Raw genomic sequence first — 57,671 nt, 5'->3', positions numbered from 1 at the left:
CGCTGCGGCCCAGGGCGCTCGCTTCCTGCTGGCGGCGCTGGGCGATGCGGCCGACCCGCTGCTGCAACCGCTGGCTCGCGCCCGCCAGCGCGTTGAGCACGAATTCTCGCCCGGCCGGAAACAGCACCATCCAGCTGATCAGGCAGGCCAGGACGAAATAGAGTGCGATGGCCAGTATCAGCACGACAGCATCTCTCCAGCAGAACGTTGCATCATTAGTATCCTTAAAGCATTGCTTTGAGTATATCTTACAGTTATGACAATCCAGCGCACGATTGAAATCTCCCTGTGAAACGACGTATTTTCGGGGCGCGCACGGTTGAGTTTGTAATATGCGTCGTGTTTTTCTTGAATCGCGTAAAGTAATGCGAAATTAACAAGGAGTACATTTTGCAACGTCAAGACGATCGCCCTTCGAAAGGGGGCAGGCCCAGTCTTCTTTCATCGGAACAGCAGGCGGAAGCCGAGCGCCAGCGCATATTGAGCACGCTCGACAGCAAGCCGACCGCGGCTGGGCCGGCCAAGGCCGCCGGCAAGCCTGCCGGTAAGCGCTCCGGCTTGCTGGTATGGGGCGCGGCGGGCGCCGGCGTGCTGGCCGTCGTCGGCGGCACGCTGGTCTGGATGAGTAATACGCCTGACGAGGACAGCTTGCCGCCGGCGGTGGCGGCTGCTCCGGCAGCCACTGCCGCGCCGGTGGCTGCTGCGCCGCCCGGCCCGGCCGAGTCCGACGTATCGACCGCCGCGATCCTGGAAGAAGCGGCCCCTTCCAGCCCGGCGGCGGAAGGCAAGCTGCCGTCGCTGAAGGAAATGCTGACCGCGCCGGCCAAGCCGGCATCCGGCCGCGACGAGCTCAAGCAAGCACTGGAGCGGCCGCAGGCGAAGCCGCAGCACATCGCCAAGGCGGAACACAAACCCGAGCGCAAGGCCGAGCACAAGCTTGAGCGCAAGCCGGACAATGCCAAGCTGGCGCAAAAGGCGCCGGCCAAGGAGAAGGAGAAGGGCAAGCAGGACAGCGACGTCACGCTGATCACCGCGTTGATGGCGCATCTGCAGACGCGTGGGCCGGTCAAGAAGACCAGCACGCCTGCCGACCAGCTCAAGACCTGCAAGCAGTACAACGCCGCCGGCGAAGAGCAGTGCCGGGCCCGCCTGTGCGCGGCCGATGCCAAGAAAGAGCCGGAATGTAAGGCCGCCCCGGCCGCCAAGACCGCGTCGAACTCATGAGTATCGCGTTGCTTGAGAAAATCACCGCCGCGCTGGCGCAGTTCTCCAGTGCGACGCGCCTGTACGCGCTGAAGCTGGGCGACGACGATGCGGACCTGGGTTCGGGCGGCCTGCTGGTGGAGGCGTTTTGCGCCGACGACATGGTGCAGGGTACGGGCGCGCGCGACATCATCGTGCTGTCGACCAACGCGCACGTCGAGCTGGCGCCGTTGCTGGGCAGGCCGGCCAGCCTGGAAGTGAGTCTGGCGGACGGCAGCCGCGCTACCTTCAGCGGCGACATCACGCAGGCGGCCATGCTGGGCAGCGAGGGCGGCCTGGCGCGCTTCCGCCTGCGGTTGACGCCGTGGTTGTGGCGCCTGAGCCAGGTGCGCAACAGCCGCGTTTGGCAGGACAAGACGGTGGTCGAGATCGTCGAATCGGTCTTCGAACATTATCAGCCGCTGGCGCAATGGCGCTGGAGCGAAGAGGTCGACAGCTTCCTGGCCGATGTGTCGGCGCGCAGCTATTGCTGCCAGTACCGCGAGTCGGACTACGACTTCGTGCTGCGCCTGCTGACCGAGGAAGGCCTGGCCTGGCGCTTCGAGGAAACCGACGACGGCCTGTGCATGGTGCTGTTCGCCGACAGCAGCCAGTTGGGCGCGGTGCCCGAGGATGCCAGCAGCGAGGCTGGCGGCGGCATCCGTTTCCACGGCGTGCGCGCCGGCGAGCAGCAGGACACCATCCAGGCATTGCAGGCGCGGCGGACCATCTCGGTCACGCTGACCACCTTGCTCAGCTACGATTACAAGGCCAAGAAAGCCGTCGGCGCCAGCGCGCCATCCAGGCAGCAGTACAAGAAACTGCCGCCGCTGGAAAGCTTCGACATGCCAGGCCAGTACGCCTACACCAGCAGCGGACAGGCCCAGCACTACGCCGAATTGCAGATGCAGGCGCGCGAAGCCCGCAGCCAGTTGTGGCGCGGCCGTTCGACGGTGCGTACGCTGGCGGCGGGCCGGCGCGTCAATGTCACGCAGGGGCCGCTGGCGTCCGCCGATGGGGATGCCGTGCCGGCGTACACGGTGCTGCGCGTGAGCAGCGTCGGCGTCAACAACCTGCCGTCGCCGGCGCAGCACGGCTTGGCCGAGCTGTTTGGTCCCATTCCCGAATTGCTGGAAGAGTTGGCGCCGCGGCGCGACGAGGAGTTCGCGCTGGTGATCGAACAGGCGCGCAAGACCGGCTACGCCAATAGCTTCGAAGCGGTGGCCTCGGACGTGATCTGGCGTCCGCAACTGCCGGACAGCGATGGCCGCAACCATCCAAGGCCGACTGCATCGGGCACGCAGAGCGCCATCGTCATCGGTGCGGATGGATCGGACCAGCCGGCCGGTGCCGACGAGCTGCATTGCGACGTGCTGGGCCGCGTACGCATCCGCTATCACTGGCAGGACAGCGGCGATGCAAGTTGCTGGGTGCGCGTCGCCCAGCGTTCGGCGGGCGGCGGCATGGGCAGCCAGTTCCTGCCGCGCGTGGGGCAGGAGGTGCTGGTGCAGTTCATCGAGAACGATATCGACCGGCCGGTCATCGTTGGCGCCTTGTACAACGGCCAGGGTGAAGGCGGCGTTGCGCCCACGCCGGCAGGACAGGCGGCTGGGGACAGCAAGGCTTCGGTGTTCAATCCGGCCGGCGATCATGCGCCGTCGGCGCAGGGCAATCTGGCGGCGGGCAATAGTCCCTTGTGGCACGGGGCTTCCGCCGATGCGGCCGGGCACGGCAACGCGGCGGCGCAGTGGGGGTTGCGCAGCAAGGAATTCGGTGCGACAGGCTACAACCAGCTGCTGTTCGACGATACCGATGCGCAGGGGCGAGTGCAATTGCGCTCGACGCATGCGGCCAGCGAGCTGACGTTGGGTCATCTGATCCATAGCGCGGACAACTATCGCGGCAGTTTGCGCGGTCAGGGCGCGGAGCTGCGCACCGATGCGTATGGCGCGGTGCGCGCGGCGGGCGGACTGCTGGTGTCGAGCTATGCGATCGGCCACAACGCCACCGAGCGCCAGCCGATGGGCGATAACACGGCTGGCATCGCGCTGCTGAAGCAGGCGGTGCAGCTGGGCCAGACGTTCAGCGATGCGGCCAAGACGCATGAGACGGTAACGCTGGCGTCGCACGTTGGCGCGGAGAAGGCCAACGCCAGCCTCCTTGATGACAAGGCACCGCCGCTGAAGGCGCTGCTGACCGCCGTGTCGGGCATGGTGGGCAACGCCAGCCTGGATGCAGCCCAGGCCGACGCAAGTAAGAAGAAAATGGCGTCTGGTAATGATCAGTTGCCGCATGCGAGCTCGCCGATCATCGCCGTCAGCGGCAAGGCTGGCCTGAGCGTGACCGCCGGCCAAGCCATGCAGTTGTCCAATGGCGAGACGATCTCCTTGATGAGCGGCGACGACATGCAGTTCGTCAGCGGCGGACAGCTGCGCGTACACAGCCAGCAGGCCATCGGCGTGTTGGGCGGCGCGGTCAAACCGGGCGACAACAACCTGGGCGTGCAGATGATCGCGGCCAAGGATGCGGTTGATATCCAGGCGCAAGCGGATGTGCTGAAGGTGCAGGCGCGCGACGAGGTCAACCTGGTCAGCGCCAATGCTTTCGTCGACTGGGCGGCGGCCAAGAGCATTACGCTGTCCACGGCGGGCGGGGCCAATATCACCATCGCGGGCGGCGATATCACCGTACAGTGCCCTGGCAAGATAACGGTCCATGCCGGCACGAAGAACTTTAGCGGGCCGGAGAAGCTCGATTACTCCCTGCCGGCGCTGCCGACCAGCGTGTGCAAGGCATGCTTGTTGGCGGCCTTGCGCGCCGGAAGTCCATTCATGGCCCCGAGCGCGGGCTGAGGAGGAATTATGTTTTTCGCTACTAATCCGCCCCTAGCCACTCTGTCTGTTCAGATCGCGAAGGAATTCCAGCAATTATGCGATGCGTCGCCGTCGGACGAATTGCGGCTGTTTGCGCTGGTCGATGGCGCTTTCGATGAAGAGTTTTTCCGGGTGCGTTCGCCGCGTTTATTTCCGCGGCAGTCCTTGTACGACGGCACCGCCTTGCAGGGACTGGGCACGGCGGTGCCGTATCTGCTAACCGCGCCCGAGGATGCGGAAGCGCGTCTGGCGTGGCTGAACAGGCTGTTTGCCGACTGCGGCGCCAAGCCGATGCTCAGCATCCTGGCCAGCGTGTTGGACACCGATGAGCTGGTGCGGCATATGCGTCCCTATCTGATCGCCATGACACCCGATACAGTTGAGTGGCCGGTGCGCTGGGGTGACACGCGCGTGTTGCCGGCGCTGCTAGAAACGCTGACCGAGCCGGAATGCGGTCAGTTGCTCGCGCCGATGGCGCGTTGGTGGTGGCCTGGTCGCGACGGAGCCTTGCTCAGCTGGCAGGGCGAGGCCACAGTGCCGGCGCCGGCGGCTTTCGACAAGATGCCGCTCAGCGACGAAGTCTTCGCGAGGTTGGTGGATAAGTCTGAGACCGACGGGGTGCTGGCGAATCTGTATGATAGCCAGCCGGATTTGTTCAGGATGGATAGTCCGGCTCAGTGCCATGCGCGTGTGGAGCGGCACCTGCAGGTGGCCAGTGCCAACGGGCTTCACACCGCTCCAGCGCGACAGCACTTCAGCGCGCTGGCCTTGATACTGTCCGACGATTTTACGCAGCACGCGGCCATGTCCGATCTGCTGAGGCGAGTCCGGCAGGGAGCGGATTACAAGGACGAAGTCTCCGCGCTGCCTGATGAATTCTGGCGAATGACGGAACGTTGAGGCTGGTGGGCTTTAAAAATGAAACGATTTATATACTTATTCGCCACTGTCTTAGCGCTAGCTGTCTCAGGATGCGCGCTGCGGCAATCGCAGGCGCGAGCAAGCGATAGCGCCAATGCTCAAGTCGGCATTGCTAACTACACTGGCAATTACATCTACTCTGCCTCTGTTGATGGCGCCGGCGGGGGCAATATGGAAAGTTGGGGGGGGCATCGCCAATATCTGCTGCACTTCAATCCCACGTGTGTGGCATCCGGGGATGAAGGTATTAGTACGTTGGGATATGCCAGTGGGACATCAGCATATCGTGAAGGAAAAAGTTGTAGAAGTCGAAAAATACGAAAGGCCGGGTGATATCTACTTGGTTTTTCTTCCGAATGACGAAGTGCATGTTGTCGTCAGCCGGGATGGGCCTGGCGCTTCTGATTTCCCAATTCAGCATGTTGGCCATCCTAGCGAACCTAACTGATACAACAACCAATTAAAGAAAGCAGCAAAAATGAAACGATTTACATATCTATTCGCTATTGCCATAACGGCGGCTATTTCCGGGTGCGCGCTGCGCCAGTCGCAGGCGCAATCGAGCGATAGGGCTACTGCTCAGGTCGGTATCGTTAACCACACTGGTAACTATATTTATTCGGCCTCGGTGGATGGAGCCGGCGGCGGGAATATGAATGGTTGGGGAGAAGGAATCGCCAATATCTGTTGCACCTCTATTCCCGGTGTTTGGTATCCCGGTATGAAGGTGACGGTTCGATGGGATATGCCTGATGGGCATAAACATATCGTGAAGGAGAAAGTGGTGGAAATCGAGAAATACGAGAGACTCGGTGACATCTATTTGGTATTTTTCCCGAATGACGAAGTGCGTGTTGTCATCAGCCGAAACGGCCCCCGCGCCCCTGACTTTCCAATTCCCCGTGTCGTTAAGCCTGTCGGCCCCTCTTCTAATTAAAAAAGCCATGATTGCAGCCACTCCCACAAAGGCGCCATATCCTGTGGACGCCTTTCTGAAGCCTTCATCTAAGGAACAGTCGACGATTGCCACGACATCTTGCTCTCCGGATACTAACGCGCCGTGCTGTATCCCAGTACGTGTCGGCATATTCTTTGACGGTACAAATAACAACTTGTATCGGGACAAAAATGGAACGCGCGTTGGGGTGATTGTCGATCCGAAAACGAAAAAACAGGCTCCAGTTTTAAGTAGACAGCTAGATGCTGTGGAATTTAGCCACAGCAACGTGGCAAGGCTATTTGAAGCATTTCCTAATGATATGGGCGAAAGTGGCTATTACCCATATTATATTGCCGGTGTGGGGACGCCCTTCCCGGATATTGGCGAGTTAACTGAAACTGATGATGGCAAAGCTTTTGCCAAAGGCGGGCAAGCGCGAATTATATGGGCTCTATTTCAAGTACTTAACTCGCTTTATCGAATAGCCTATGAGGATAGCGTTCTGTTTTCGTCAAAGGAAGCAGGGCGATTAGCCCAAGCCCATGAAAATGAAGTAGGTCGCACGGAGTGGGACACGGAGAACAAGCAGCACAATCGCAAAACGCACCGCGATTGGTTCGAACCTCATCTTCAAAATTTGAGTACAAAGCTGGCGAATAAACCTAAACCGATTATTCCCTCCCTCACGATATCGGTTTTCGGCTTCTCGCGCGGCGGGGCCGAGGCGACTGCTTTTTGTCACTATCTCTCGGAATTGCTGAGCGATGGCAAGCTGATCGGCATCCCCACAAGTATTGATTTTCTCGGCGTATTCGACGTCGTGGCCACAGTCGGTATGTCGGACTCTGCCGGACGTACGACGCCGATACCACGCGTCTTTTTCGATGGCCATTGGGCATGGGCAAAGAAGCTGCTCCTGCCCTTGCCCGATTGTGTGAAGGGCGGCAGGCACTATATCGCCGCGCACGAACAACGCATGAATTTTCCAGTCACACAACTACAGACCACAAGCAGCAAATTCACTGAGGTCTATTTCCCCGGTGTGCACTCCGATGTCGGTGGCGGCTACGCGCCCGGAGAGTATGGCAAAGGACGCGGCGCGCAATCGGCCATGTTGTCGCAGATTCCGTTGGCGTATATGTTCAAAGCCGCTCGTGAAGCTGGCGTGCCGCTGCTACCATTCAGCGAACTTAAACTGGCAGATCAAGACGATTTCCAGGTAAGTGCCGAACTCGCCTCCGCCTGGGACGCTTATACCGATGAGCTTGGAGACAACGGCCATCTCATCAAGGAACACATGAAGCTGTATTACCGTTGGCGCGCCGCTCGCTTGACCACGCTGGAAAGCACGGCCAGCTTTAAGGCCTCAAGTCCACAAGCGCAAGAAGACCTGCGAAGCAGTAACAGGATGCTCATCGGCGATCTGGAGGCCGTGCGGTGGCGGCTAGAGCACAAAAACACCGTAAGGACTGACGCTGATACACCGCCTTACACGCCCAGGGATTTGTCCCGGATAAACCAGTGGCACTACTACCGGGCTCTGCAATATACGCCGCTAGACTCATGGGAAGAGTGGGCCTTGGAGATTTTCAATAAACCTGAGCCGCTGCCGGCGGAGGTGATGCGTTTCTTCGACGATTACGTGCACGACTCGCTGGCGGGCTTCTATCTCGCCGGCGCGGTAACCGAGTTCGACAAACGCAAGCTAATGGCGGACGTCAAGAAAATGTGGTGGCGCAATAAATTCGAGGACAAAGTCTTCGCCCTTGGGCAGAAGATCGAGGCGGCGAAAGCCAAAGAGGAAAAGCACGAACCCTTGACCGATGAAGAGAAGGACCTGCTCGAGCAATCCAAGTACGACACGCCATTCCCCATCATGACGGACGCCGATGCCGCCGACATGCGCAGCCCCGTGATCACCACGCAGACCGCCACCCGGCGCGAAGGCGGCGGCTATCTCCTGCGGCGCAGCTATTATCCACTGGAAGGCTTCATCATGCGGAAGAGTATCCGCGAGAAGGACCTCGACACCGAGCCAACCAGCTCCACCAAACCGAAAAAGGTCGCCGAGCAGACCGCCGAGGTGGAATATGTCTGGGTCGAGAATCTGCCGCTCGCTCTTGCTATGGGGGATCAGTTGCTTCCCGAGTTTGTCGAGTCGGACAGAATGGTGGCGTGACGAAGCCGCTTGGCTTACGGCTTGTCAGCTGGACGGCACAATCGTTGGCGCGCCGATAGAGGAGCTGCATGCAGAACTTGGGTTCGGGCGGCCTGCTGGTGGAGGCCTTTTGCGCCGACGACATGGTGCAGGGTACGGGCGCGCGCGACATCATCGTGCTGTCGACCAACGCGCACGTTGAGCTGGCGCCGTTGCTGGGCAAGCCGGCCAGCCTGGAAGTGAGCCTGGCGGACGGCAGCCGCGCCACCTTCAGCGGCGACATCACGCAGGCGGCCATGTTGGGCAGCGAGGGCGGCCTGGCGCGCTTCCGCCTGCGGTTGACGCCGTGGCTGTGGCGCCTGAGCCAGGTGCGCAACAGCCGCGTTTGGCAGGACAAGACGGTGGTCGAGATCGTCGAATCGGTCTTCGAACACTATCAGCCGCTGGCGCAATGGCGCTGGAGCGAAGAGGTCGACAGCTTCCTGGCCGATGTGTCGGCGCGCAGCTATTGCTGCCAGTACCGCGAGTCGGACTACGACTTCGTGCTGCGCCTGCTGACCGAGGAAGGCCTGGCCTGGCGCTTCGAGGAAACCGATGACGGCCTGTGCATGGTGCTGTTCGCTGACAGCAGCCAGTTGGGCGCGGTGCCCGAGGATGCCAGCAGCGAGGCTGGCGGCGGCATCCGTTTCCACGGCGTGCGCGCCGGCGAGCAGCAGGACACCATCCAGGCATTGCAGGCGCGGCGGACCATCTCGGTCACGCTGACCACCTTGCTCAGCTACGATTACAAGGCCAAGAAAGCCGTCGGCGCCAGCGCGCCATCCAGGCAGCAGTACAAGAAACTGCCGCCGCTGGAAAGCTTCGACATGCCCGGCCAGTACGCCTACACCAGCGGCGGGCAGGCGCAGCACTACGCCGAATTGCAGATGCAGGCGGGCGAAGCCCGTAGCCAGTTGTGGCGCGGCCGTTCGACGGTGCGTACGCTGGCGGCGGGCCGGCGCGTCAATGTCACGCAGGGGCCGCTGGCGTTCGCCGACGGGGATGCCGTGCCGGCGTACACGGTGCTGCGCGTGAGCAGCGTCGGCGTCAACAACCTGCCGTCGCCGGCCCAGCACGGCTTGGCCGAGCTGTTTGGTCCCATTCCCGAATTGCTGGAAGAGCTGGCGCCGCAGCGCGACGAGGAGTTCGCGCTGGTGATCGAACAGGCGCGCAAGACCGGCTACGCCAATAGCTTCGAAGCGGTGGCCTCGGACGTGATCTGGCGTCCGCAACTGCCGGACAGCGATGGCCGCAACCATCCAAGGCCGACTGCATCGGGCACGCAGAGCGCCATTGTCATCGGTGCGGATGGATCGGACCAGCCGGCCGGTGCCGACGAGCTGCATTGCGACGTGCTGGGCCGCGTACGCATCCGCTATCACTGGCAGGATAGCGGCGATGCCAGCTGCTGGGTGCGCGTCGCCCAGCGTTCGGCAGGCGGCGGCATGGGCAGCCAGTTCCTGCCGCGCGTGGGGCAGGAGGTGCTGGTGCAGTTCATCGAGAACGATATCGACCGTCCTGTGATCGTTGGCGCTTTGTACAACGGCCAGGGCGAGGGCGGCGTGACGCCGACGCCGGCAGGACAGGCGGCTGGGGACAGCAATGCTTCGCTATTCAAGCCGGCCGGTGATCACGCGCCGTCGGCGCAAGGCAATCTGGCGGCGGGCAATAGTCCCTTGTGGCACGGGGCTTCCGCCGACACGGCCGGGCACGGCAACGCGGCGGCGCAGTGGGGTTTGCGCAGCAAGGAGTTCGGCGGGGCCGGTTACAACCAGTTGCTGTTCGACGATACTGATGCGCAGGGACGCGTCCAACTGCGCTCGACGCATGCGGCGAGCGAGCTGACGCTGGGGCATTTGATCCACAGCGCTGATAACTATCGCGGCAGTTTGCGCGGTCAGGGGGCGGAGCTGCGCACCGATGCGTATGGCGCGGTGCGCGCGGCGGGCGGACTGCTGGTGTCGAGCTATGCGATCGGCCACAACGCCAGCGAGCGCCAGCCGATGGGCGATAACACTGCCGGCATCGCGCTGCTGAAGCAGGCGGTGCAGTTGGGCCAGACGTTCAGCGACGCGGCCAAGACGCATGAGACGGTGACGCTGGCGTCGCACGTTGGCGCGGAGAAGCCCAACGCCAGCCTCCTTGATGACAAGGCGCCGCCGCTGAAGGCGCTGCTGACCGCGGTGTCGGGCATGGTAGGCAACGCCGGCTTGGACGCAGCTCAGGCAGATGCTGGTGAGAAGAAAACCGCGCCCGGTGATGATCAGTTGCCGCATGCCAGTTCGCCAATTATCGCCGTCAGCGGCAAGGCAGGCCTGAGCGTGACGGCGGGGCAGGCGATGCAGATGTCCAATGGCGAGACGATTGCTTTGATGAGCGGCGATGATACGCAGTTCGTCAGCGGCGGGCAGCTACGTGTGCAAAGCAAGCAGGCCATCGGCGTTCTGGGCGGCGCCGTCAAGGCGGGAGACAACAATATCGGTGTGCAGATGATCGCCGCCAAGGATGCGGTCGATATCCAGGCGCAAGCGGATGCTCTGAAGGTGCAGGCGCGGGACGAGGTCAACCTCGTCAGCGCCAATGCGTTTGTTGACTGGGCGGCTGCTAAGAGCGTTACGCTGTCTACGGCGGGCGGAGCCAATATCACCATCGATGGTGGGAATATTACAGTGCAGTGCCCAGGTAAGCTCACGGTTCACGCTGGAACGAAGAATTTTTCTGGGAGCACAAGTGTCGCATATGCACTACCACTAATGCCTCAGTCTATCTGTGTGGAGTGTTTGCTCAAAGCGCGCGCCTCTGGAGTTCCGTTTGTTGCGAGATAATATGAGCCTATATTTCAGTTTAGGGAAACTTGTCAACGATTCGTGCCTTGAATTCCAAAAGAACACATTCTACTGCCTTGTCGACCATGCGGGAATGCCTGGCCTAGCTAAGATGCTTGATCGCTCAAAGGTACCATATAGTAGTGTCTTCGATGATACGAAGGAAGAAAGTGCTTTGTCTGTCGCTCCAATTCTGTTTAAGTTATCGGATGTTGCATCAGAGAATCATGGCGGACTAAGACGTTGGATAGAAGAGCACGGGTCTTATACTTCATCAATGATATTATTTACTTCTTCTTTGTTGCGAGATGAGGTTGTAAGGCGATTAAGAATAAGGCTTAATGCCATCGTGTCGGAGAATATGGAGGTCTTATTGCGATATTATGATCCTCGTGTTCTTGAAGCGATGTTAAATGTTCTTTCAGATGTTCAGCTTCAAGATTTTCTATCCATTGCTGATTGCTGGTGGTATTTAAATCGGCAGGGAGCTCTGGTTAAAATAGCATCCGACTTCTCGCAAGATGACATGTTCACTTCACCGCTTCGCCTGACGGAGCAGCAGGAATTTTTAATGCTGGACGCTAGCGAGCCCGATCAAATCGCTGATCAGCTGCAAAAGATGATGCCGGACATTTTTCATAATTTATCAATTTCATTGCGTTATGATTTTATATGTCGGAATGCCTCTAGAGCAAGTGCAATTGGAATATCCGGTACTTATGAAGTGGCTTTATATTGCGGTGTCGCGCTCCTTCATGGGGAAGATTTTTCTTCATTACCTCAATGGGCAGAAGTCGTGGGCAAGGTGCAACACCGGGCTATTAAATTTTCTACTGCGCTCAGTGAAGAGTAATTGTGAAACTTTGAGAGAGTTTTAAAAAATGGATTTTTAGATAATGAAAAAGTTTTTTGTATTGATCTTTTATTTGACTGTTGCTGTTACGTGGTTGGGTGCCTGTGGGAATGGTGTGGCCTCGCCGGGCGGTGAGGTTCATAAACGAGATATGCCCAATGGTGCCCCTATTTCACTCTCGCTGTCTGGCTACAATTATACAAATCAATCCATAGATTCATTTAGTGTAAATGGCCAAGGCGGCGGAAATATATTTGTTAGTACACCGACTAGCGGCGGTGGGGGTACTGCGTGTTGTGTAACATATTTTCCGAATGGAGTCCTCAAAAAGGTGACGGTCCGTTGGCAATCTGGAGGATGCTATTTCCATAGATTTCTAACTAAGTCCAATGAGGTATTTGATACCTTCTATCCATATTATAAAGAAGCTGATGTTTCAATTTCTGAAGACGTTGCGAAGGATCCGAAGCGTATGGAAGTTCATTTTTATCCCGATGGCACGGTTCAGGTTCATATAACCGATGAAGCTTCGGAGCCGCGACTTTCACTTCCACCAAGTCGCGAAGACCTTAGAAAATTGCCAAGGTGTAGCCATGACAAAAAACCAGAATAAAGATTCGGTAGGTGACAGCAAGACCCCTCCCTTAAAGCCCGATGCAGCTTCGCTTAGACATGCTGTGGACCAGTCCGTGGCGTTGCCTGCGGAAGCAGCGCAGAAAGCGCGCGTGACATCCCCCGCAGCGAGCGCCGCGCTAGCAGCTCCTGCTGAAAGTAAAGGGAAATCGACAAATTGTCACCAGATTGTATCGATGAGTTTTTTCTTTGACGGTACCGGAAATAATATGGATGCAGATTCCGGGACACTTAAACACAGTAACGTTGCTAAACTCTACAACGTTCACCAACCCGATGACAAGACTCAAGGAATATATCGCATATATCTTCCTGGCGTAGGAACCTATTTCGCAGAGGTCGGCGACGATGGTGGCGGAAAACCTGGACTTGTTTCTGGTTATTTAGGTGATTCACGATTGGACTGGGCGTTGAAGCAATTTGACGAAAAGTTGAAACCACATGTTGCTCGCGCCACTTCGCCTTCTAACACTATAGAAGAGATTAACATCTTCCTATTCGGCTTTAGCCGAGGGGCAGCGTTGGCGCGTGCGTTCGCCAATAAGCTTCTTGAAGATCGTTGTGTATATGATACTGGCAAGAAGTGTCGTCTAAAGAAAGGAGGCTTTCCCTTCCGAATTAGGTTTATGGGTCTCTTTGATACAGTGGCATCCGTCGGTTTGCCGATGAGTTCAAATAATACCAGTATCACAGCTGCGGTAACCGGCACTGTACGGGATGTCCTCGATCGACGTTTGGAATCGTCCTCCTACAAGGATACCTTACCGCAGGCTTTGGCTTTCGCGGAACGTTCGGCACCCGGTGCAGATCCCGCACCAGGTACGTACGATGGACATAGCGATTGGGGGGGGAGCTTGGCTATTCCGGATTTGGTTGAAGAGGTGCGCCATTTCATTGCGGCTCATGAGATTCGTAACTCTTTCCCAGCAGATAGTTTATCTGTGTTGGCGGGGGGGCAGGTTGTGAAACCGGAGAGATTCCACGAATCAGTATATCCAGGAGTACACTCGGACGTGGGGGGAAGTTATAGGCCCGGTGAGGGAGCGCGGAGTTTTGATGCGGCGGAGAAGCTCGGATTGATTCCACTACATAGCATGTATAACTTTGCGATAGCCGCAAAGGTGCCGTTACTGCCAAAAACCGCATGGCGAAAGATGAATGAGTCCGATTTTGAAATTTCGGGGAAGTTAATTCAGCGATATAATTATTATCAGGCTAAGATCGGTCTAGCAACGAATTTAGGAACCTTAATGAATCGACATATGGCGCTATACTTCGCATGGCGGTTTCATGCTATTCACAAAAAACAGCAGGGGGATAAGACCGAGGCTGCGGAAATTGACAGAGTGAATAAGGAATTCGGTGTCGATAAAGTCAAGTTGGATCAGGAGATCAGTGTACTTGAAAATAAGAATAAGATTGCTCAACGGGCTGTTTATGAGGCTCAGAGGAATAAGGAGCGCTACATACAAAATAACTACGGAAATCCAAATATTGGCTCGTCAAAAAAATTCGACGATGATATCAATACCGCAACTGCGGAACATAAGGTGGCGTTGGACAATCTGCTCCGAGCGAAAGCAAAACTCGACGCGCTACCTAAGATGGGTAATTATGCAAACATGGTTGCAATGTACGACAATCAATTAATTCAAGATGTTAACGCCATCCGCCGCGCTTATAGCAAGGTTGAAACTCTCGCGAAGAATCCATCGGTCTTAAAGCGCGAAAATCTTCGGCCGCATTATAAGATATTAATTGAGGCATACGAAAATGAATATGTACATAACAAAGGGTTGAAAGACGAAGAAATTATTGCGTTTTTCGATCAATATGTGCATGACTCACTGAGCGGCTTCGCGACCGACGCAACGCTGCCATCTGACCCCCGAGTGATCTATTTAGGGGGCGACGAAAAATACCGATATGCAATCAATGAGCCCCAACAGCGGAGCGATGATCTGCAATATGCCTAGGTACGTGGTACTGGCGGCTAGGCGTCACTTGATGGAGCGTCTGGCCAGTTCGGTGGCTGCAACGAAGGCCCCATGCAAGGCGCAGGCCAGGCGGTTTCTGGTGTTGGACCGCATCAGCAGCACATGGCCGCGTTGTACTGTTGCGTTGCTGGACTGGTAGCTGTGGGCGGGGGTGCCGTAGCCAAGATCGATGCAGGTGAAACCACGGCTGCACAGGTCTTCGATGGCCATGTGCAGTATCGTCGTACCCACCGACAGATGGCCGAGCGCCTTGTCGTGGAAGATGTTGAACAGGTGCAGCGTATCGCTCGACCGCAAGCCAAGTATCAATGCGCAGGGTTGGTTGCCGCAATCGATCTGGTAGCACAGCAGCATGCCATGTAGCGCCAGTTCCCGCATTTCTTCATGGGTCCATAATTGCGCGCGATGTTCCGGCGTGGTGAGCCTGGACATGGTTTCCAGCATCGATGGCAATTGCTCTGGCTGTTCAATGCGATGCAAGTCCAACCGGCCAGCGCCGTGCTCGCGCAGTTGCCGCTGTTGGCGCTTGAGGTTGTACCGCCGCTTGGAGTTGAACTGCGCCATGAAGGTTTCAAAGCTGGAGGGCAGGGGGATTTGGTGGCAGGTCCGCCAGTTGTTCAACAAATGCGTGGTGTAGCCGCTGTTCTTGCTGATGTTGCGCCAGAGCTCGCTATCCGCCGGCAATGAGTTTAGCGAGATCGCCTGGCATAGCGGGAACTTCGCCAGCAGGAATTCAAACAGTAAATCCAGCAACTCGGCACGCGCAGGCATCAAGGGTGCGCTACCGAGCAAGCACACGCTGGGCACCGGTAACGAGCCGAGACGCAGGCGGCCGGCGACAAAATCAAAGCCATGCCGGCGCAACACCAGCGGCACGACGCCCACCACCGTCCCGCTTGCCCGCTCGGTCACCGTGAACAGCTGGGGGGGTGCGTGTTCGGTCGCCGTGCTGAGCAGGTAGTCGAAGAATTCGGGGCTTTGGTAGACGCGGCCGTGGCTGTCGCTTTCGGCCAGCAGTTCGCGCCAGCGCTGGAGCAGGGCGCTGTCGCCGATGCGGCCGTTGGCGTCTTCGATGAGGTAAATGGCGTTGGACATGGTCGCACGACGATCCCACATCCTGCGCCTGCCTTTCTTGATGCAGGTCGAAGCGGGGCGATCAACGGCGACGGCGCCACACGGAATCCATCAGGGGCTTGACGCTGAAGCCGTGTACAAGTATCGACAACATGACGACGAACAGCGCGATGCGCGTGAGCTGGGCGGCCACTTCCGGCGCCAAGCCGGCTTCGATGGCGAACATCAGGTAGTAGATCGAACCGATGCCGCGCACGCCGAACCAGCCCGTCATGGCGCGCATGCGCAGGCTGGTGTCGCTGCCGATCAGGCCGGCGAACACGCTCAGCGGACGGGCGACCACGAACAGGAACAAGGCCGTCCACAGGGCGTCCCACTGAATGCTTTTCAGCGAGATCATGCCGCCCAGCAGCAGCACCAGCGTCAGCTCGGACAGCCGCTCAAGGTGTTCCTTGAAGACCAGCGATTCGGTGCTGACGGTGAGCGGCGCTTCGTGCGTTTCGCTGGTCCTGGCCGATTCGGATTTTGCCGTGTCCGGTTCCATCAGACCGTGACGATCCTTGGGCGCGCCGGCTAGCACCAGTTCGGACTGCCGCAGCGCGACGGCGGCGAAGAATACCGCCAGGAAGCCCGACGCCTTGAACAGCGTCGCCAGCGCGTACACCACGGCGATCATGCCCAGTCCCACCAGGTCGTCCATGATTTCATGCTTGGGATCGCTGCCGCGCAGTCGCCAGCTCAACCGGGCCACCAGCGCACCGGCCGCCACGCCGACCAGCACCGCGCCGGCGGTGGCCCACAGCACGTCCACCAGCAGCCAGCGCACATGGTGCGCGCCCGTATCGACCACGCCCAGCATGCCGAGGCCGAGCATGACGAAGGGGAAGGCGCTGCCGTCGTTCATGCCGGCCAGGGTGAAGCGCAACTGGTCCTTGTCGCCCGCGTGGCGCACCTGGACGTCGGTCGCCAGCACCGGGTCGGTGGGCGCCAGGATGCCGCCGAGCAGGACCGCCGCGCCGGCCGGCAATTGCAGCACGTAGTAGCCGAACAGCGCCACCAGCCCCACCGTCAGCGACATCGACAGCCAGGCCAGCCGCAGCGGCGCGTCCCAGCGCTGGCGTTTGAACGGCACCGGCATCTTGATGCCTGCGGAGAACAGGGATATCAGCAGGGCAATCTGGGTCAGTACTTCCAGCAACGCGGATTGCAGCTTGGGATCGAAGCCGAAGATGTTGAGCAAGGTCGGCCCCATCAGGATGCCGGCGCCGAGGTAGACGATGGCCGAGGTGAAGGGCGACTTCGAGATCGTGGTGGCCGCCAGTCCGCGCGCCAGCATCAGGCAGCCGACGAGCAGGAACCATACAGTGGTGTTCACACGCTCTCCTTCGCAGTGACGAGTCAGATGCTAGGCGAGTTTGGGGTATCGGTCTGTGGGGTAGAGCACCCTGCGCGTTGCGGCAGGGCGGAGGGAGCGCCGGCGAGGCGCTTGGCCTCGCCGGGCAGACAGCGGATCAGTTCAGCAGCGAACGCGAACGGGCGTAGCCGAAGTAGATGGCCAGGCCGATCACCAGCCAGATCACGAAGGCGACCCAGGTGAACCAGCTCAAGTAGGTCATCAGCATGACGCAGAAGATCACGGCCAGCGCCGGAATCACCGGCACGCCCGGGCAGCGGAAGGCGCGCTTGAGGTCGGGACGCTTCTTGCGCATGATGATCACGGCGATCGACACCAGGCTGAAGGCGGCCAGCGTGCCGATGTTGATCAGCTCGGTCAGCACGTTCAGCGGCACCACGGCGGCGATCAGGCCGAACACGATGCCGACCAGCCAGGTGGCGAAGAACGGCGTGTGGAAGCGCGGATGCACGGTCGACAGGCGCTTCGGCAGCAGGCCGTCGCGCGACATGGCGAAGATGATGCGGGTCTGGCCGTAGGCCATCACCAGGATGACGGTGGTCATGCCCAGGATCGCGCCCAGGTCGACGAACCCGGCGAACCAGTTTTCACCGGCGTGCTTCAGCGCCAGCGACACCGGGTGGTCGATGCCCAGGTACTGCTGGTAAGGCACGATGCCGGTCATGATGGCCGAGACCACCACGTACAGCACGGTGCAGGCGGCCAGCGAGCCGATGATGCCGATCGGCAGGTCGCGCTCCGGGCGCTTGACTTCCTCGGCGGCCGAGGTCACCGCGTCGAAACCGATGAAGGCGAAGAACACCAGCGCTGCGGCGCTCAGCATGCCGTTGTAGCCAAACGGCATAAACGGTTTCCAGTTGGCGGGCTCGACGTGGCGCGCGCCGACGACGATGAACAGCAGCACCACGCCGACCTTGATAGCGACCATGATGTTGTTCAGGCGGGCCGATTCACGCACGCCCCAGCTCAGCATCGCCGTCAGCACCAGCATGATGCACAGTGCGGGCAGGTTGATCAGCGTATGCACGCCGGGAATCGCGCCGGGCGCGGCCGTGAGCGCGACCGGCAGGTGGATGCCGAAGCCGGAGATCAGCGACTGGAAGTAGCCGGACCAGCCGACCGACACGGCCGAGGTGGCCAGGCCGTATTCCAGCAGCAAGTCCCAGCCTATCATCCAGGCGGCCAGTTCGCCCAGCGTGGCGTAGGTGTAGGTGTAGATGGAGCCGGCCACGGGCACGGTGGAGGCGAATTCGGCGTAGCAAAGCGCGGCGAAGCCGCAGGCGATGGCGGCGACCACGAAGGACAGCGTCAGCGCCGGGCCGGCCGTCACGGCGCCGGTGCCCGTCAGTACGAAAATACCGGTGCCGACAATGGCGCCGATGCCCATGAGGATGAGGTCGAAGGGACCGAGTACTTTCGCCAGGCCGCCGGGTCTGCGGCTGTTGGCGATCATATCGTCCAGGTTCTTGGTGCGAAATAGGCTCAAAATGGCTCCAGTTTTATTGTGGTTATTTCCGTACCCGAGCCTGTGCCTTGTGGGCGCTCGGGCGACGGCAAATAATACAGTAACTTTCCGGCTCTGCCGAGAGAGTTAAGTGGTTAATAACGAAGAGATATACAGCAGCAGCCTATCCTCCAGCTTGCCCAGGTCCAGGCCGGTGATCTCGCCGATGCGGCGCAGCCGGTAATCCAGCGTGTTGCGGTGGATGTGCAGGGCCTCGGCGGTGGCCGCCGGATGACCGTCGTGTTCAAACCACACATCGAGCGTGCGCCGCAGCAGTTCCTTGTTTTTGTCCCGCGCCTTCAGCCGGGCGACGGGCTGGCGCAGCTGCTCCGCCTCCCAGCCCGATCCCAGGCCCGACAGCAGCACCGGCAGGGTTTGCTCGTAATAACTGAAGCGCGACCGGCGCGGATGGCGGGCGCGGCCGATGCGGGCCGCGGTCAACGCGCTTCGGTAGGAAACCGCCACGCCGGCCATGCCGGTCTGGGCGATACCCATCGTCAGCGTGTGCGGCTGCTGGCATTCCTCGCGCAGGATGGCGGCCAGGGCCTGCAACTGGCGCTGCGGCCAATGGGTATCGGACGCGGACGGGGCGTCGTGGAAATCGAGCAGCACCAGCTGATGGGCGCTGGCCGATGCGGTGAGCGCGGACGGCTGCCGGGCCAGCATGCGCAGTTGCAGGCGCTGCAGCTCGCCGAGGGCCTGGTCGGTGCCGGCCGTCTTGTCGTCCAGCTCCAGCAGGAACACCAGATGGCTGCGCTCGAAGTTGACGCCCAGCCGGCGCGCCCAGGCGGCCAGGTCGGCCTCCATGGCGGCTTCGTAGCGGATCAGGTTGAGCACGAAGGCTTCGCGGTAACGCGAGTCGCGCTGCAGCTCGCCGGCAAGGTGGGCTTGTTCGAGGATCATCTCGGCCGTCAAGCGCACCAGTTCGCCGAACTGGCGCACCTGGGCCGGCACGCCGCTCAGGCCCACGGCCCCGCAGACCTGGCCGTTGACCGTCAACGGCAGGTTGATGCCGGGCTGGGCGCCGTGCATATTGCGGGCGCTGGCACTGTCGATCTCCACCGTCAGCCGTTTGGCCAGGGCCAGCATGGCGCCGGCGTGCAGCTCGCCGATGCGCGCCGGATTGCCGCTGGCGAGGATGGTGCCGTTGGCATCCATCACGTTGACGTTGTACGGGATGATCTTCATCGTCCGGCCGACGATGTCCTGGGCCAGCTCGGTGCTCAGTATGTACATGGGCGTTTCTCCTTGCCATCATTGTGCCAAATAACAAGGAATCCGGGTAAATACCGGACTGGCAGGAGCATTTATTGTGCATATGCCCAATAAATAGCCGGGATCCGGCTGAATTATGGTGCGTTTGACCGATGTTTTTCCGGGATGGATTCCAGATAATCATCCGCACAGACCACCTATAAAAACCAAGGAGACCCACATGAACACCACGACCACCGCCACCCCGTGGCCGGCGGCGTCCGTCCTGGACGGCGCTTACAAGAAGGCCAGCTGGCACCTGATACCGTTCATCTTCATCTGCTACTTCTTCAACTACCTGGACCGCGTCAACGTCGGCTTCGCCAAGCTGGAGATGCTGGACGCCCTCCATTTGAGCAATACCGTTTACGGATTAGGCGCGGGCATCTTCTTCATCGGCTACGTGCTCAGCGGCGTTCCGAGCAACCTGATACTCCACAAGATCGGCGCCCGCCGCTGGATCGCGACCATGATGGTGGCATGGGGCGGCCTGTCGGCCTGCATGCTGTTCGTGCACGATCCGGCCTCGTTCTACGTGCTGCGCTTCTTCACCGGCGTGGCCGAGGCCGGCTTCTTCCCCGGCATGGTGCTGTACTTCACGCACTGGTTCCCGGCGCAGAAGCGCGGCCAGGTGATGGCCCTGTTCATGTCGGCGATCCCGATCTCCGGCCTGGTCGGCGGTCCGCTGTCGGGCTGGATGCTGCAGCATTTCTCGGCCGGGCAGGCCGGCATGGCGGGATGGCAGTGGCTGTTCCTGTTGCAGGGCCTGCCGACCGTGGTCCTGGGCGTGGCCGTGTACTTTTACCTCAACGACGGCATCGCCCAGGCCAAGTGGCTCAGCGCCGATGAAAAAGCCGCCATGCAGGCCGCGCTGGCGGGCGACGAACAACAGCGCCAGGCCAACAGCGACGCCGGCCAGACCTTCTCGTCCGTGGTTCGCAACGGCAATGTGTGGATGCTGGGCGTGATCTACTTCTGCATCCAGATGGGCGTGTATGCGATCAACTTTTGGCTGCCATCCATCATCAAGTCGCTGGGCTACCAGAGCGCGGTGACGGTCGGCTGGCTGAGCGCGATTCCCTACCTGTGCGCCGCCTTCTTCATGGTGTGGGCCGGCCGCTCGGCCGACCAGCGCCGCGAACGCCGCCTGCACGTGTCGCTGCCGATGCTGATGGGCCTGACCGGCCTGATGATGGCCGCCAACTTCTCCAGCAATCCTGTGATCGTGATAGCGGGTCTGAGCATGGCGACCATGGGTGCGCTGGCCGCGCTGGCGATGTTCTGGTCGCTGCCGGCCGCCTTCCTCGGCAGCGCGGCGGCGGCCGGCGGCCTGGCGCTGATCAACTCGCTGGGCCAGATCGCCGGCTTCGTCAGCCCCTTCCTGGTCGGCTGGATCAAGGACGCGACCCAGAGCACCGATACCGCGCTGTATATTTTGTCCAGCGTGCTGCTGCTTGGTGCGATACTGGTGCTGCGCGTCCCCGCCAAACTGGTCAACCGTTGATAGAGTACTCGATGAAAATAGTCATTGCGCCCGATTCGTTCAAGGAGAGCCTGACCGCGATGGCGGTCGCCAACGAGATCGAGGCCGGCTTCCGCGAGTTCTTTCCCGACGCGCAGTACGTCAAATTGCCGGTGGCCGACGGCGGCGAAGGCACGGTGCAGGCCATGATAGACGCCAGCGGCGGCCGCCGCGTGGCGTTGACGGTGTCCGGCCCCTTGGGCGAGCCGGTGGACGCGTTCTACGGCCTGATGGGCGACGGCGCCACGGCCGTGATTGAAATGGCCGCCGCCAGCGGCCTGGAACTGGTGCCGGCGGCGCGGCGCGATCCGCTGCGCACCAGCAGCTTCGGCACAGGCGAGCTGATCCGCGACGCGCTCGACGCCGGCGCGCGCCGCTTCGTGCTGGGTGTGGGCGGCAGCGCCACCAACGACGGCGGCGCCGGCATGGTGCAGGCGCTGGGCGGGCGCCTGCTGGACGAGGCCGGCAACGAGCTGCCGCCGGGCGGCGGCGCGCTGGACCGCCTGCGCCATATCGACCTGTCCGGGCTGGACGCGCGCATCAAGGACAGCGTGTTCGACATCGCCTGCGATGTCAGCAATCCGCTGGTGGGGCCGCAGGGCGCCTCGCACATCTTCGGCCCGCAGAAGGGCGCCACCCCGGCGATGGTCGAGCAACTGGACGCCAACCTGCGCCACTACGCCGATGTCATCGCCCGCGAACTGGGGCAACAGGTGGCGGATGTGCCGGGCGCCGGCGCGGGCGGCGGCATCGGCGCGGCGATGCTGGTGTTCCTGGGCGGGCGCCTGCGCCCCGGCAGCGAGATCGTGACGGCGGCGGTCGGCCTGGACGCGGCCGTGGCGGACGCCGACCTGGTCATCACCGGCGAAGGCCGCATCGACAGCCAGTCCATCCACGGCAAGACGCCGATCGGCGTGGCCCGCGTGGCCCAGCGCCACGGCAAGCCGGTGATCGCCATCGCCGGCAGCCTGGCGCCGGGGGCGGCCATCGTGCATCAGCACGGCATACAGGCCGTGTTCGGCGCGGTCAGCCGGCCCTGCACGGTCGAGCAGGCGCTGGCCGAGGCGGCGTGGAATGTGCGCAGCGCCGCCCGCAATATCGCGGCCGTCCTCAGCCTGGGCGCCCGCCTGTAGTTGCCTACGCTCATCTGTGCTAGAGTCATTCTCGTGTCAGTCACCGACGTCGAGAATGAAGCCAGCAGCCCACAGTCCCTTGCCATCGCTCCGCTCGCAAATCTACACGCTGGTCTGGGCGTGCGCTTTGCCGGCGGTGGTGGGCATCGGGCTGCTGGCCCAGCACTTCTACGAGCGCGAACGCACGCAGATCCAGCAGGAGTCGCTGATCACCGCGCGGGCGCTGATCCAGTCGGTCGACCGCGATCTCAACACCGGCATCACCATGGCGCTGGCGCTGGGCAATTCGCCCAGCCTCGACAACGGCGACCTGGCGGCCTTCCACGCGCAGGCCAGCAAGGCGCTGCGGCCCGAATTCCCCGGATTTAACTTCGTCCTGAGCGACCGCGACTCGGTGCAGCTGCTCAACACGGTGCGTCCGTACGGCCCGAGCATGCCGGACCCCGCCAGCCTGGAGCGCATCAGAAAGGTGTTCGATACCGGCCAGACCGTGATCTCCGACGTGTTCATCGGCGGTGCGCTCAAGCGGCCGCTGGTCGCGGTGCACGTGCCGGTGGTCAGGGGTGGCAAGGTGGTCTACTGCCTCTCGGTCGCCTTCGTGCCCGAGCGCCTGGGAATGATACTGAGGGAGCAGCGCCTGCCCGCAGGCCGCGTGGCCGGCATTTTCGATTCGCGCGGCGTGATCGTGGCGCGCACGCGCGACCCGGAGAAATTTGTCGGCCAGCCCGGTTCCCCCGCGCTTGTGGCCAGCATGGCCGGCGGCGGCGAAGCGGCCATCGAGTCGGTTACGTTGGACGGCACGCCGGTGTATTCGATGTACAGCCATTCCAAGCTGTCCGGCTGGGCGGTGTCGATCGGCGTGCCGCGCAGCGAAGTGCTGTCGGAGATGGTCGCGTCGATCCGCTGGATCGTGCTGTTCCTGGCCGCGCTGCTTGGATTGGGCGTGGCCGCCGCATGGTACCTGGCGCGCCGCATCGACGGCTCGGTGAGCGCGTTGGCATACGCGGCCAGTGCACTGGGCAAGAACGATGATATGCGACTGGACCAGGTGCGGCCCGCGTTCCGCGAAGCCGACGACGCCATCCGCACCTTGCAGTCGGTGGAGTCGGAACTCCAGCAGTACCGGCATCGGCTTGAAAGCGTGATCGAAGAGCGCACCTTGCAGCTGCAGTCGGCGCAGCGGGAGGCCATCGACAAGGAGCTGCGCACCCGCACCGTGATGGATAACGTCGGCGACGGCATCGTCACCATCAACAAGGATGGTGTCATCGAATCGTTCAATCGCGCGGCCTGCGGTATTTTTGGCTACACGCCGGAGGAGGCGATAGGCGCCAACATCACAAGCATGATGCCCGAGTCCATCCGCGGCGCACACCTGGCAGGCATGGCGCGCTATTTCGCCGGCGGCGCACCAACGGTGGTGGGCAAGAACAGCGTCGAGTTGCAGGGACTGCGCAAGGACGGCACCACGTTTGCGCTGGAGCTGTCGATACGGGCGTTGTTCGTGGAGGGCCATCATCTGTTTGTCGGCATCGTGCGCGACGTCACGGAGCGCAAGCGGGCGGAGAGGGAGCTGCGGGTGGCGATGGAACAGGTGCAGGTCGCCAGCGCGGCCAAGGATGTCTTTGTGGCGAACATGAGCCATGAACTGCGCACGCCGATGAATGCGGTGCTGGGCATGGCGCACCTGCTCAGCACCACCGGCTTGTCGCCGGAACAGGCCCGGTATCTGGAGATGATACGGGCATCGGGGCAGACGCTGCTCGGCATCCTGAACGACATCCTCGATTTCTCCAAGATCGGGGCGGGGAAGATCGAAGTGCATCCGGTGCGCTTCCTGCTGGACGAGGTGCTGCATTCGGTGGCCAGCATCATGAGCATTTCGGTCGGCGATCGCAACCTGGAGCTGTGCGTGGGCGTGGAGCCGGACGTGCCGCGCGCGCTGATCGGCGATGCGCTGCGGCTCCAGCAGATACTGGTGAACCTGACCGGCAACGCGATCAAGTTCACCGAACATGGCGAGGTGTCGCTGCTGGTGGAGCGTGGAGAGGACGAGGGCACGCTGCGCTTCACGGTGCGCGACACCGGCATCGGCATGAGCGGCGAGCAGCTGGGGCGTTTGTTCTCGCCGTTCACGCAGGCCGATTTGTCCACCACGCGCCGGTTCGGCGGCACCGGCCTGGGGCTGACCATTTCCAAGGACCTGATCGAGCTGCTGGGCGGCTCCATCGAGGTAAGCAGCACGACCGGAGAGGGCAGCGCCTTCTCCTTTACGCTGCCGTTGAAGCAGGCGGGCGACGCCCCGGCCGCGCAACCCGGCCAGCGCAGGCACCTGCTGGTGGTGGACGACAATCCGACCAGCCGCTCCTTCCTGTCCAAGGCGATCCAGGCCTGGGACTGGACTTGCGACGTCGCGGCCTCGGGGCCGGAGGCGCTGGCGTTGATACGCGCCGGTCACGCCTACGACGCGGCGTTGGTCGACTGGCAAATGCCGGGCATGGATGGCCCGGAAGTCATGCTTGCGGTGCGGGAGGAATCCGGCAAGCCGGTCATCTGCATGGTCAATGCCTACGGCCGCAGCAAGCTGGTTCAGGACATGGACGGCGTTGGCGCGCCGGTATTCCTCACCAAGCCGGTCACCTCGTCCAGCCTGCACGATGCGGTGCGGACCGCGCTGGCGCACAGCGACAGCGATGCCGCCGCCGGGCCGGTCGCCGACGATCAGCAGGCGCTGCGCGGTGCGCGCATACTGCTGGTGGAGGACAATCCGATCAACCAGCAAGTGGCGAAGGGCATACTGGAACATGTGGAGGCCGTGGTGACGGTGGCGGAGAACGGCGAGCAGTCGCTCGCGCTGCTGCGCGGCGGTCTGCAATGCGACCTGGTGCTGATGGACGTGCAGATGCCGGTCATGGACGGCTACACCGCAACCCGCGCGATACGCGACGAGCTGCGATTGACGATGCCGGTGATCGCGATGACGGCCGGTGTGATGGAGTCCGAGCGTGAGCAGTGCATCGCCGCCGGCATGGATGATTTCATCGGCAAGCCGGTGGACGTGGAGCAGATGTTCGCCATCATCGCGCAGCACCTGCGTCCCGCAGCGGCCTAGAAGAAGGTGTTGACGGCGCGCTGTACGCGGTAGTCGTCGTCCACCACCAGCATCAGCGGCCATTTGTCGAACGTGGTGCAGGGATGCGAGATGCCGCAGCCTATCAGGTCGCCCACCTCCAGCGCGTTGGCGTGGTCCGCCGGCAGCCGCAGGTACGCGTGCTGGTCGTTCATCTTCTCGATGCGGCATCCGTCGGGCAGCTCGGAGGGCGTGCCGGCGCCGGGACGGTGCGAGACCAGCGCGCGCGGAAGCTCCATGTCGTAGGAGGCGTCGCGCTTGCCCATGCCGAGTATCGCCAGCGTCGGCTCCGGGCGCGACAACACCATGCTCCACACTTCCAGAGCGGGCCGCAGGCCCTGGCCCGGCGCCAAGCCTTCGCGTGCGTTCAGCTGTTCGATCAGACCGTGGTAGAAACCATGGTCGTTGGTCAGGTAGCAGCCGCTGCGCAGCACCGGCAGCACGGGGCGCGACAGATCCTTCACCTGCGCGAAACCGCTGGCGACGAAGTCGAAGTACGCGGAACCGCCAGCCGACAGCAGGATTTCACCGCGCTTGAACAACTGCGCGGCGTCGGCCTGGCGTAGGAGATCGGAGAGTTGGGTGACGAACTGGCGGACATCTTCGTGATCCTTGTTTCGGTCCGGGCCGACCAGCAGGCCCTCGTAGCCCTCGATGCCGGCCAGCTCCAGCCCCGGCGCGGCAGCTATTTCGCGTGCCAGCGCAAGGGCGTCTTTCATGCTGCGGCAGCCGGCGCGCTTGCCTGCCAGGCCCAACTCCACCAGCAGCGGCAAGCTTCGCGTCATGCCCGCTTGCTGCGCCGCCTGCGACAGGCGCGCAACCCCTGCGCTGGAATCGACCAGGGCGAAGAATTCGAACGAAGGATCGTCGCGCATCAGCGTCAGCATGGCCCGGATGTCGGCCGGCGCCACCAACTGGTTCGCCAGCAGGACGCGGCGCACGCCGTAGCGGTAGGCGATCTGCGCCTGGGACGCCGTCGCCAGCGTCATGCCCCAGGCGCCGTTCGCCAACTGCGCGTCGAACAGCTGGGGGCTCATGGTGGTCTTGCCGTGCGGGGCCAGCTGCACGCCGTACTGGTCACAGAAGCCGCGCATCCAGCGCAGGTTGTGCTCCAGCGAGGAAGCCTTCAGCAGCGCGACGGGAAAGCTGGTGTCGGCATCCAGCACGTTCCACTGGCGGGCGCGGATGTCGCCCTGGCGCAGCGGCTCGGTGATCGGCAGACCCTTGACGCCGGGGTGCAGCAGTTGATTGTCCAGTTCCAGCATGGCGGCGGTGCGTGTCAAGTGTGGCTCCTTGGTTCGAAAGATCGGATGGCGGCGCCCAGCGCGCGCAGGCGGTCGCGGCGCAGCATGCCGTAGTTGTAGAAGCCGACGTGGCGTATGCCCATGTCCCGCAAGCCTTCCAGCGCCGCCGGCAGTTGCGCGCCGTCGGCCAGGTCCGGTGGCCCGGGGCGCAGGATGGCGCGTATGCGGTCCGGCGTGCCGATGCGGCGGATGCAATCCCAGGCGTCGCTGCGGACGGCGGCGGCATCGGCTTCGTAGAACGGAATCTCCAGCCAGTCGGCCACGCCGGCCAGCGCGCGCAGGTCGGTGCCTTCGAGCCAGCTTTGCGCGGTCGGCCGCTGCACGGTTGCCACCACGGCCAGCTGCACCTGCGCCGGCATGGCGGCGCGGATGGCGCCGACCAGCTGCGTCACGCGCCGCTGCCGCAGGCGGTTCAGCGCGGCCAGGTCCCCATCCTCCAGCAGATCGGCGGCCAGCCACGCGGCGGCCTGGCTGGGCGTGGCGTCGACGGGGGCGTCGAGATAGCTGTCGATGTTTTGGCGGATGCGGTCGCGCAGGCCGTCCATGTCGATGTCCGCCGCCTTGCCTGCGGCCATGCAGGCGTCGCAGAAGCACAGGCCAAGCATGGAATCGAGCCAGAGGTTGCCGCGCACCTGGGCGAATTCGTGGTGGTAGTCGTGGGCGTAGGGCAGCCAGCCAGGCGTTTCGATCACCACGCTGGCGACGCCGCGCGCGGCCACGTCGGCGCTCAGCGCGACGGCGTAGTCGAACACCGCTTGCCGCATCGGGCAAAGGCTGTACAGGTAGCCGTCGCCGTGGGCATTGCGGGCTGTGTATTCGGGGTGCGCCGCGCCGAGGTGGCTGTTGTGCAGCAGGACGGTCCAGGCGTGCACCGCGACGCCGCCGTTGGCGACCAGTTTGGACAACACCTCGCGCAGCGCCGGATCGGAATGGGCTTGCGGCTTGATCTCGCCGTAGCGCGCCAGATCGGGTTCGAAGTAGACCACGCCGTCCTCTGGGAAGACGACACGCGGGCCGCTGGCCGCGTGCGGCCGCAGGAATTTGCCGGCGTGGTAGCTCACGGCCAGCGTTGCGCCGTTCATGCCCAATGCGCGGGCCTGGTCCACAAAACGGTCCACGTCCGCGACATCCCACGGATAGCAATACAGCGAGGTGTTGTTGGGTGATTTCATGCGCGTCATTTTAGCGTAGGGCCGGTGATCGCGGCGCATCTTCAATCCTGCGTTGAAGGTCATTCAAGGTCCGGGCCAATTATCAGGCGCCTCCTTCAGCGGGAGAATGGAATGGTTCGCACATTCCTTGGGAGTCAAGCATGAAAGATCAGACAGTGGTTGTGGTAGGGGGCTTGTCCGGCATCGGGCTGGCGGTGGCGCGGCAGGCCGCTGCGGCCGGCGCGCGCGTGATCGCGGCGGGCCGTCGTGCCGTGGCGTCGGACTTGCCGTCCGGTGTCGAAGCGCGGCAGCTGGACGTGGAAGACGAGGTGGCGGTGCAGCGCTTCTTTGCCGATATCGGCGCTTTCGATCATCTGGTGTCGACGGTCGGTCCGGTGATCGCGTCCAGCCGCCTGTCGGACCTGAATGTGGAGGACGCGCAGGCGGCCTTCAACGTCAAGGTCTTTGGGCAGCTGCGGGTGGCGCGCCACGGTGTGCGCCTGATTCGTTCCGGCGGTTCCATCGTGCTGACTTCCGGCCTGCTGGCGCGCAAGGCGGTGCCGGGCGCCGTGGTCAAGGCGAGCATGAACGCCGCCGTCGAGTCCATCGGCAAGACGCTGGCGAAGGAGCTGGCGCCGGTGCGCGTCAATGTGGTTAGTCCGGGGATGGTGGAAACCGGCATGTGGGGGCCGATGTCCGAGGCCGAGCGCAAGGCGATGGCGGAACGCGCGGGCGCCGGCCTGCCGGTTGGGCGGGTTGGCCAAGCCGATGACTTGGCCCAGGCTTACATGATGCTGATGCAAAACGGTTTTATGACCGGAGCGGTCGTCGATGTCGACGGCGGCGGTTTGTTATAAGGAGATTCAAATTGAAGAAAACCCCGACTGCGGCGCCTCAACGCCGCCAATTCCTGACCCAGGCCGCCGGTGGCGCGGCCTTGCTGGCCGCCGGCATGACGCAGGCCGTCCAGGCGCAGAATCCGGCGTCGGCGACGGCCGCCGCTCCAGACTCCGCAGGCTTCTGGCCGAACGGTGCGCGGCTGGTGATCTCGATCTCCATGCAGTTCGAAGCGGGAGGCCAGCCGCCCAAGGGCGCCGATAGTCCCTTCCCCAAGGTCGACTTCCCGGCCAGCGTGCCGTCGGATGCGGCGGCCAACACCTGGTTCGCCTACGGCTATCGCGAAGGCGTGCCGCGCATGCTGGACCTGTGGGACAAGCATGGCGTCAAGGTCACGTCGCACATGATCGGCGAGGCGGTGCGCCACCATCCGGCGCTGGCGAAGGAGATCGTCAAGCGCGGGCATGAGGCGTCGGGCCACGGACCGCGTTGGAGCTCGCAGTACGCGATGAGCCGCAAGGACGAAAAGGCCTTCCTGGTCGCCGGCCGCGACATGGTGCGGCAGGAGACCGGCGAAACAACGGTCGGCTACAACTGCAACTGGCTGCGCCGGGGGCCGAACACCTTGTCGCTGCTGCAGGAGCTGGGCTTCATCTACCATATCGATGATGTCAGCCGCGACGAGCCATTTATCGAACAGGTGAACGGCAAGGATTTCGTCGTCGTGCCGTACACGCTGCGGAACAACGATATCCTGTTGATCGAAGGCCGCAACTATTCGCCGCAGGCCTTCCTGGCGCAGATCAAGGGCGAGTTCGACCAGCTCTACGAGGAAGCCGGAACGCGCCGCCGCATGATGTCGATCAGCGCGCACGACCGCATCAGCGGCACGCCGCAGATGGTGCGGATCTGGGACGAGTTCCTGACCTACGTGCGCAGCAAGCCAGGCGTGGCCTTCATGCGCAAGGACGATATCGCCCGCTTTGCGCTGGCCAGTCCGCTGACGGTGCGCGAGAGCGAAACCATCTGAAAACCGCTCCTGTCGGTGCTATATTGGACGCTTCCACAGGCCGACAGGAGTACGCATGCTCACACGCCGCAATTTCTTCCATGCAGCCGCCGGCGTTGCCGGCGGTTCGCTCATCTCGCAGCCGGCGCTGGCCGAGCTCCCGCCCAGCACCGAGGCCCAGCCCCGCAACGAAGCCTACTGGGCCAAGGTGGCCGCGCAATATGATCCGGCGCCGGATTTCATCAATCTGGAGCAGGGCTACTTCGGCATGATGGCGCGCCCGGTGGCCGAGGACTACAAGCGCAATATCGACTACCTGAACGCGAACACCTCGCGCTTCCTGCGCCAGCAGTTCGACGGCGCCGGCATGGATGCGATACGGGCGCGGATCGCGGCGGCGGTCGGCGCCGACGTGTCGGAGATCGCCATCACGCGCGGCGCCACCGAATCGCTGCAAAACCTGATCGTCAACTACAAGCACGTGAAGGCCGGCGACACGGTCATGTACGCCGACCTGGATTACGACGCCACCCAATATGCGATGAACGAGCTGGCGCTGCGGCGCGGCGCGCAGACCGCCGTGGTACGCATCCCCGAACCGCCCAGCCGCCAGGCCATCCTGGACGCCTACGCGGAGGCGATGCGGCGCCACCCGCGCACACGCCTGCTGCTGCTGACCCACATCAGCCACCGCACCGGGCTGGTGCTGCCGGTCGCCGAGTTGGTGGACATGGCGCGCCAGCGCGGCATCGACGTCATCGCCGACGCCGCGCAGTCGTGGGGTCAGACCGATTTCATGGTGGCGGACCTGAAGGCGGACTTCATCGGCTTCAATCTGCACAAGTGGCTGGGGGCGCCGCTGGGCGTGGGCTTCATGTACATCCGCAAGGCGCGGCTGCCGGACATCGCGGTGCACATGTCGGACCAGGACTATGCGGCCACCGACATCCGTTCCCGCGTCCATTCGGGCACGGTCAATTCCGCCAACACCATGACTGTGCCGGCGGCGTTCCGCTTCCACGAGCAGATCGGCGTGGCCAATAAATCGGCGCGGCTCAAATACCTGCGCAGCTACTGGGTGGAGCGTGTACGCGGCGTCAAGGGCCTGCAGATACTGACGCCGGACGATCCCGCCATGTACGGCGCCAGCACCTCATTCCGCTTCGACGGCAAGACCGGCAAGGAAGACAACCAGCGCCTGGCCAGGCGGCTGATGGACGAACACGGCATCTTCACCGTGTCCCGCAATGGACCCGTGGGCGGCAGCTGCGTGCGCGTGACGCCGGCGCTGTTCACCAGTCCAATTCAGCTGGACCGGCTGGTGCAGGCCATCGAAGCGCTCAGCCGGAGCTGAACCGGCGCAGCAACCCAGCGCCGTTGCTTAGGACTCGGCTTGACGGGGCGCGGCCACCGCGTTTTTCTGGCGTATCCAGTAACCCGCGCCCAGTACCGCCAGCCACACGGGGATCAGGTAGACCGACAACTGCAGGTCCGGCGTCAGGTACATCACCACCAGGATGCCGGCCAGGAAGGCCAGGCACAGGTAGTTGGTGAGCGGGTAGCCCAGGCTGCGGAAGGCGGTGGCCTGGCCGTCGGCCTTCTTCTGTGCGCGGAAGCGCAGGTGGATCCAGCTGATCATGCCCCAGTTGATGATCAGCGCCGACACCACGAGGCCCATCAGGAAGCCGAAGGCCTTGCCCGGCATGAAGTAGTTGACGACCACGCAGATGCCGGTCGCCAGCGCCGAAACGCCCAGCGCCGCCAGCGGCACGCCGCGCTGGTTCACCTTCAGCAGCAGGCGCGGCGCGTTGCCTTGCTTGGCCAGGCCGTACAGCATGCGGGTGTTGGAATACACGCCGCTGTTGTACACCGACAGCGCTGCCGTCAGCACCACGGCGTTCAACGCGTGGGCCACCAGGTTGCTGTTCAGCGCATGGAAGATCAGCACGAACGGGCTGCCGCCGGTGACGACCTTCTCCCACGGGTACAGCGACAGCAGGATGCCCAGCGCGCCGATGTAGAAAATCAGGATGCGGTAGATGGCCTGGTTGGTGGCCTTGGGGATGGTGCGCGACGGATCGTCCGCCTCGGCGGCGGTGATGCCGATCAGTTCCAGGCCGCCGAAGGAGAACATGATCACGGCCATCGCCATCACCAGTCCGCCGATCCCGTTCGGGAAGAAGCCGCCGTGCCGCCACAGGTTGGCCACGGTGGCCTGCGGGCCAGCGTCGCCGGAGATCAGCAGGTAGGCGCCGAACACGATCATGCCGACGATGGCCGCTACCTTGATGATGGCGAACCAGAACTCCATCTCGCCGAAAGCCTTGACGTTGGCCAGGCTGATGGCGTTGATGACGACGAAGAAGGCCAGCGCCGACATCCACGTCGGGATCGCGGGCCACCAGTATTGAACGTAGATGCCCACCGCCGACAGCTCGGCCATGCTGACCAGGACGTACAAGACCCAGTAATTCCAGCCCGACATGAAGCCGGCCAGGTGGCCGCAGTATTTGTCGGCGAAGTAGCTGAACGAGCCGGCGACCGGTTCGTCGACCACCATTTCGCCCAGCTGGCGCATGATGAAGAAGGCGATCAGGCCGGCCACGCCGTAGCCGAGCAGCACCGACGGCCCGGCCATCTGGATGGTCTGTGCGATACCCAGGAACAGGCCGGTGCCGATGGCGCCGCCCAGCGCGATCAGCTGGATATGCCGGCTCTTCAGGCCGCGTTTGAGTTCATTCTTCCCATCAGCCATCGAATCCCCTAGGGTGGTAAGCAAAGACGACGATTCTAATGCAAAAGCGTATCTGCGCTATATCAATTTCTGCTAGCGGCGTGGCGCGTAGGCCATGCATTCGACTTCGACCTCGCCACCCAGCGCCAGGCCGTTGGCGCCCAGCGCGCTGCGCGCCGGCAGGCGTGCGGGCTTGAAGTAGCTGGCGTAGACCTTGTTGAAGTCCTCCCACTTGGCCATGTCCGCGATCATGATGGTGCACTTGACCACGTCGTCCATGCCCAGGTTGAAGCCCTTGAGGATGACGGCGATGTTGTCCATCGCCTGCTTCGACTGGGCCTCGAAGCCCTTGACCAGCCCATTCGGCCCGGTGCCCAGCTGGCCGGACACGAACACATAGTCGCCCGCGCGCACCGCCAGCGAGAACGGGCGCCCCGGCTCGTTGCCCTTGTTGTAGAAGTCGATGCCCGAGGCGGCGCCGGAGGCGCACAAGGCCAGCATGCAGGCCAGCTTGGTCAGGTGTGTACGTGTCATGGCAATCTCCCTTATGGCCTGCATTGACGAACGGCCGGCGCTTGCTACAGAAACTTGGTCTTCTTCAGATATTTTTCCACATCCCGATAGCTGTCGTCGCTGCCGGAATAGCGCACCAGGTTGCGCGCGGTCTTGAGCCATTCCACGGTCGACGGCTGCATCAGGTCCAGCGCATACGCCATGTCCGCCGGCCCGATGGGGCGCTCCGGATTGCCGGCCAGGATGTCGTGCAGCGTGCTTTCCTTGGCCAGGTCGATCAGGCCATCGATATCGGCGCCCGAATAGTGCGGCGTGGCGGCCACCAGCGCCGGCACGTCGATGCCTTCGACCGGGATGTCGCGCAGCTTGATGTCGATGATGTGGCGGCGCGCTTCTTCGTCCGGCGGCGGGACGAACAGCTGCCGCGCGAAGCGGCCGGTGCGCTTCATCGCCTGGTCCACGTCCCACGGCATGTTGGTGGCGGCCAGGAACAGCACATCGCGGTTGTCCCGTTCGAAGCCGTCCAGCTGCGACAGGAACTCGTTGACGATGGTGCGGCTATGCTCACTCTGCGCCTTGGAGCGCGAGAACGCCAGCGCATCCAGCTCGTCGAAAAACAGCACGCATGGTTTCTGCGCGCGGGCCTTTTCGAACAGCTGCGCCAGATTGCGTTCGCTCTCGCCCATCCACATGTTGAGCACTTCGCTGATGCCGACCGAGACGAAGGAAGCGTTGCATTCGCTGGCGATGGCGCGCGCGATCATGGTCTTGCCGCAGCCGGGAGGCCCGTACAGCAGGATGCCGCCGCCACCGCTTTTCTTAAACTTGGCGAACAGGCCGGGGCGCAGGAACGGTTCGATGATGTGCAGGCGCAGCGTCTTTTTCAGCTCCTCCATGCCGCCGACGTCGGCGAAGCGGACCTGTTGCGGCGACTGGGGCCGCAGCGCGGCGACGTTTTGCGCCGGCCGCACCAGCGACAGCGCCGGCGCCGACGCCGGCTGCGCGCGCTGGGCCAGGTTCTCCAGCGCTTCGATCGGTTCGAAGCCGGTGTGCTGGCGCGCCGCCACGTAGGCCACCAGCGCCTCGCCTTCGCGCTTGAGCGCCAGCAGCGCCTGGGCCTTGCCGCTGAGGGTGTCGGCGTCGATGCGCTGGCGCTCGGCCAGCTCGAACTGGGTCAGCGCGGCCTGGGCGTCGCCGCCGTCGAGCAGCAGGTGCGCGTAGGCGAGGCGATGACCGAGGTTGAAGGGATCGGTGACGAGGGCGGATTCGAGTTCTTCGCGTTTCAGTGCCATGCTGTTTTAAAGTCCTGCGCGGCGTTTCAGCCAGCGCGTTAAGAGGGGAGGATAGAGCCAGGAATAGGCGCAGTATCCGAGGATGGTCCAGGTGGCGATGCCGGCGACGGTGGGCGCGTCCTTGCGGATCAGGTTCATCGCCAGCAGGGTGATGAAATAGAACGCGGCCGAGGCGCCCCAGCCCCAGCGATTCAGCGGCCATAAGGGCAGCATGCTCCAGTGGCTCAGCGCCTCCAGCTTGACCACCAGCTCCAGGATCTCGGTGGAGTGCGGGTAAAGGTGCAGCAGTTCGATCGCGATGCGCTTGGCGGCGCGATAGTGCCCGCGGCTCACCAGGTGGCTGACCAGCATGCGCGCCGTGGTCTGGCTGTCAGGATGGCCGCGCATCAGGTTCGCCAGGCTTGCGGCTTCGGCGCCGCGACGGCCGTCGATGATGTCGCCGATCAGGCAGGCGGTCAGCGCGAGTTCGTCCTCCGGGTCCAGCCGCAGCGCTTCGCGCGCCAGTTCCTTGGCCTTGTCGATATGGAGCGTGCGGTACATCAGCATCGCGTAGCGCGCGTACTGGAAGGCTTCTTCGGGATATTCCCGCAGCAGTTCGATGATGAGAAGCTCGGCCTGTTCCAGCTCCTCGCTGTCTTCGAACACGTTGATCAGCAGCGAGCGGGCGGCGTAGTGCAGCGGCTCCCGCGCAAGGATGGCGTGCAGCGTCTGGCGCGCCGCCTCCTTGTCGCCGGTCAGGTAGTCGATGTGGGCGGAAGCGAACAGCAGATGGCTGTCCTCGGGATACTGCTGCAGCGCTTCGGACAGCGTGGCGCGTGCCTGCGGGTAGCGCCGGCGCTCGATCAGGCCATTGAGCTGGATGGCGTAGTCGCGGGGCGAGAGTACGGTCGTATCGCTCATGCGGCACCCCGAAGCAGCAGGGCGGCCACGCCCACGGTGGCGGCGTAGCCGAGCACCGTGCTGGCGATGGCGGGTATCCAGGGCGAGGGCGCTTTGCTGCCGAACAGGGTCGCCGAGCGGTGCTGTTTTTTATGCAGCAGGTAGAACAGGCCGCACAGCGCCAGCGCGAGGCCGCGCGACAGGAAGCGGGTGGTGTCGCTGCCCAGTTGTTCCCGCAGCCACGCGAAGTAGGCCACATCGCCGCGCGTGCCGTAGACCAGCAATACGAACAGGATGATGGCGATGAGGTAGGCCGGGATGTCCAGCGCGCGGCGCAGCCGCCAAGAATTCAGCGTCGAATACAGGATGATGGCGGCCGGACCGCCGAGAAACGCAACGAAGAAGCTCGATCGGATCGAATACAGCGAGACCGGCGGCGCCGAAGCGGACAGCGAAGGAGTAAGCAGGTGTTCGCGCATAAAGGTGGTATAAAAAGCAATCACCTATGGTACCAAATTTCGCTGGGGTAGCCAGGGATTTGTGAGCTGCGGATTAGTTTTCCCCAGTCTTGCGGTGATGCGGGCTTGCCTGGTTTTCCACCGCCATTGCATGCTGCGCCTCTTCCCTTGCTTTGGCGCGGCGTCTTTCGGCTTCTTCGATCTGCATGATCTGCCGTTCCAGCAACTGGATGGTGCGTTCCACGTCGATGATTTCCTTGGATAGTTGCAGGCGAACGGCGGGGTCGGTCTCGTTTAACATCTGCTTCTGGAGTTGCTCCGCTCTTTTTCGCAGCGTCTTGATTTGCTTGAGAATCGCGTTGATGTGGTCATGCGCGCTGCCGCCCAGTTCCATTCTGCGCGCGCCGCCTGATGTGATGCTGGATACCATGAACATTCTCTCGGTTGGTTTTTTATCATGGTAGTCGATTTTGCATGTAACTTCCAGTCATCTGAAAATTGGTTACCATATGCGCCGCAAATATCAGTATGCTTACGGTCTTTCGGATGGAAACGGAAAAACAAAGAGGAAAAGTTGAATGAGGTGGTTTTGTATTTTGCTGTTGGCGGCCCTGGCCTGGTGCGCGCAGGCTGGCGCTGCGGACCTTGCTCCACAAGGCTCGCTGGTCATCGTCGGTGGAGCGCTGCGGTCGGATAACGCGGTGGTGTGGCAGCGTATTGTGCAACTGGCCGGCGGCGCCGGCGCGCGTATCGCGGTGCTGCCGTCGGCGGCGGCGAATCCTGAAGGTTCCGGCGCCCATCTGGCAGACTACCTGAATCATTATGGCGCGTCCGCCTTCGTGGTGCCGCTGGCCGTGCGGCTGCGTAATCGCGATTACCGCCGCGATGCCGAGGATGCGACGCTGGCGCGTTCGATCCGCGAAGCGGGCGGCGTCTATTTTTGCGGCGGCGACCAGGCGCTGATCACGCAGGCCCTGGTGCGCCCGGACGGCAGCCGCAGCGCGGTGCTGGAGGCGATATGGGATGTCTACCGGCGCGGCGGCGTCATCGCCGGCAGCAGCGCGGGCGCGGCGATCATGAGCAGCACCATGTTCGACAGCACCAGGTCCGTGTTCGGCACACTGGCTCAAGGCGTCAACGATGGGCGCGAGCTGGCGCCTGGCCTGGGCTTTATCGGCAAGGATATTTTCGTCGACCAGCACCTGCTGGCGCGCGGACGCTTCGCCCGCATGCTGCCGGCCATGCTGAAGAAGGGCTACAAGCTGGGACTGGGCATCGACGAAAACACGGCGATGGTGATCAACGCGGCGCGCGAGGTCGAGGTGCTCGGCTATCAGGGCGCGCTGCTGATGGATCTGTCGCAGGCGGCGGTCGACCCGGGGGCCAGGGACTTCAACATTTCGAATGTGCGCGTCAGCTACCTGGATCGCGGCGACCGCTATAACCTGACAAGCCGCCAGTTCACGCCATCGGCCGACAAGGTGGAGGGGGGCAAGCTCGATCCGCAAAAGCCCGCAACGAGGGCGCCGGTCTACACGTCCGACATCCTCGGCCACAACGCCGTGCTGGTGCTGATGGAAAAGCTGATCGACAATTCACAGACCGAGGCGACCGGCATCGCCACCGCCGGTCCGGGCGAGGCGCGGCAGGAGCTGGGGTTCGAGTTCCGCTTCAGCCGTCTTGCGGACAGCATCGGCTACGCATCCGCCACGACGGAGGGCTATTCGATACTCAACCTCCGGCTCGATGTGCGGCCGCTGCAAATTACGCGTCCGTGGTATAAATAGGCCGCTTGTTTAGCGGCGGCGCTAAACAAGTAGCTATCGACACGGCATCCTGTTGACCGGTGCGGCGGCCAGCGCTATAACGTTGGATCGACCTCACAACCGGAAGCCGTATGTTCGCGACTAAATTGTTAGCAGCCGGCGCGCTCGCGCTGGCATCGACTCTTCCCGCCACCGCTGCGGAGCCGTCTTCGCCCGCTGCTGCCGTCGATGTCTTCATCGGCACCGGCGGCGACGGCCATACATTCCCCGGCGCGGCGCGGCCGTTCGGCATGATCCAGCTGAGCCCCGACACGCAGGTGCGCCCGTTCCGTCAAAGCTACCCGTGGGCCGCCGGCTACCGCTACGAGGACGACAGCATACTGGGCTTCTCGCATACGCACTTTTCCGGCACCGGCCACTCGGATCTCGGCGACCTGCTGCTGATGCCCTACAGCGGCGAAACCAAGCTGGAACCGGGCTATCCGGAGCGCCCCTTCAGCGGCTACCGCTCGCGTTTCCGGCACCAGGACGAGCACGCGGAGCCGGGCTACTACGCCGTCAAGTTGATGGACAACGAGGTCGATGTCGAACTGACCGCCAGCGAGCGCGTGGGCCTGCACCGCTACCGCTACGCCAAGGGCGCTGCGGCCAAGGTGATCCTGGACCTGCGCAGCAGCATCTACGATTACAAGGCCAAGAACCTGTGGTCCCGCCTGCGGGTGCGCGACAACTCGCTCATCACCGGCATGCGCGAGACGCGCGGCTGGGCTGCGGGCCGGCAGTTGTACTTCGCGGTCGCGTTCTCGCATCCGCTGACGTCGCGCGCGCTGCGCAATATGGAGTCCGACGTCGAATACAAGGGCTTCGCCGGTCCGGGCAGCGGCCCTGGCGACAAGGCCATGGTCGAGGGCAAGGCGCTGGTCGGCGCGCTGGACTTCGGCGTGCCGGCCGACGGCCAGCTTGAGGTGAAGGTGGCGATATCCGCCGTCAGCGAGGAGGGCGCCATCGCCAACCTGGGCGAGATGCCCGGCTGGGACTTCGACGCCGAGCGCGCCAAGGCGTCGGCCGCGTGGGACGAGGCGCTGGGCGCGGTGGCGATCGAGGCGGCGCCCGACATGCGCAAGATGGTCTACACGGCGCTGTACCACAGCATGCTGGCTCCCAGCCTGTTCATGGACCGCGACGGCCGCTATCGCGGGCCGGACAACGAGGTGCACCAGGCGCAGGGCTTCCGCTTCCACTCGACCTTCTCGTTGTGGGACACCTACCGCGCGCTGCATCCCTTGCTGACGCTGATCCAGCCGGAGCAGCGCAATGTGGACTTCGTGCGGTCGCTGATTGAATCGCAGAAGGCCAGCCCATACGGCATCCTGCCGGTGTGGCAGTTCCACGGGTTGGAGACATGGTGCATGATCGGCTACCACGCGGTGCCGGTGATCGCGGACGCCTACATGAAAGGCCTGAAGGGCTTCGACGCCGACGAGGCCTTGAAGGCGATGACCAGCAGCGCGGAATATGGCCCGTACGGCGGGCTTCAGCACTACATGAAGCTGGGCTACGTGCCCATCGACCTGGAGCCGGAAGCGGCGTCGAAGACGGTGGAATACGCCTTCGACGACTGGACCATCGCCCGCATGGCGGAGAAGATGGGCCGCAAGGATATCGCCGCGCGCTACTACAAGCGGGCGCAGAACTACCGCAACTCGTTCGACACCAAGACCGGCTTCCTGCGCGCGAAGAAGTCGGACGGCACCTTCCGCGAGCCGTTCGATCCGGTGCTGTCCAACTTCGGCAGCGACTACACCGAAGGCAGCGCGTGGCAGTATTCCTGGTATATGCCGCACGATAACGCGGGCCTGATCAAGATGCTGGGCGGCGATGCGGCCTTGCAGAACAAGATAGACATGATGTTCGACGCCAAAGTCGATGAGAAGGTCTACGCGCACATGGAGGACATCTCCGGCCTGATCGGCCACTACGCGCATGGCAACGAGCCGTCGCATCACGTGGCCTACCTGTACAACTTTGCGGGCGCGCCGTGGAAGACGCAGCAGCGCCTGACGCAGGTGGTCGCGTCGCAGTACAACACCACGCCGGCCGGTCTTTCCGGCAATGACGACCTGGGACAGATGTCCGCGTGGCTGGCCTTTACGGCGCTGGGGTTTTATCCGGTCGCGCCGGGTAGCAACGAGTATGTGATCGGCCGCCCATTCATCGACAAGGCCGTGATGAATCTGCCGAACGGTAAGGTCTTCACCATCCGCAGCGTGGGCCTGAGCGCGGAGAACATCTACGTCTCCGGCGTTACCTTGAACGGCAAGCCGCTGGCGCAGACCTTCCTGCGCCACGAGCAGATCACCGCCGGCGGGGAGCTGGTTTTCACAATGTCCAGCAAGCCCGATACCGCATGGGGCAGGGGCGCCGCCGCCCGTCCCTACACGCAGACCGCCTACTGACCGGCGCCGCCCCTGCGGGCGGCTTACCGCCTGATAGCGCTATCATCGCCGTCCGGATTTTTCAAGCCCCAGATCCGGGGTTGTGCCGGATTTCGTCCCAACGTCCCCGTATAACCACGTTTGCTGCGCCGCACCACTGATTATTCTTTACAAAAACTGATGAGCCGCTACACTGCATCACATGTTAGCGCTAACAAATCAGGAGCAAGTGTGAACAATAAAGCAGTATATCGGTGGGTGGTCATGGGAGTCAGTGGCTGCGGGAAGAGCGAGATCGGCGCCCGGTTGGCCACCGCGCTCGGATACCCGTTCCTGGAGGGCGACAGCTTTCACCCGGCGGAAAACGTCGCCAAGATGTCGGCCGGAATTCCACTCAATGACGACGACCGCGCCGGCTGGCTGCTGACGCTGCAGGGCAAGATCCGCGAAGCAGCGCAGCGGGGCGAGGGGCTGGTGCTGTCCTGTTCGTCCCTCAAGCGCCGCTATCGCGACCTGCTGCGCCAGGGCGACCCGGACTTGCGCTTTGCCCACCTGAGCGGTGAGCGCGCAGTGATCGAAAGCCGCATGCAATCCCGCCCCGGCCATTACATGCCGACCAGCCTGCTCGACAGCCAGTTGCGCGACCTTGAACCTTTGCAGGCCGACGAAGCCGGCCTGCGCCTGGACCTGACCTTGCCGCCACAGCAGCTGGTCAGCCTTATTTTGCAACACCCTTAGCCGCAGCAATAGCGGGCATTCCATAATCGAACTGGAGATAAAAATGAAAACAGTCACTACAACAAAAATCCCGAAACGGCGCTGGGGCATAGGCGCCTTGCTGGGCGTCGGCGTGCTGATCAACTACATCGACCGTATCGGCCTGTCCGTGGCCGCGCCGCAGATCAAGGAGTTGTTCGACCTGACACCGGTCGAACTGGGCCTGCTGTTCAGCGCCTTCGCCTGGTCCTACTCGCTGCTGCAGATCCCGGTCGGCATGGTGATGGACCGCTTCGGTCCCACCAGGGTTGGCCGCTGGGGCGCCTTCCTGTGGGGGCTGGCCGCGACCATCACCGCGTTCTCCAGCGGCTTCGCGGGCATCTTCGCGGCGCGCATCCTGCTGGGCATCGCCGAAGCGCCGGCCTTCCCGGTCAGCGCCAAGGCCACCGGCTACTGGTTCCCGCGCAATGAGCGCGGCATGGCCACCGCCATCTTCGACGCCGCCGCCAAGTTCTCCAACGTGATCGGCGTGCCTTTGCTGGCGCTGACCATCGTCACCTTCGGCTGGCGCTGGGGCTTCGGCTTGACCGCTGTGCTGAGCTTCAGCTACTTCATCGCGTTCTTTGTGCTGTACCGCGATCCGAGCGCCGATCCCAAGCTGAGCAAGCAGGAGCTGCGCTACATCCAGGAAGGCGGCGCAGCACCGGAAGGCCCGTCCGAAGCGGGCGCGCTGAACATGCTGGGCTACCTGCTGGGCAAATCCAAGATCTGGGGCCTGACCATCGGCTTCGCGGCCTACGGTTACTCGTTCTACCTGTTCCTGACCTGGCTGCCCGGCTACCTGGTGCAGACCATGCACATGAGCATACTGAAGTCGGCAGGCTTTGCAGCGATACCGTGGGCGGTGGCGACGGTGGCCGATCTGTTCGTCGGCGGCTGGCTGATCGATCACCTGATCTCGCGTGGCAAGAACGAATCGCTGGTGCGCAAGGGCGTGCTGGTGTGCGGCATGACGCTGGGCCTGGCGGTATTCGGCGCAACGCAGACCACCGATCCGGTCTGGGCCATCTTCTGGATCTCGATCGCGCTGGGCGGCCTGGCTTCGGCGGCGCCGGTGGGCTGGTCGTTGCCATCGCTGATCGCGCCGAAGGGCGGGGCCGGCACCATCGGCGGCATCATGAACTTCGCCAACAACCTGATGGGCGCGGCGGCTCCCATCGTCACCGGCATGATCGTCGGCGCCACCAACTCGTTCACCAACGCCTTCATGGTGGCCGGCGTGATCCTGTTGATTGGCATCGTCTCCTTCGTCTTCGTCCTCGGCAAGATCGAAGCGATTCCCGATCCCGAACCGCGCGGCCTCAAGCAGCCGGCGTGATACCTACATAATAATTCTGGAGACAACTAAAATGAAAAAAAGCATTTATGCGCTGGGTGCGCTCGTCCTTACCACTTGTTCCGGCGCTGTCCTGGCGCAGAGCAATGTGACTTTCTACGGCGTGATGGACATGGGTATTTCCCAGGACCGTGGCGGCATCGCCGGCACTTCCACCCGCGCCACCAGCGGCATGGCGACCCAGAGCCGCTGGGGTTTCCGCGGCAGCGAGGACCTGGGCGGCGGCATGAACGCCTTCTTCGTGATCGAGGGCGGCATCCATGCGGACACGGGCGGCTCGACGCAGAACAACACGCTGTTCGGCCGCACCAGCATCGTCGGCCTGGGCAGCAAGTATGGCGCGGTGTCGATCGGCTTGCAGGATACGCCGTTGTTCACGACGCTCAACACCATCGTCGACCCGCTGCGCAACGGCATTGCGCGTTCCAACAACCTGATGGCGGCGACCGGCTTCCGGGCCGGTAACTCGGTGCTGTACCGCACGGCGACCGTCAATGGCTTCAGCGCCGACGCCATGTATGTGGCGGGAGAGGTGGCCGGCGACCAGAAGGCCAGCCGGGCGTTGGGTGGCTCGTTCGGCTACAGCAATGGGCCGCTGAATGTGCGGCTGGCCTACCACAACAAGAACAACGATACGGCCACGCTCAAGAACACCGGCTCGGCGCGCAATACGCTGCTGGGCGCGAACTATGACTTCGGTCCGGCGAAGGCCTGGTTCGGCTATGGCGTCGACAAGGGCCTGAACAGCGCCACGCTCAATAGTTCTGTGGTCAACTTCGAAGGTCCGGCGCCGGTGGCGTCCACGGACAGCACCGATATGCTGCTTGGCGTATCGGCGCCGTTCGGCTTCAGCACCTTGGTGGCGACGTATATCCGCAAGAACGACCGGACGGCGCGCAACCAGGATGCGCAGCAGTACGCGCTGGCCTATATGTACGCGTTCTCGCGGCGCACCGACATCTACACCTCGTACGCGATGATCCGCAACCATAACGGCGGCGGCTACACGGAGGGCAACAGCGAGGAGCCGGGCATCGGCAATCGTCAGTTCACGGTGGGCTTGCGCCACCGCTTCTGATCACAGCAGGTCGATGCCGAATCGACGCACCAGCAGCGCGAACAGCCCGAAGCAGACTATCGTGATGACGACGCATGCCAGCAGGGTCGGCCAGAAACCGATCCGTGGCAGCAGCGCCGGAAAGGCCAGGAACATCGGCAGCGTGGGCACCACGTACCAGAAGGTGTACCACGCGTGATTGGCGATTTTTTGTTCGGGTTGTTTGTCGATGTACAGCCAGATCAGCGCAAGCAGCGTCACCAGCGGCAGCGCCGCGACCAGGCCGCCGATACGGTCGCTGCGTTTGGCGAATTCGGAGACCGCCACGACCACGGCTGAAGTCAGCAGGTATTTGATGATGAGCCAGGCCATGTGTCTTCCTTAATTGAGTCGTTAAAACCTGTAGCAGTGGGCCTGCTGGCTGTCGCTGCGCAATGACGGCATGATCAGCACGGCCGAGGTCTCCTTCTGGCATTCGATCAGTGCCCGTCTGGATTCCTCGATGCCGGCTTCGATGAAGTCCTTCTTGGCGGCGCCGGCAATCGCCTGGGCGAGACGCGTATCGCGGGCGCTGGCGCTGGCGCTGGCCGGCGCACGTATCGCTTCAAAGCCGAACTCCTTCAGTCCCTTGTCAAAGGTTCGCTGGACCAGCAGGCCGCCTTGCGAAGTCAGCGCATTGCCGTCCCGTGCTGGCGCTTGCATGTCCGCCGCATGGACGATGGCGCATGCCAGCAGCAGCGGAAGCGCGATTTTACGCGTCATCGTCCGTGCTGACAAATGTCAGCCGGTTGCCGGATGGGTCCTTGATCGACATTTCGCGGCTGCCCCAGGGCATGGCTTCGATGCCGGGGCGGGCGTGTTTGTACTGCTTGGCGATCAGCTGGGCGTGGTATTCATCCAGCCCAGTGGTGGCGATGCGGATGGCGGCGCCCGGGCTGCAATCACCGAAATGTTCGGTGAGGTGAAGGACGCAGCCGTCCCGCGACACTTGCAGGTACAGCGGCATGCCGGGTTCGAAGCGGTGCTCCCAGTCGACTTTGAAGCCGAGGAAGTCGACGTAGAATTCGCGCGTCTGCGCTTCGTTGAAGCTACGCAGGATGGGGGTGACGCTGCCAAGGTTCATGTCGATAACTCCTTGATGCCTTGTGGTGTGTTGATGTGGGCGACCAGTCGCGGCTTGTCGCCATGCTGGCATGCGACGGCGTCCTCCAATCCGATGGACGCCAGCAGCGCGGCGGCCCGCTGCGGATCGGGATGGAAGATCTCCAGCCTGGCCAGCGACAGGCCCTGGTCTGGCAGGCCCGCCGCTGGATGGGGATGGTCGTCCCATTCGATCAGCGCCGGGGCGACGCCATCCAGCGCGACCGAGCCATCGGCCGGTATCGTGATCAGCCAGTTGCGCTGGCCGCGTGACATGGGCTCCACCGGCCCCAGGTCTTCGCTGCCGACGGCGGCGGTCGCGCGTATGTCGTCGGTGCGCGCCACCCAGGTGCCGAGCGATGGCGGCGAATCCGGCGCAAGCCGGTCGAGCGCGAACCAGCGCGGCCGGCCTGGCGGGGGAGCATCGGGATTCGGGGCGATGATTTCCAGGAAAAGCGCGTCGCCCAGCCGCAGCAGCAGGTTGTGCGTTCCCATGCGGGGATGCTCGCCACCGGGCTGCGGCGTCGCGCCCAGTGCCTTGAGGACGAAGGCCGCGCCGGCTGCCAGCGTGGGCGCGGTGACCGTGATGTGATCGATGCGGCTCACGTCGACGCTGCCGCCGCCGGGCCGATGGATATTGCGCCGAGTTGCATGCCGATCTCCCAACATAGTGAATCGGCCGACTTTAGCACAGGTCAGTACACTTCCGGAACGATGATCTCGGCCGGCACCGGGCGGCGCACATAGTCGTCGTGGTACTCGCGTTCCGGCAGCTGGATCGCCGGATGCTCCACTTCCACGTACGGCATCTGCTCCAGCAGGTGATGGATGCAGTTCAGGCGCGCCTTCTTCTTGTCCACGCCTTGCACCACCCACCACGGCGCTTCCGGGATGTGGGTCCGCTCCAGCATGATCTCCTTGGCCTTGGTGTATTCCTCCCAGCGGCGGCGGGACTCCAGGTCCATCGGGCTCAGTTTCCACTGCTTGAGCGGATCGTGGATGCGGCCCAGGAAGCGCGCGTTCTGCTCCTCGTCCGAGATCGAGAACCAGTACTTGATCAGCTGGATGCCCGAGCGGGCCAGCATGCGCTCGAATTCCGGCACGGTCTGGAAGAATTCCTCGTACTGGTCGTCGGAGCAGAACCCCATCACGCGCTCGACGCCTGCGCGGTTGTACCAGCTGCGGTCGAACAGCACGATCTCGCCGGCGGCCGGCAGGTGCGACACGTAGCGCTGGAAGTACCACTGCGTGCGTTCGCGGTTGTTCGGCGCCGGCAGCGCGGCCACGCGGCACACGCGTGGATTGAGGCGCTGGACGATGCGCTTGATCACGCCGCCCTTGCCGGCGGCGTCGCGGCCTTCGAACAGGATCACCACCTTGTGGCCGGTGTGGACCACCCAGTCCTGCAACTTGACCAGCTCCGCCTGCAGGCGGAACAGCTCGCGGAAGTACTGGCGGCGGGCTTCCTTGGCCTCCTCGCTGCGCTCCGATACGCGCACTTCGCGCGTGACCGGATCGATCTCGCGGTCTTCCAGTTCCATCTCCAGCTCTTCGTCATAGCTGTCGGTCAGTTCGCGCTGTACGCGTTCCATCAAGTCGGTTTCATTCAGTCGCATAGTGCTTCCTTGTTTCAGAAAATGTGGTGGAACAGCCAGAACAGCGAACCCGATAACAGGATCGCGGCCGGCAGCGTCAGCACCCAGGCCATGGCCAGGTTGCGGACAGTGGACCATTGCAGGCCGGAGCGGTTGGCCGCCATGGTGCCGGCCACGCCGGACGACAGCACGTGCGTGGTCGATACCGGCATGCCGTACATGTCGGCCGCGCCGATGGTCAGCATCGCCACCAGCTCGGCGGAGGCGCCCTGCGCGTAGGTCAGGTGGGATTTGCCGATCTTCTCGCCGACGGTGACGACGATGCGCTTCCAGCCCACCATGGTGCCCAGGCCCAGCGCGATCGCCACCGCCACCTTGACCCACAGCGGAATGAACTTGGTGGCGTCGTCGAGCTGCTTCTTGAAGGCCTTCAGGTTGGCGGCGGTGTCGGGGTCGAAGGGCAGGGCCTTGGTCTTGTCCATCACGTGCATGGTTTCCGCCGCCAGGTACATATCGTTGCGGACGTTGCTCACGGTCTCCGCCGGCACCTTGGCCAGCGAGCCATGCTGCTTGACCGCCTGGCCGATGTCGCCGATCAGCACGGACAGCGCCGGCACCACCGCCGGCGTCAGCGTTTTGGTGCGGATGTAGGCCGACAGCTCGGGATGCGGATCGGCCATTGGCGCCACGCCGGGCGGCATGTACTTTTGCAGCGACTGCTGCGTGACCTGGGCCACGGCGACGAACTGCGTCACCTGGTCGGTGGGCAGCGCGCGGTTCAGCGCGTAGGCCATCGGCACGGTGCCGACCAGGATCAGCATGATCAGGCCCATGCCTTTCTGGCCGTCGTTGGAGCCGTGCGCGAAGGAGACGCCGGTGCAGGTGAGGATCAGCAGGCCGCGGATGTACCAGGGCGGCGGCGTGTTGCCGGCGGGAGCCTCGTACAATTCGCGGCGCTTGACGAGGGCGCGCAGCGCCAGCAGCAGCAAGGCGGCGCAGCCGAAACCGACCATCGGCGACAGCAGCAGCGAGTAGCCGACCTTGGCCGCCTGCGCCCAATCGACGCCGCTGGTGCCGTCGCGGCCATGCATCATCGCGTTGGCGATGCCGACGCCGAGGATGGAGCCGATCATGGTGTGCGAGGACGACGCCGGCAGGCCGAGCGCCCAGGTGCCCAGGTTCCAGACGATGGCGGCGATCAGCAGCGCGAACACCATGGCGAAGCCGGAGCTGGAGCCCACCTGCAGTATCAATTCGACCGGCAGCAGCGAGATGATGCCGAAGGCGACCGCGCCGCTGGAGGTCAGCACGCCGAGGAAGTTGAAGCAGCCGGACCACACGACGGCGGCGTTGGCCGGCATGGAGTTGGTGTAGATGACGGTGGCGACGGCGTTGGCGGTGTCATGGAAGCCGTTGACGAATTCGAAGGCGAGGGCGATCAGCAGCGCCACGCCGAGCAGCACATACGGCAGCCAGCTGGTGGCCACCGGGCCGGCCTCGGTGACGTCGGAGCGCAGGCTGTAGGCGCTGAACAGCAGGCCCGCCACCAGCAGCACGAAGAAGATGAGGGCGGTGATGGGGGTGTTCTTGGTGTCGGCGGGACTGATCCTCGCCGGTTGGACGACCGTATTCATGCCATTCAGCTCCAGTATAAAAGTGGTAACTGAATGTACTTGTCGAATATGACAGAGGTATGACGACAGCCAGGGGAGCAGCGTAGATAGTGGGACTGCTGGAAGCTTGTGCTATCCTGAGTGCGACGAAACTCAATACGGAGTACCTAATTTGAAAAACCATATTACGTTGGGCGGTGTTCTGTTTGCCACTTTCGTTTCGATTTTGTTCACCGGTCCAGCCCGTGCCGAATATGTCGTGCCCAACATCCAACATGCGCCGTATGGCGAGGTCAAGGTGGTCGTGCCAATTACCAGCGACGATCCGGCAGTTTGGCTATTCCGTTTGCGCAACGTCGGCAACGGGGTAACGGCCACCGCCGGATTGGGCGGCGGGATGAAGGCGAAGATTGTGTTGTACGGTGCGGGGGTTAAGTTGTTATCGCAACCGATGGATCCCAAGATCAAGGAAGCCATAGACGCCGCACGTGCCGCAGGCGCGCAATTTAACGTTTGCAACGTCACCCTCAAAGGCATGAAGCTGGACTGGCATGCACTTTACGGCCTTCAGGAAGTGGATATTGTTCCTTCCGGTTTTGCCGAAGTAGGTTGGCTCGCCAGTCACGGTTGGGCTGTTGATCCTGCCAATTGAGTTATTCCTCGTAACGAAAAAAACCTACCTTGCAATTTTTGTGCTTCCCAAACCGACATTGGAGCACGCCAAGATCAAAGATGTCATCAGTGATGCGTCGATCGGAGATTTTAAGCGGTTCTCAATTCCAGGTGGAATTGGCTATGCCAGTCGCCACCAGGTTGCAGCAACTGCGCGGCGTCGGCCCGATCATTGACACTGCGATAGTGGCCAATGTGGGCGACGCAAAACAGTTCGGCGGCGGCGGGCAGATGGCGGCATCACTGGGACTGACGCCACGGCAGAATAGTTCAAGCGGTAAGGAGCGACTGCCAGGTATTACGAAACGCGGCGACGCTGGCAGAACTCGACAACGTCTGTGGCCTTCGAGCCCGAAGTAGCGATAGGGAGCCGGCGTTCGAATAGCCCATTATGGTCCTTGCCCGACGACGGGCGAAGCAGTTAGAGACCGGATATATGTGGGCAGTCGTACCTAACAGCCAAAGACGGAATGTTTGTATCCATATACGGACCTAGGAAGGGGCCTTGACTCCAGTAAAAGTGCCAGACTATTTCGCCTGCTTTTCGCTCGCGGGCAGCGAAGGGGAATTGGTGCCAGGCACAACAATCTTTTGGACTAGCTCCGAAAGCTTGGTGTTGCCAATAATGGTGAGTAGCGCGTTTTCTGCCGAGCCCAAGGCCTTCTTTAAATATTCATTGACCACAGATTCAACGGGACATTGGGGGTTGTCTTCAGCCGGTCCCCAGGTGAATATCCCTTTGTAGGCAAGGGCAACATAAATGTCCTTCACTGTCACCTCAGACAAGTCACAAACAAGAGTCCAGCCTCCGCCTGGTCCCCTCCCAGATTCCACATATCTCGCCTCACGAAGAGACGCCATTGTCCTCCGGACCAAAGCGGGGTTGGTGTGGAGCATTTGCGCAATCGTTTCGGAAGTCGTTGAGCCGCCCCGCAAGTGCATGTGAATCAGTACATGGAGAAGCCTTGCCAGTCGTGTATCTAATTGCATATTGTGTGGGCTATTAATTCGTTACTCATAATGTTACGATATGTCATCGCATCGCGCAATCACTGGAGAAAATTATGACAGCATTCACTCAGTCGTTGGTTGAAACGAATGGCATTCGCTTGCAAGTCGCAGAACAAGGAAAAGGACCACTTGTCTTGCTGCTGCATGGTTTCCCTGAGACTTCCTACTCCTGGCGATACCAGCTAAAAGCGCTCTCGGCCGCTGGCTATCGTGCCCTGGCCCCAGACTTGCGAGGCTATGGGCGAAGCGAGTGCCCAAGCGATGCAAGCCTCTACACGACTTTGCATGTAGTCAGCGATTTAGTCGGGCTCTTGAATTCGATTGGGGAGAGGCAAGCTGTCGTTGTCGGCAACGACTGGGGGGCAAATATTGCGTGGCAGGCGGCCCAAGTTAGGCCGGACCGCTTCCGTGCTGTCGTTGCCCTTGGTGTGCCTCTGATGGGACGGGCACCAATGCTGCCGAGTCGCCTGTTCCCACAGAACGAGCAAGCGTGGTTCTACACACATTATTTTGCTCAGCCAAATTTAGCGAAAGCTGAGCTTGAGGAAGATATCGCGACGACCTTAAAAAAAATTTACTTTAGTGCTTCTGGGGATGTCGGCGAACGCAACGAGAATTCACCCAATCCGTTCGGGATGGTCTCTAAACAGCATGGCTATCTTGCTTCGTTACCTGAGCCTGATCAATTGCCAAATTGGCTTTCCACGAAAGACTTGGACGTGTTCGTACAAGCCTTCAAACAGTCGGGCTTTCAGGGCGGATTGAATTACTACCGCAATCTGGACACGAATTGGGACCTGCAAGGAGCTTTCGAAGGTATGCAGGTAAGTGTGCCAGCCCTCTACATGGTCGGAGGGCGCGACACAGGTTTGGCAATGCCGGGGATGAAGGAAATAATCGCAGGTATGTCGCAGCTCGCTTCAAACCTTCGCGGTTCTCATGTAATTCCGCACGCTGGGCATTGGTTACAACAGGAGGCCGCCGACCAAGTCAGCGCGAGGATGATTGAATTCCTCCGCACGCTGTAGATGCAACGTCGGGCATAGCTAGTACCTTCGTGAACATTGACGCGTGGCTCTCGCTATGCCTGCGTTGGGGTGTGGATTCAACCGGTCAATAGCCCTGCTGTTCGAGGCTATCAGTTCGAATTTGCAGGGCCCGATTGCCTCTTCAGTGTCACCCGGCTGGGGCCAACGGCGCCCCTGTCAGGCCGGCGTCGGCGGCTTCATCGGGAGTTTCGGACGGCGCGGCGCGGGTGGCCAGCTCCAGTTCCTCGAAGGCGTCGTAGGTCAGCGTCATCAGGCGCTCCGGGTCGGGCACGAGGTCGGTGTCGACGAACAGGGCCAGCTGGATCTGGCCCGCGTACGAGATGAACGCCAGCCCCACACCCAGTTTGCCCGCCTGCGGCACCCAGCAGATCAAGTCCGTCATGCGCGAGCCGGCCAGGTAGCGGCGGCTGCCGGGGCCTTCGATATTGGTCAGCACCACCGAACCCTTGGATGTGAACAGGTTCAGCGCGAAATGCTGCAATGCCGTCGGCAGGCAGCCGGCGATCGACAGGAAGGCCATCGTGGCGCGCGGCTGGTGCGAGCGTTTGATGGCGGTCATGCGCTCGCTGGACTGGCGCAGGCGCGCGCAGGGATCCTCCATATTGGTCGGCAGGTCCACCGCCACCAGTCCGAACTCGTTCCCGAGCTGGAAGGCGTTGGCCTTCTCGCGCAGGTTGAAGGTGACGGCGGCGCGCAGGGCCCGGCCGTCGGGGCGTTGTCCGCGTTCGCCCAGGTACTGGCGCAGCGCGCCGGAGACGGCCGCCACCCACACATCGTTCAAGGTCACGCCCATGCGCTTGGACATGGCGCGCACGCGGTCCATCTCCAGCGGCGGCAGCCACACCAGCTGTTTGGCGCCGGTCATCGGCGCCTTGAATTGGCTGGGCGCGTCGGGCCACAGCACCGACAGCCGCGCCACGTGGAAGGCGATCTTCAGCCACGACACGCCACGCGCCACCGCCGAGCACACGGCGTTGTGCGCCACCGTGGCGCGGTGCGGATGGCCGACCGGCGAGGGCGTGCGGCCATGTACGCCGTTGTCGTCGGTCAGGTGATTGAGCACGTGTACCAGCCCCAATCCGTCCGTGATGCAGTGGTGGACGCGGAACACGATGGCGTGCCCGCCGTTGACGCGGTCCAGCACCGTCATGTGCCACATCGGCCGGTCGCGCTCCAGCGGTAGGTGGGCGATGCGCGTCATGTGGGCTTGCAGCTCTTCGCGGCTGACGTCCTGCGACATCTGTTCCAGCTTGATGTGCTGGGCGATGTTGAACTGCTCGTCCTCCACCCAGTGCGGGCGTCCGCGCAGCTGCACCACTTTCTGCGTGAAGCGCGGGTAGTTGGGCAGGCGCAGGCCGATGGTCGATATCAGCCGCTCCATGTCGACCGCGCCCTCGAACAACAGGATGCTGTTGATGACCATCAGGTTCTTGTTTGTGTCCATGCGGTGCCACGCATAGTCGCGACGTGTCATTGCCGCCGGTGCTGCGGTTGGTTTGCTCATGTGATGCTGTCTCCTCATGCGGCGCCGGATCTTTGCCGGCGTCCGCTTATATTTTTACCGGTCTTGCTTCCGTCTCCGCCACGGGCGCCGCCGCCGCTGCCGCCGCTTCCAACGACTTGGGTGAGCGCGGCCGCAGCGCGTAACGGTTCAGGCCCGTCATGTGGATGCGGCACAGGTAGTCCGGCCAGTCGATGGCGGCCGGGTCGACCCCGTAGCGTGCGCGGTCTTCGCTGCCAAAGCGCTGCGCCAGCGCCATCAGCGATTTGTTGTGGAACACGTAGCGCGGCGCGGTGTAGAACGAGAACGTCAATGCCAGCAGCTGCGTGGTACGCAACGCTTCCAGCTTGGGCGAGTCGCCCGCGCCCAGCAGGCGGCGCACGCCGCTCCAGGCGGTTGCGCCGAGGCTCATGGCTCGCAGCATCAACAGGAATACCGGGCGGCTGACGACGCGGAAGCCATGTTTCGGTTCGTTGTAGAACAGCCGTTCGTAGTTGCGCCAGTTGCGCTGCGATTCGGTCTGGAACAGCTCAATCACGCGCCCGACCGAGATCGGATTGGCGGAGCCGGTGCAGGCCTGGTAGATGCGCGTGCTTCCGCGTTCGGTCAGCGCTTCGGCGGCGGCCAGCACGATGCTGTTGGCCACCAGGTCGGCCGGCACGATGTCGACGATTTCATCGGCCTTGGCCGGGAAGAAGCTGGTCTTGCCGCGCGCGTAGGCCAGGATGATGGCGTCGGCCACCTTGACGCCTTCGATCCATCCGGGCGCCGGCTCCTGCAAGGTGCTTTCGATGATGGACGGGCGCACGATGGTGAGTGTGCGGCCGCGCATGGCCTGCATCGCCAGCTGTTCGCCCATCCATTTGGTGAAGGTGTAGGTGTCGTTCCAGCCGTGGTAGTTGGCCTCGGCGATGCCCAGTTCCGTCAGGCGGCGCGTCTGTTGTTCGGGATCGCTGGTCTCGGCCTTGACGGCGGCCACGCGGTGCTGCAGGTGTTGGAGTAAACCGTATAAATCATAATGGCCGTCGCTGTGGCGCGGGATGGCGGCGCGGGCGGGGGTGACGTTCTGCTCCAGCATGTCGCCCCGGTTGTAGCCGTTGACGTAGCAGGTCGATACCTGCACCAGCGGCGCGTTGGCGGCGCGCGCCAGTTCGGCGACGTGCTGCACGCTGAGGGCGTTGATGGCCAGCGCCTCGTCCAGCGCCTCGCGGAAGTTGACGCTGGCGGCGGCGTTGATCACCAGGTCGACGCGGCGGGCCAGCGCGTTGAACTCGGTCAGTTTCAGGCCGAAGCAGGGCGCGGTCACTTCGCCGGTCACGCATTCGATGCGCTCGGCGAAGAATTCGGCCAGGAAGGCCGGGCGTTCGGCGCGCAGGCGGTCGAACACGGAGGAGGTGGCGATGTCGCGCTCGAAGCGGATGCGGGCGTCGCCGTTGGTCTTGCCTCGGCCGCCGCGTATCACCAGCACGATGCGGGCGATGTCGGGCACGCTGCGGATCAGTTTCTCCAGCACGACCTTGGCGAGGAAGCCGGTGCTGCCGGTGATCAGTACGCGCTTCCCCGACAGTGCTGCGTGGACGTTCAATGCTGGTGTCATAGCGGTTTCTCAGAAACGGTGTCATTACTGCAATGAGCCGATCTTAGAGCGAAACCGCAGAGTGACTGGCGACTTTGCAGTGGCTTTGGAAGCCAAACGCATGGCTGTGCGAGTCATGCGGAGTGAGCGCCGGGGAAACTGAAATGGCCGCGTTTGCAACATTGAGGCATTTGCGCAACGCCGTATGTTCTCCGGGAACTCAGCCTGGTCTTACATCGGCGTGGGCGGCGCGCCTATACCACGCTGTGGCTGACTGGAAGATGATGGGCTGCCGGCGATGCCGGCCTTCAATAACTTTGACAGGAGACGATCATGACCCAGCGCCAGAAGCCAGATGAGGCAAAGCAGTCGGGCACGCCAGGCTCGCAGCAGAGCGGTACGCGTGGCGGCAGCCAGCAGCAAAGCGTGGACACCAGCCGCGATACGAAGAACAAGGAAAACAGCGATCCGGCCCAGCGCCAGTCGGGCAGCCGTGATGAACGCGGCAACCGCGACGAGCGCTAGGCCGTTGATTTATTGAGGGGCTTCCGGGTAGAGGCCGTGGACGCGGCCGAACAGCCGGGTCAGGCCCAGCAGGGCGTCGATGTGCGGGGTGGCCAGTTGCAGGCGCTGGCCGATCTCGCGCACGGACGCCACCAGCGCATCCAGCTCCAGCGTGCGGCCGGCTTCGGCATCCTGCAGCATGGAGCTTTTGAACGCGCCCAGCTTGCGCGTGACCAGGTGACGCTGCTCGGGTGTTTCGGCGATATGGCAGCCGATGCGCTCGCCGATGACGGCCGCCTCGCGCATCGCCGCGCGGCAGAACTCGGCCACCAGCTGGTCGTCCAGGATGCGGTCCGCCGTCGCGCCGGTGATGGCCGAGACCGGATTCAGGGTCATGTTTCCCCATAATTTATACCAGATGTCGTGGCGGATGTCGGCCGATACCTCGACGTCGAAGCCGCCCAGCCGCAGTAGCGCACCGAGTTGCTGCGCGCGCTCGGACTCGCCGCCGGCCGGCTCGCCGATGATCAGGCGATTGCCCATCTTGTGGCTGACCAGGCCGGGCGAGGGGGCCGAGGTGGCGGCGTGGACCACGCAGCCCAGCACTTGCCGGTAGGGCAAAGCCGACGCGATCAGGCCGCCGGGGTCGACGCTGGTCAAGGGTTCGCTGCCGATGGCCGGCACGCCGTGGCCGAACCACCAGGGGACGCCGTTCATGGCGGGCAGGATGAGGGTGTGTGGGCCGATCAGCGGGGCGATCTGCCGCGCCACGGCGGCCAATGCCTGGCCTTTGACGGCGATGATGACCACGTCTTGCGGGCCCAGTTCCGCCGCGTTGTCGCTGGCGCGGGCGGGGGCTTGGGTCAGGACGTCGCCTTGTTGCAGGCGCCAGCCATGTTGGCGCAGCGCGGCGAGCGTGTCGCCGCGCGCGTACGCGCTCAGGTCGCAGGCCTGGGCCGCGGCCAGGCGCGCGCCGATGAAACCGCCTATGGCGCCGGCGCCGACGATGCATACCTTCATTTGATACTCCGTGTGGGAAAGTTTGCTTATTTTGCCACAGGAGAGGGCGTCCGGCTGGCGGTGCAGCCGGGCGTCCGGGTGGATTAGTTGCGGATATCCAGCGCGCGGTTCAGGCTCAGCGCCGCCAGCGAGCAGACCGCTCCCGACAGCAGGTACAAGCCCACATACGCCAGCCCGAACTGCGACGACACGCCCAGCGCCACCAGCGGCGCGAAGCCCGCGCCCACCAGCCATGCCAGGTCGGACGTGAAGGCCGCGCCGGTGTAGCGGTACTGTGCCGGGAAGTTGGCCGTCACGGCGCCGGCGGCCTGGCCGTACGACAGGCCCAGCAGCGCGAAGCCCAGCATGATGAAGGTGTCCTGCGCGCCTTCGCCGCCGTTGAGCAGCGTCGGCACGAAGCCGCTGAACACCGCGATCAGGATGGCCAGCGAACCGAGCGTGCGGCGGCGGCCGATGCGGTCGGCGATCACGCCGGAGGCCACCACGCCCACCGCCATCAGCGCCACGCCCACCATCTGCGTGCCGAGGAAGCCGGTGACCGAGCGCGGCGAGTAGATCGTGATCCACGACAGCGGGAACACCGTCACCAGGTGGAACAGCGCGTAGCTGGCCAGGGCGGCGAGGGCGCCGATGATCAGGTTGCGGCCCTGCGAGCTGGCCATTTCGATCACGCTGGTCGGCTGCAGCTCACGCTCTTCCAGCAGCTTGGCGTACTCGCTGGTCGAGGTCAGGCGCAGGCGGGCGAACAGCGCCACCACGTTGATGGCGAAGGCCACGTAGAACGGATAGCGCCAGCCCCAGTCCATGAAGTCCAGGTCGCTCAGGTTGCCGATCAGGTACCAGAACAGCCCGGCGGCGATGAAGAAGCCGACCGGCGCGCCGAGCTGGCCCAGCATCGCGTACCAGCCGCGCTTGTTTTCGGGGGCGTTGAGCGCCAGCAGCGACGGCAAGCCGTCCCACGAGCCGCCCAGCGCCAGGCCCTGGCCGATGCGCAGCACCGACAGGATCAGGATGGAATAGAAGCCGTTGTCGGCGTACGAGGGCAGGAAGGCGATGCCGGCGGTGGTGGAGCCGAGCAGCAGCAGCGCCCCGGTCAGCTTGGCCTCGCGCCCGTAGCGGCGCTGGATGGCCATCGAGATCACGGTGCCGATCGGTCTTGCAATAAAGGCAAAAGAGAAGATGGTGAAGGCGTACAAGGTGCCTTCCAGCCGCCCGTCGAACGGGAACAGCAGCGAAGGGAACACCAGCACGGAGGCGATCGCGTAGACAAAGAAATCGAAATACTCGGATGCGCGGCCGATCACCACGCCGACCGCTATTTCGCCCGGTGAGATGTGGTCGTCGTCCCGTGCATTGATGTTGCGTGCATCATTACCGGCCTGAGATGGTTCTTGGGCGCCAACATGCACGCCATTTGGTGTAGTCGTAGTGGCCATGGTCTCTGTCTCCTGCGTTGATATTTTTATCACGATCATGCCCCGGCCCCTGGGACAAAGTGTCCAATGGCAGGAACATTCCGTGATTGGTACAGTAACACATCATCCACATACTGTAACGTAGATTACCTATGATTCCTCCTCTCGCGCGTCGTGGACTGTTCCTCGCGCCGCTGTTGTGGCTAGCAGGCTGCAACACGGTCGTGTTGAACCCGTCCGGTGATATCGCAGCCCAGCAGGCACATCTTGTTGTTGTGTCAACCCTGCTGATGCTGTTGATTATCGTCCCCGTCATGTTCCTGATTTGCCTGTTCGCCTGGCGCTACCGGAAGTCCAACACTTCCGCCGAGTACAAGCCGGACTGGGACCACTCGACCAAGCTCGAACTGCTGATCTGGGGCGCTCCGCTGCTGATCATCATCGTGCTGGGCCTGATCACCTGGATCTATACCCACTTGCTGGACCCATACCGTCCGCTGAGCCGCATCGACGAAAACCGTCCGGTGGCGGTCGGCGTCAAGCCGCTGGAAGTGCAGGTCGTGGCGATGGACTGGAAGTGGATGTTCATCTACCCTGAACAAGGCATCGCCACCGTCAACGAGCTGGTGACCCCGATCGACGTGCCGGTGCGTTTCCACATGACGTCGTCGAGCGTGATGAACGCGTTCTACATCCCCGCGCTGGCCGGCATGGTCTACACCATGCCCAGCATGGACACGCAACTGAACGCGGTGATGAACAAGGTGGGCGTGTACGACGGCTTCTCGTCGAACTACAGCGGCGCCGGTTTCTCGGACATGAAGTTCAAGTACCACGGCGTCAGCCAGGCCGACTTCGACGCATGGGTCGCCAAGACCCGCGCCGGCGGCGGCACGCTGACCCGCGCCGGCTACCTGGACCTGGACAAGCCGACCATCAAGCATCCGATCATGCACTTCGGCAGCGTCGACAAAGGCTTGTACGACCTGGTGCTGAACCGCTGCGTGGCCGAAGGCTCGACCTGCATGAACGCGCAGATGGAGCAGGACGCCATGCGCATGCAGGCCGCCGCCACCGCGAAAGAACTGCCGAAAGATGTGTGCGAGCCTAAAGTCGCCACCGCCACGGCCCAACCACTCCGTAAAGAATGACCATGTCTGATCTCAACCTGACCAAACTGATCTTTGGGCGGCTGTCGCTGGAAGCAATTCCATACCACGAGCCCATCCTGATCGGCACCTTCGCCATGGTGGCGATCGGCGGCCTGGCCTTCCTGGCCGCGATGTTCAAATTCCGCCTGTGGGGCCCGCTGTGGCGCGACTGGATCACCTCCATCGACCACAAGAAAATCGGCATCATGTACATGGTGTTGGCGATCATCATGCTGCTGCGCGGCTTCGCCGACGCGCTGATGATGCGCGCCCAACAAGCGATCGCCTTCGGCGACAACGCCGGCATGCTGCCGCCGCACCACTACGACCAGATCTTCACGGCCCACGGCACGATCATGATCTT

Annotated in this window: 50 protein-coding genes and 1 pseudogene (2 of these 51 cut by a window edge); 27 read left to right on the top strand and 24 right to left on the bottom strand. The window is 62.8% G+C overall.

Translation table 11 applies throughout. The annotated features are described in order from the left end of the window. On the bottom strand, positions 1-184 hold the 5' portion of the coding sequence (locus HUX88_RS14735) for a M15 family metallopeptidase (RefSeq protein WP_176362262.1). Its footprint begins 656 nt before the window's first position; only the first 184 of its 840 coding nucleotides appear in the window; the start codon lies at positions 182-184; its stop codon lies beyond the left edge, outside the window. Between the two features lie 206 nt (positions 185-390). On the opposite strand from HUX88_RS14735, the gene HUX88_RS14730 reads away from it, so the two are divergent. The 10 genes from HUX88_RS14730 (at position 391) to HUX88_RS14685 (ending at position 14,460) form a co-directional block, all read left to right on the top strand. Beyond that, complete coding sequence (locus HUX88_RS14730) at positions 391-1,224, top strand: hypothetical protein (protein WP_176362261.1); 834 nt, start codon at positions 391-393, stop codon at positions 1,222-1,224. Continuing rightward, the gene (locus HUX88_RS14725) at positions 1,221-4,094 is read left to right on the top strand and encodes a type VI secretion system Vgr family protein (protein ID WP_176362260.1); all 2,874 of its coding nucleotides are present in this window, start codon (positions 1,221-1,223) and stop codon (positions 4,092-4,094) included. Before HUX88_RS14730 ends, HUX88_RS14725 begins: the two co-directional genes overlap by 4 nt. Before the next feature lie 9 nt (positions 4,095-4,103). Continuing rightward, positions 4,104-5,015 (top strand): DUF4123 domain-containing protein, encoded by a 912-nt coding sequence (locus HUX88_RS14720; protein WP_176362259.1) that lies wholly within the window; start codon positions 4,104-4,106, stop codon positions 5,013-5,015. Between the two features lie 115 nt (positions 5,016-5,130). After that, on the top strand, positions 5,131-5,484 hold the full coding sequence (locus tag HUX88_RS14715) for a DUF3304 domain-containing protein (RefSeq protein ID WP_176362258.1): 354 nt from the start codon (positions 5,131-5,133) through the stop codon (positions 5,482-5,484). 30 nt (positions 5,485-5,514) lie between these two features. Further along, on the top strand, positions 5,515-5,973 hold the full coding sequence (locus HUX88_RS14710) for a DUF3304 domain-containing protein (protein WP_176362257.1): 459 nt from the start codon (positions 5,515-5,517) through the stop codon (positions 5,971-5,973). A 7-nt stretch (positions 5,974-5,980) separates the two neighbouring features. Next, positions 5,981-8,155: a DUF2235 domain-containing protein gene (locus HUX88_RS14705; protein ID WP_229219357.1), complete on the top strand. Its 2,175-nt coding sequence runs from the start codon at positions 5,981-5,983 to the stop codon at positions 8,153-8,155. A gap of 68 nt (positions 8,156-8,223) precedes the next feature. Then, positions 8,224-10,998, top strand: a complete 2,775-nt coding sequence (locus HUX88_RS14700; protein WP_176362256.1) for a type VI secretion system Vgr family protein — start codon at positions 8,224-8,226, stop codon at positions 10,996-10,998. Position 10,999: 1 nt separating this feature from the next. Continuing rightward, positions 11,000-11,851, top strand: a complete 852-nt coding sequence (locus HUX88_RS14695; protein WP_176362255.1) for a DUF4123 domain-containing protein — start codon at positions 11,000-11,002, stop codon at positions 11,849-11,851. Positions 11,852-11,894: 43 nt separating this feature from the next. After that, positions 11,895-12,464, top strand: a complete 570-nt coding sequence (locus HUX88_RS14690; RefSeq protein WP_176362254.1) for a DUF3304 domain-containing protein — start codon at positions 11,895-11,897, stop codon at positions 12,462-12,464. Then, positions 12,445-14,460 (top strand): DUF2235 domain-containing protein, encoded by a 2,016-nt coding sequence (locus HUX88_RS14685; RefSeq protein WP_176362253.1) that lies wholly within the window; start codon positions 12,445-12,447, stop codon positions 14,458-14,460. The genes HUX88_RS14690 and HUX88_RS14685 overlap by 20 nt, the downstream gene beginning before the upstream one ends. A gap of 24 nt (positions 14,461-14,484) precedes the next feature. On the opposite strand, the gene HUX88_RS14680 is transcribed toward HUX88_RS14685, so the two are convergent. The 4 genes from HUX88_RS14680 to HUX88_RS14665 form a co-directional block, all read right to left on the bottom strand. After that, a complete protein-coding gene (locus HUX88_RS14680) occupies positions 14,485-15,576 on the bottom strand; it encodes a GNAT family N-acetyltransferase (RefSeq protein WP_176362252.1) in 1,092 nt (363 codons plus the stop codon). Positions 15,577-15,637: 61 nt separating this feature from the next. After that, entirely contained in the window at positions 15,638-16,930 is a 1,293-nt protein-coding gene (locus tag HUX88_RS14675; RefSeq protein ID WP_176362251.1) for a cation:proton antiporter, read from the bottom strand. 136 nt (positions 16,931-17,066) lie between these two features. Beyond that, the gene (locus HUX88_RS14670; protein ID WP_117010906.1) at positions 17,067-18,455 is read right to left on the bottom strand and encodes an amino acid permease; all 1,389 of its coding nucleotides are present in this window, start codon (positions 18,453-18,455) and stop codon (positions 17,067-17,069) included. Positions 18,456-18,560: 105 nt separating this feature from the next. Further along, entirely contained in the window at positions 18,561-19,709 is a 1,149-nt protein-coding gene (locus HUX88_RS14665; protein ID WP_176362250.1) for a sugar diacid recognition domain-containing protein, read from the bottom strand. A 199-nt stretch (positions 19,710-19,908) separates the two neighbouring features. Here HUX88_RS14665 and HUX88_RS14660 point away from each other — a divergent pair, with 199 nt between their 5' ends. From HUX88_RS14660 to HUX88_RS14650, 3 genes are all read left to right on the top strand, one after another. Next, positions 19,909-21,231 carry an MFS transporter gene (locus HUX88_RS14660; RefSeq protein ID WP_117010902.1) on the top strand — a complete coding sequence of 441 codons (1,323 nt, stop codon included), beginning with the start codon at positions 19,909-19,911 and terminating at the stop codon, positions 21,229-21,231. Between the two features lie 11 nt (positions 21,232-21,242). Continuing rightward, complete coding sequence (locus HUX88_RS14655; protein ID WP_176362249.1) at positions 21,243-22,382, top strand: glycerate kinase; 1,140 nt, start codon at positions 21,243-21,245, stop codon at positions 22,380-22,382. Between the two features lie 79 nt (positions 22,383-22,461). Further along, positions 22,462-25,494, top strand: a complete 3,033-nt coding sequence (locus tag HUX88_RS14650) for a response regulator (RefSeq protein WP_229219356.1) — start codon at positions 22,462-22,464, stop codon at positions 25,492-25,494. Here HUX88_RS14650 and HUX88_RS14645 read toward each other — a convergent pair. Next, a complete protein-coding gene (locus tag HUX88_RS14645) occupies positions 25,491-26,795 on the bottom strand; it encodes an amino acid deaminase (protein WP_176362247.1) in 1,305 nt (434 codons plus the stop codon). The two genes, HUX88_RS14650 and HUX88_RS14645, sit on opposite strands and share 4 nt — an antisense overlap. Continuing rightward, positions 26,792-27,988, bottom strand: a complete 1,197-nt coding sequence (locus tag HUX88_RS14640) for a hypothetical protein (RefSeq protein ID WP_229219355.1) — start codon at positions 27,986-27,988, stop codon at positions 26,792-26,794. The genes HUX88_RS14645 and HUX88_RS14640 overlap by 4 nt, the downstream gene beginning before the upstream one ends. Before the next feature lie 140 nt (positions 27,989-28,128). Between HUX88_RS14640 and HUX88_RS14635 the strand changes: the two genes are divergently transcribed. The 3 genes from HUX88_RS14635 (at position 28,129) to HUX88_RS14625 (ending at position 31,167) form a co-directional block, all read left to right on the top strand. Beyond that, positions 28,129-28,824 carry an SDR family oxidoreductase gene (locus tag HUX88_RS14635; protein WP_176362246.1) on the top strand — a complete coding sequence of 232 codons (696 nt, stop codon included), beginning with the start codon at positions 28,129-28,131 and terminating at the stop codon, positions 28,822-28,824. Positions 28,825-28,919: 95 nt separating this feature from the next. Then, positions 28,920-29,834, top strand: coding sequence for a polysaccharide deacetylase family protein (locus HUX88_RS14630; protein WP_373886800.1), 915 nt, complete (start codon positions 28,920-28,922; stop codon positions 29,832-29,834). Positions 29,835-29,889: 55 nt separating this feature from the next. Continuing rightward, entirely contained in the window at positions 29,890-31,167 is a 1,278-nt protein-coding gene (locus HUX88_RS14625) for an aminotransferase class V-fold PLP-dependent enzyme (RefSeq protein WP_117010891.1), read from the top strand. 27 nt (positions 31,168-31,194) lie between these two features. Here the strand turns inward: HUX88_RS14625 and HUX88_RS14620 are convergent, their stop codons facing one another. The 6 genes from HUX88_RS14620 to HUX88_RS14595 all read right to left on the bottom strand — a co-directional run bounded on the left by HUX88_RS14620 (position 31,195) and on the right by HUX88_RS14595 (position 36,125). Beyond that, positions 31,195-32,568: an amino acid permease gene (locus tag HUX88_RS14620; RefSeq protein ID WP_176362244.1), complete on the bottom strand. Its 1,374-nt coding sequence runs from the start codon at positions 32,566-32,568 to the stop codon at positions 31,195-31,197. A 72-nt stretch (positions 32,569-32,640) separates the two neighbouring features. Next, the gene (locus HUX88_RS14615; RefSeq protein WP_176362243.1) at positions 32,641-33,081 is read right to left on the bottom strand and encodes a RidA family protein; all 441 of its coding nucleotides are present in this window, start codon (positions 33,079-33,081) and stop codon (positions 32,641-32,643) included. Between the two features lie 44 nt (positions 33,082-33,125). Beyond that, positions 33,126-34,352 (bottom strand): ATP-binding protein, encoded by a 1,227-nt coding sequence (locus HUX88_RS14610; RefSeq protein WP_176362242.1) that lies wholly within the window; start codon positions 34,350-34,352, stop codon positions 33,126-33,128. A 6-nt stretch (positions 34,353-34,358) separates the two neighbouring features. Next, positions 34,359-35,252 carry a lipopolysaccharide assembly protein LapB gene (locus HUX88_RS14605; RefSeq protein ID WP_176362241.1) on the bottom strand — a complete coding sequence of 298 codons (894 nt, stop codon included), beginning with the start codon at positions 35,250-35,252 and terminating at the stop codon, positions 34,359-34,361. Then, positions 35,249-35,710 carry a hypothetical protein gene (locus tag HUX88_RS14600; RefSeq protein WP_217916334.1) on the bottom strand — a complete coding sequence of 154 codons (462 nt, stop codon included), beginning with the start codon at positions 35,708-35,710 and terminating at the stop codon, positions 35,249-35,251. The genes HUX88_RS14605 and HUX88_RS14600 overlap by 4 nt, the downstream gene beginning before the upstream one ends. 73 nt (positions 35,711-35,783) lie before the next feature. Then, complete coding sequence (locus HUX88_RS14595) at positions 35,784-36,125, bottom strand: hypothetical protein (protein WP_217916333.1); 342 nt, start codon at positions 36,123-36,125, stop codon at positions 35,784-35,786. Between the two features lie 142 nt (positions 36,126-36,267). Between HUX88_RS14595 and HUX88_RS14590 the strand changes: the two genes are divergently transcribed. From HUX88_RS14590 to HUX88_RS14570, 5 genes are all read left to right on the top strand, one after another. Next, complete coding sequence (locus HUX88_RS14590; protein WP_176362238.1) at positions 36,268-37,476, top strand: cyanophycinase; 1,209 nt, start codon at positions 36,268-36,270, stop codon at positions 37,474-37,476. A gap of 110 nt (positions 37,477-37,586) precedes the next feature. Continuing rightward, on the top strand, positions 37,587-39,911 hold the full coding sequence (locus tag HUX88_RS14585) for a GH92 family glycosyl hydrolase (protein ID WP_176362237.1): 2,325 nt from the start codon (positions 37,587-37,589) through the stop codon (positions 39,909-39,911). 243 nt (positions 39,912-40,154) lie between these two features. Further along, complete coding sequence (locus tag HUX88_RS14580; protein ID WP_176362347.1) at positions 40,155-40,628, top strand: gluconokinase; 474 nt, start codon at positions 40,155-40,157, stop codon at positions 40,626-40,628. 43 nt (positions 40,629-40,671) lie between these two features. After that, on the top strand, positions 40,672-41,985 hold the full coding sequence (locus HUX88_RS14575) for an MFS transporter (protein WP_117010873.1): 1,314 nt from the start codon (positions 40,672-40,674) through the stop codon (positions 41,983-41,985). A gap of 31 nt (positions 41,986-42,016) precedes the next feature. Next, a complete protein-coding gene (locus HUX88_RS14570) occupies positions 42,017-43,081 on the top strand; it encodes a porin (protein ID WP_176362236.1) in 1,065 nt (354 codons plus the stop codon). Here the strand turns inward: HUX88_RS14570 and HUX88_RS14565 are convergent, their stop codons facing one another. The 6 genes from HUX88_RS14565 to HUX88_RS14540 form a co-directional block, all read right to left on the bottom strand. Continuing rightward, positions 43,082-43,432, bottom strand: coding sequence for a DUF3147 family protein (locus HUX88_RS14565; RefSeq protein WP_117010870.1), 351 nt, complete (start codon positions 43,430-43,432; stop codon positions 43,082-43,084). A 21-nt stretch (positions 43,433-43,453) separates the two neighbouring features. Continuing rightward, a complete protein-coding gene (locus HUX88_RS14560; protein ID WP_176362235.1) occupies positions 43,454-43,822 on the bottom strand; it encodes a hypothetical protein in 369 nt (122 codons plus the stop codon). Beyond that, entirely contained in the window at positions 43,812-44,183 is a 372-nt protein-coding gene (locus tag HUX88_RS14555) for a glyoxalase superfamily protein (protein ID WP_176362234.1), read from the bottom strand. The genes HUX88_RS14560 and HUX88_RS14555 overlap by 11 nt, the downstream gene beginning before the upstream one ends. Next, positions 44,180-44,806: a VOC family protein gene (locus tag HUX88_RS14550; RefSeq protein ID WP_373886798.1), complete on the bottom strand. Its 627-nt coding sequence runs from the start codon at positions 44,804-44,806 to the stop codon at positions 44,180-44,182. The genes HUX88_RS14555 and HUX88_RS14550 overlap by 4 nt, the downstream gene beginning before the upstream one ends. An 89-nt stretch (positions 44,807-44,895) precedes the next feature. After that, positions 44,896-45,816, bottom strand: a complete 921-nt coding sequence (gene ppk2, locus HUX88_RS14545) for a polyphosphate kinase 2 (protein WP_175001265.1) — start codon at positions 45,814-45,816, stop codon at positions 44,896-44,898. Between the two features lie 14 nt (positions 45,817-45,830). Further along, positions 45,831-47,429, bottom strand: coding sequence for an inorganic phosphate transporter (locus HUX88_RS14540; protein WP_161091523.1), 1,599 nt, complete (start codon positions 47,427-47,429; stop codon positions 45,831-45,833). Positions 47,430-47,580: 151 nt separating this feature from the next. Between HUX88_RS14540 and HUX88_RS14535 the strand changes: the two genes are divergently transcribed. Both HUX88_RS14535 and HUX88_RS14530 read left to right on the top strand, forming a co-directional pair. Continuing rightward, positions 47,581-48,060: a DsrE family protein gene (locus tag HUX88_RS14535; protein ID WP_176362232.1), complete on the top strand. Its 480-nt coding sequence runs from the start codon at positions 47,581-47,583 to the stop codon at positions 48,058-48,060. A gap of 164 nt (positions 48,061-48,224) precedes the next feature. Continuing rightward, a pseudogene (locus tag HUX88_RS14530) lies at positions 48,225-48,395 on the top strand (transposase); the annotation flags it as partial. A gap of 213 nt (positions 48,396-48,608) precedes the next feature. On the opposite strand, the gene HUX88_RS14525 reads toward HUX88_RS14530, so the two are convergent. After that, positions 48,609-49,070 (bottom strand): Rrf2 family transcriptional regulator, encoded by a 462-nt coding sequence (locus HUX88_RS14525; protein ID WP_176362231.1) that lies wholly within the window; start codon positions 49,068-49,070, stop codon positions 48,609-48,611. 74 nt (positions 49,071-49,144) lie between these two features. Here HUX88_RS14525 and HUX88_RS14520 point away from each other — a divergent pair, with 74 nt between their 5' ends. Next, a complete protein-coding gene (locus HUX88_RS14520) occupies positions 49,145-50,119 on the top strand; it encodes an alpha/beta fold hydrolase (RefSeq protein ID WP_176362230.1) in 975 nt (324 codons plus the stop codon). Between the two features lie 148 nt (positions 50,120-50,267). Here HUX88_RS14520 and HUX88_RS14515 read toward each other — a convergent pair whose 3' ends face one another. Together HUX88_RS14515 and HUX88_RS14510 are read right to left on the bottom strand one after the other, a co-directional pair. Beyond that, the gene (locus tag HUX88_RS14515; RefSeq protein WP_176362229.1) at positions 50,268-51,644 is read right to left on the bottom strand and encodes a wax ester/triacylglycerol synthase family O-acyltransferase; all 1,377 of its coding nucleotides are present in this window, start codon (positions 51,642-51,644) and stop codon (positions 50,268-50,270) included. A gap of 46 nt (positions 51,645-51,690) precedes the next feature. Continuing rightward, on the bottom strand, positions 51,691-53,238 hold the full coding sequence (locus tag HUX88_RS14510) for a fatty acyl-CoA reductase (RefSeq protein WP_176362228.1): 1,548 nt from the start codon (positions 53,236-53,238) through the stop codon (positions 51,691-51,693). A 312-nt stretch (positions 53,239-53,550) separates the two neighbouring features. On the opposite strand from HUX88_RS14510, the gene HUX88_RS14505 reads away from it, so the two are divergent. Beyond that, positions 53,551-53,742 carry a hypothetical protein gene (locus tag HUX88_RS14505; RefSeq protein ID WP_117010849.1) on the top strand — a complete coding sequence of 64 codons (192 nt, stop codon included), beginning with the start codon at positions 53,551-53,553 and terminating at the stop codon, positions 53,740-53,742. 9 nt (positions 53,743-53,751) lie between these two features. Here HUX88_RS14505 and HUX88_RS14500 read toward each other — a convergent pair whose 3' ends face one another. Together HUX88_RS14500 and HUX88_RS14495 are read right to left on the bottom strand one after the other, a co-directional pair. After that, positions 53,752-54,741: a 2-dehydropantoate 2-reductase gene (locus tag HUX88_RS14500; RefSeq protein WP_176362227.1), complete on the bottom strand. Its 990-nt coding sequence runs from the start codon at positions 54,739-54,741 to the stop codon at positions 53,752-53,754. 83 nt (positions 54,742-54,824) lie between these two features. Beyond that, positions 54,825-56,177 carry an MFS transporter gene (locus HUX88_RS14495; RefSeq protein WP_117010846.1) on the bottom strand — a complete coding sequence of 451 codons (1,353 nt, stop codon included), beginning with the start codon at positions 56,175-56,177 and terminating at the stop codon, positions 54,825-54,827. A 131-nt stretch (positions 56,178-56,308) separates the two neighbouring features. Between HUX88_RS14495 and cyoA the strand changes: the two genes are divergently transcribed. Both cyoA and cyoB read left to right on the top strand, forming a co-directional pair. Then, complete coding sequence (gene cyoA / locus HUX88_RS14490; RefSeq protein ID WP_117010844.1) at positions 56,309-57,307, top strand: ubiquinol oxidase subunit II; 999 nt, start codon at positions 56,309-56,311, stop codon at positions 57,305-57,307. 2 nt (positions 57,308-57,309) lie between these two features. Continuing rightward, on the top strand, positions 57,310-57,671 hold the 5' end (the start) of the coding sequence (gene cyoB, locus HUX88_RS14485) for a cytochrome o ubiquinol oxidase subunit I (protein WP_176362226.1). 1,639 nt of this gene lie beyond the right edge of the window; only the first 362 of its 2,001 coding nucleotides appear in the window; it begins with the start codon at positions 57,310-57,312; its stop codon lies beyond the right edge, outside the window.

Origin of the sequence: Duganella sp. BJB1802, assembly GCF_013369445.1 — a bacterium.
Taxonomy (GTDB): domain Bacteria; phylum Pseudomonadota; class Gammaproteobacteria; order Burkholderiales; family Burkholderiaceae_D; genus Rugamonas; species Rugamonas vulcania_A.
The sequence above is the reverse complement of the archived record's forward strand: the minus strand, read 5'-3'. Positions and strand labels throughout refer to the sequence as shown.

Bases quoted from the DNA above. Each gene is read 5' to 3' on its own strand.
- HUX88_RS14570 (WP_176362236.1), top strand. From the start codon at position 42,017: ATGAAAAAAAGCATTTATGCGCTGGGTGCGCTCGTCCTTACCACTTGT.
- HUX88_RS14585 (WP_176362237.1), top strand. From the start codon at position 37,587: ATGTTCGCGACTAAATTGTTAGCAGCCGGCGCGCTCGCGCTGGCATCG.
- HUX88_RS14635 (WP_176362246.1), top strand. From the start codon at position 28,129: ATGAAAGATCAGACAGTGGTTGTGGTAGGGGGCTTGTCCGGCATCGGG.
- HUX88_RS14505 (WP_117010849.1), top strand. From the start codon at position 53,551: ATGACCCAGCGCCAGAAGCCAGATGAGGCAAAGCAGTCGGGCACGCCA.
- HUX88_RS14715 (WP_176362258.1), top strand. From the start codon at position 5,131: ATGCTCAAGTCGGCATTGCTAACTACACTGGCAATTACATCTACTCTG.
- HUX88_RS14610 (WP_176362242.1), bottom strand. From the start codon at position 34,352: ATGGCACTGAAACGCGAAGAACTCGAATCCGCCCTCGTCACCGATCCC.
- HUX88_RS14555 (WP_176362234.1), bottom strand. From the start codon at position 44,183: ATGAACCTTGGCAGCGTCACCCCCATCCTGCGTAGCTTCAACGAAGCG.
- HUX88_RS14710 (WP_176362257.1), top strand. From the start codon at position 5,515: ATGAAACGATTTACATATCTATTCGCTATTGCCATAACGGCGGCTATT.
- HUX88_RS14525 (WP_176362231.1), bottom strand. From the start codon at position 49,070: ATGCAATTAGATACACGACTGGCAAGGCTTCTCCATGTACTGATTCAC.
- HUX88_RS14580 (WP_176362347.1), top strand. From the start codon at position 40,155: ATGGGAGTCAGTGGCTGCGGGAAGAGCGAGATCGGCGCCCGGTTGGCC.
- HUX88_RS14660 (WP_117010902.1), top strand. From the start codon at position 19,909: ATGAACACCACGACCACCGCCACCCCGTGGCCGGCGGCGTCCGTCCTG.
- cyoA (WP_117010844.1), top strand. From the start codon at position 56,309: ATGATTCCTCCTCTCGCGCGTCGTGGACTGTTCCTCGCGCCGCTGTTG.
- HUX88_RS14685 (WP_176362253.1), top strand. From the start codon at position 12,445: ATGACAAAAAACCAGAATAAAGATTCGGTAGGTGACAGCAAGACCCCT.
- HUX88_RS14695 (WP_176362255.1), top strand. From the start codon at position 11,000: ATGAGCCTATATTTCAGTTTAGGGAAACTTGTCAACGATTCGTGCCTT.
- HUX88_RS14560 (WP_176362235.1), bottom strand. From the start codon at position 43,822: ATGACGCGTAAAATCGCGCTTCCGCTGCTGCTGGCATGCGCCATCGTC.
- HUX88_RS14590 (WP_176362238.1), top strand. From the start codon at position 36,268: ATGAGGTGGTTTTGTATTTTGCTGTTGGCGGCCCTGGCCTGGTGCGCG.
- HUX88_RS14620 (WP_176362244.1), bottom strand. From the start codon at position 32,568: ATGGCTGATGGGAAGAATGAACTCAAACGCGGCCTGAAGAGCCGGCAT.
- HUX88_RS14605 (WP_176362241.1), bottom strand. From the start codon at position 35,252: ATGAGCGATACGACCGTACTCTCGCCCCGCGACTACGCCATCCAGCTC.
- HUX88_RS14615 (WP_176362243.1), bottom strand. From the start codon at position 33,081: ATGACACGTACACACCTGACCAAGCTGGCCTGCATGCTGGCCTTGTGC.
- HUX88_RS14625 (WP_117010891.1), top strand. From the start codon at position 29,890: ATGCTCACACGCCGCAATTTCTTCCATGCAGCCGCCGGCGTTGCCGGC.
- HUX88_RS14540 (WP_161091523.1), bottom strand. From the start codon at position 47,429: ATGAATACGGTCGTCCAACCGGCGAGGATCAGTCCCGCCGACACCAAG.
- HUX88_RS14690 (WP_176362254.1), top strand. From the start codon at position 11,895: ATGAAAAAGTTTTTTGTATTGATCTTTTATTTGACTGTTGCTGTTACG.
- HUX88_RS14700 (WP_176362256.1), top strand. From the start codon at position 8,224: ATGCAGAACTTGGGTTCGGGCGGCCTGCTGGTGGAGGCCTTTTGCGCC.
- HUX88_RS14500 (WP_176362227.1), bottom strand. From the start codon at position 54,741: ATGAAGGTATGCATCGTCGGCGCCGGCGCCATAGGCGGTTTCATCGGC.
- HUX88_RS14725 (WP_176362260.1), top strand. From the start codon at position 1,221: ATGAGTATCGCGTTGCTTGAGAAAATCACCGCCGCGCTGGCGCAGTTC.
- HUX88_RS14630 (WP_373886800.1), top strand. From the start codon at position 28,920: ATGACGCAGGCCGTCCAGGCGCAGAATCCGGCGTCGGCGACGGCCGCC.
- HUX88_RS14495 (WP_117010846.1), bottom strand. From the start codon at position 56,177: ATGGCCACTACGACTACACCAAATGGCGTGCATGTTGGCGCCCAAGAA.
- HUX88_RS14720 (WP_176362259.1), top strand. From the start codon at position 4,104: ATGTTTTTCGCTACTAATCCGCCCCTAGCCACTCTGTCTGTTCAGATC.
- HUX88_RS14575 (WP_117010873.1), top strand. From the start codon at position 40,672: ATGAAAACAGTCACTACAACAAAAATCCCGAAACGGCGCTGGGGCATA.
- HUX88_RS14655 (WP_176362249.1), top strand. From the start codon at position 21,243: ATGAAAATAGTCATTGCGCCCGATTCGTTCAAGGAGAGCCTGACCGCG.
- HUX88_RS14705 (WP_229219357.1), top strand. From the start codon at position 5,981: ATGATTGCAGCCACTCCCACAAAGGCGCCATATCCTGTGGACGCCTTT.
- HUX88_RS14680 (WP_176362252.1), bottom strand. From the start codon at position 15,576: ATGTCCAACGCCATTTACCTCATCGAAGACGCCAACGGCCGCATCGGC.
- HUX88_RS14510 (WP_176362228.1), bottom strand. From the start codon at position 53,238: ATGACACCAGCATTGAACGTCCACGCAGCACTGTCGGGGAAGCGCGTA.
- HUX88_RS14565 (WP_117010870.1), bottom strand. From the start codon at position 43,432: ATGGCCTGGCTCATCATCAAATACCTGCTGACTTCAGCCGTGGTCGTG.
- HUX88_RS14640 (WP_229219355.1), bottom strand. From the start codon at position 27,988: ATGAAATCACCCAACAACACCTCGCTGTATTGCTATCCGTGGGATGTC.
- HUX88_RS14520 (WP_176362230.1), top strand. From the start codon at position 49,145: ATGACAGCATTCACTCAGTCGTTGGTTGAAACGAATGGCATTCGCTTG.
- HUX88_RS14515 (WP_176362229.1), bottom strand. From the start codon at position 51,644: ATGAGCAAACCAACCGCAGCACCGGCGGCAATGACACGTCGCGACTAT.
- ppk2 (WP_175001265.1), bottom strand. From the start codon at position 45,816: ATGCGACTGAATGAAACCGACTTGATGGAACGCGTACAGCGCGAACTG.
- HUX88_RS14595 (WP_217916333.1), bottom strand. From the start codon at position 36,125: ATGTTCATGGTATCCAGCATCACATCAGGCGGCGCGCGCAGAATGGAA.
- HUX88_RS14665 (WP_176362250.1), bottom strand. From the start codon at position 19,709: ATGTACATACTGAGCACCGAGCTGGCCCAGGACATCGTCGGCCGGACG.
- HUX88_RS14600 (WP_217916334.1), bottom strand. From the start codon at position 35,710: ATGCGCGAACACCTGCTTACTCCTTCGCTGTCCGCTTCGGCGCCGCCG.